Genomic DNA, 55,994 nt, shown 5'->3' with positions numbered 1-55,994 from the left:
GCTCTGGTTCGTCGGCAGCGCCGCCGCCGGCCTCGTCGCGCTGATGCGCCGCAGCCGCTCCAAGGTCCTCCCCGCCACGGGGCTTGGCACCATCGCCGCAATGCTTGGCGCCGGCATGTTCGAACATAACTTCGGCGCGTCGATCTTCCTGATGTTCTTTCTCGTACTGTTGACCCTGCCGTTCGCCGCCGAGCGGCCGCGATCGTCGGCATCCGCCGATTCGCCGGAACACTAGCCGGAGTGTGCTCATCGTGATGACGTCTGTCTTGTCCGCCGCCCGTGCCCGCGAATTGGTGGCTCGCTTCGGTAACGGTTCGGTGCTGATTGTCGGCGACGTGATGCTCGATCACTTCGTGATCGGCCGCGTCAGCCGCATCTCGCCGGAAGCGCCGGTCCCGGTCGTCGAGCACGATCACGACGAGTACCGGATCGGGGGCGCCGGCAACGTCGCGAACAACGTCGGCGCCCTGGGTGGCGCAGTCGAACTGGTCGGCCTGATCGGTGAGGATCGGGACGCCGAAATCCTGTGCGGCGAGCTTCGGGCCTGTCAGATCGGATGCAGCGGGCTTGTCAGCGAACCTTCGCGACGCACCACGACCAAGCAGCGCATCGTCACGACGCGAAACCAGCACGTGGCGCGCGTCGATTACGAAAATGACGCCGATGCGGGGCCTGCGGCCGAACAGGCGCTGATGGCGCGCGTCGAGCGGCACATCGCCCGCGCCAGCGTCGTCGTCGTGTCCGACTACCTCAAAGGCGTCGTCACGCGCGGACTGACGTCACGAATTGTCGAATTGGCGCGTACGCGGCAGGTGCCCGTACTGATCGACCCCAAGATCCCGCACATCGACTACTACGCGGGCGCCATCATGGTCACGCCCAATCACCACGAGGCTGAGGTGGCGACGCACATGCGCATCAGGTCCGACGAGGACGCCACGCGCGCCGGACGCGTGTTCATGGAACGCGCGCGCTGCCTGAGTGTGCTCATTACCCGAGGCGAGCAGGGAATGTCGCTGGTCGATCCAATCGGCGACATGCACTTCCCCGCCGTGGCGCGCGAGGTCGCCGATGTCACCGGCGCTGGAGACACCGTGATCGCGGCGCTCGCGCTCAGCCTGGCCGCCGGGGCCACCCGCGGCGAGGCGGCCCAACTGGCCAACCATGCGGCCGCGATTGTCGTCGGCCACTTCGGCGCCGCCACCGTGACGCCGGCGGAGTTGCTCGGATCGTTCTCGGGCTAGTGGCGGAAGTGCCGCCTCCGGGTAAACACCATCGCGATGCCGTGTTCGTCGGCCGCCGCGATCACCTCGGCGTCTTTGACCGACCCGCCGGGTTGAACGATGGCCGTCGCCCCTGCCGACACGACCGCGTCGAGTCCGTCCCGGAACGGGAAGAACGCGTCTGACGCAGCCACTGATCCCTGAAGCGAGACGCCGGCGGTGGCGGCCTTCAGCGTCGCCACTCTTACGGCGTCGACGCGGCTCGTCTGGCCCGCACCGATAGCCAGGGTCCGATCCTCGCTGGTAAAGACGACGGTGTTCGACTTGACGTGGGCGCAGACGCGCCACGCAAAGCGCAGGGCGCGGTATTCGGCTTCGGTTGGCGAGCGCTTCGTGACCACCTCGGGGACGCCCGCCGCGGGCCAGGGATCGCGCGCTTCGACAACCCGGTCCTGTTCCTGGGCCAACAGGCCTCCCAGCGCTGTTCGCAAATCCAGGTGTCCAATCCCGCGGCCGCTTGAGGCCACCGCCCCGAAGGCGACCGGCGCGATGACCACGCGGAGGTTCTTCTTGGCGGCGAGCGCGGCGAGGGCGGCCTCGGAAATGGCGGGCGCAATCACCGCCTCGATGAACGTCGAGGCAATCGCGCGCGCCGTCGCTTCGTCGATCTCGCGATTGCAGCCCACGATGCCTCCGAACGCGGAGAGCGCGTCGGCATCCCTCGCCCGGATGTACGCCTCGGCGAGCGTCGCTCCGGTTGCCGCCCCGCACGGGTTCGTGTGCTTGATGACGACGGCGGCCGGTTCGGCGAACTCGGTGACAATGCGGCAGGCCGCATCCGTATCGAGCAGATTCGTGAACGAGAGTTCCTTGCCCTGCAGTACCGCAGGGAGATCAGCGTCAGTCAGATCGCCAGGCACGTACCACGCTCCGGGCTGATGCGGATTCTCTCCGTAACGCAGCGTGCGCAGTTTGCGCATCGCCACGAGCAGGCGGGGCCCCAGGGAGTCGCCCCTCGGCGTGCGCGTGCAGCTGCCGTCGGCGACCGCCACGGCCTCGAGCTCGTTGGCGATCGCGGTGTCGTAATCGGCCGTGTGGGCAAACGCCTTCTGCGCCAGTTCCAGACGAAGCGCGAGGCCGGGACCGTCCGGCGCGTCGAGCGCTTCCAGCACCCGACCGTAGTCGGCCGGCGACACCGCCACCAGCACGTCCCGGAAGTTCTTGGCCGCCCCGCGTATCATCGATGGCCCGCCGATGTCGATGTTCTCAATCACGTGATCAAAGGTCGCCGACCGGTCGGCCGCCGTCTCGCGAAACGGGTAGAGATTGACGACCACAAGATCGATGGGCTCGATGCCGAACTTCGCCAGGGCTTCCCGATCTCCCCAATGATCGCGTCGCGCCAGAATGCCGCCATGGATGACCGGATGCAGCGTCTTGACGCGGCCGTCCATCATCTCCGGCGCCCCGGTCACGTCCGACACCTGGAGCACCGGCACCCCTGCAGCGGCAAGCGCTTTGGCGGTGCCACCCGTCGACACGATGGAGAACTTCCTGGCCGCCAGACCACGAGCAAATTCGACGATGCCTGACTTGTTCGACACACTGATCAACGCTCGCATGCTAAGACCTCACAGGGGGGAGCGGATGAGTCCGAGTCCAATCTCGTCAAGCTTATCTCATGGCCGATGCCGGCCGACGGGGCCGGTCGCTGAGTAGCCGGGTGAGGGTGAGGAGCCCGTGGCGACAGTGTGTCTGGCCGAGAGATGGCCTTCTGTGCGCCATGCGGCCTATACTACCGCCCACGCTCTGATGACCAGGATCCAGCCCAGCCCAACGACCGAGCTTGAAACCGGAAGTCCTCCGCTCAGTCCCGGCACTGCGCCGCCTGTCGCTTTGACTCGGCTCGACGGTGCGCTCGCGGCGCTGGCGGCGGCGATGGCGTTCGGAGTGTATCTCGCGACGATGTTTCCCGGGTTGTCCAGCAGCGGGGATGCGGCGAAGTTTGCCTTCGTCGGCAAGGTGCTCGGCATACCACACGAGCCTGGCTACCCGCTGTACGTCCTGGTCTCGCACCTGTTTTCCTACTTGCCTCTCGGATCGCTCGCGTACCGAGCCAACCTGTTCTCGGCCGTGCTGGCGGCGCTCAGCGTGGCGATCGGGTACTTCCTCGTGCGCAGCCTGGGTGGGGGCCGTGTGGCCGCGTTTTCGGCAACGCTCGGAATGGGCTTCGGCCGGGCGTTCTGGGGAAAGGCCCTGTATGCGAAGGCGTACCCGCTGAACGCCGTGCTGGTTGCCGCGGGGATGTTGATGCTGCTGCGGTGGGGCGTACACCGGCGTCGGAAGGATCTGTACTGGGCGGCCGGTATCTTCGCGTTGAGCGCGGCCAATCACCTCATCGTCATCGCGCTGCTTCCCGCGCTCTTGCTGTACGCGCTGCTGACCAATGCTCGCGAACTGCTGCGGCCACGCACGCTCGTCGTCATCGCCGCGCTCGTCATGTTCGCGCTCACGCTCTATGGCGTGATTCCCCTGCGCACGTGGCAGCAGGCGCCGTACCTCGAGGCCAGGGCGACAAGTCTGAGCGAGCTGGTCGACGTCATGATGGCGCGCCGGTACTGGAACGAAATCGGAGCCTTCTCGGTTCGCGCCCTCCTGTCCGTACGAATGCCCACAGTGACGGGGCTCGTGGGGCGCGAGTTCACATGGATCGGACTCCCGCTGTTGGCGGCGGGATTCCTGGTGCTCGCGCGACGCAAGCCCCGGGAAGCGCTCCTGTGCGGCCTGGGCGCGCTGGGAGTCATGACCCTCACGGCCAACATGAGTTCCAACGAGGACGAGGGGTTCCTGCTGCCGGTCTTCATCCTCTGGTGGCCAGTGGTTGGCGTAGGCCTGCAAGGCGTGTTCAATGCCGTCCGGCGCGCGCCGCCGACGGTGGCCGGCGTCCTCGCGATCGGGCTGACGGCCGTGATCCCCGCGCGCCAGGTCACGGCCAACTACGAACCGAACGATCACCACCGCCGAACGTTCGAGATTCGTTACTTCGACGCGCTGTTTGCCAGGCTTCCAGACCGGAGCGCGTTCGTGGGCGACACGTACGGCGTGAACATGATGGTGTTCTATAAGTTGTACGGGGAACAGGCCGCTGGCACACGCGATGTGCGTTGGATCCCCTCCAAGCATGAACAGGTCGCGCAGGCGTGGCGGGACGGGTACGACGTGTTGGCGTTCGGCCAGGGGCGCAGAGACCTGGTTGACTACGGCTTTCAGTTCGAGCCCGTCGCCCTGCTCGGGGAACCGGTCAGTGAGTACTTACCCGTGGTCCGCGACAGATGGATTGTGGCAATTGCGGCCGCGCCTGGGGCCGTGCCCGGATTGAAACTGACGGACGGACGGCCATGGAACATCGTCGGCGCGACTCGCGGCGCGCTCGCCGGGCGGCCGAGGGCCCCGTACGGCCTGGTGGGCGCGATGGGCGCGCACGGTCCGGGGCTGGAGGCCACATGGGCTGACGGCTTCGATCTATTCGTTGAGGCCGGTCATCAGATTGGTCGGACCGGAGTCGTCGCGCCGGTGTCGATTCGGGTAGCCGCCGGCGCTGCCAGCGCGGTCGTGACGGTCGATGGCGTGGAGCGTGCCCGCACCGAGAGAGGCGCCGTCATAGCCATCATCAACCCGCTGGGCGAGGTCGAGGCGCACGCTCTGGATCCGCAGTGGGACTTGCGGGTGCCGTTCGACATGCGCCTGCTTCCTTTGTACCGGCTGACGCGTGCCGGAACCTGCGCGGATCTCGGCAGCGACAAGAACTGGCGGGACGTATCGGCCATGGTCGCGGACGGACGCGCGGCCGTGCGGATCGACAATTTCCGTTCGTTCGAAGGTCGGATGATCCTTTACCTGAGCGCAGACGGCGTACTGGCGCCGACCGTCACGCGAACCCGGGGCCGTGGACGGCCGTTGTTGACGTTCTCCACCTTCGCGACCGGCAACCCGTCCGAGCGGGACGCGTTGCAGCGGGCGTTGCAGGCGGACGGACTGCTCGAACTGGGGCCGTTGGCCGCGGCGGCATCCATCTCACGCCTCGAGGTGCGAGTGAACGACGAAGGGGATTTCGCGGCGCTGACGATTGACTTCGGCGGCCGGCCGGCACGCGCGACTATGCGCGCCGAGGTTGACCAGAACACGCCGGAACGCGCGACGATCTGCGGGATGTCCGCGAGATAGACCTGAGTACGATGGTGCGCGCCCGGCGCGGTGCCGCTCCATCTTGACACTCCTTGAAACCGGCCGGTATCATTCGCAAACGGCGTTGTCGGGCCGACGTCGCAAGCCGCAAGAGCGGTACTTGTTCTACTCCACGTCGCTGACGTTGGAGGCCGGTAAGACACGCGGCGCGTCCAGCGCCGCCAAGAGGCAAGGCAGGGCACGAATGCGCATCACAGGCAAGGTGAAGTGGTTCAACAACGCAAAGGGGTATGGGTTCATCGAACGTGAAGGCGGCAGCGACGTCTTCGTCCACTACTCCGCCATCCAGGGCAACGGGTTCCGTGCACTCGAAGAGGGCCAGGCCGTCGAGTTCGAGATCGTCGACGGGCCCAAGGGGCCTCAGGCTGGTAACGTCACGAAGATTTAGTGCCGCTTCCGAGTGTCAGCCCGGGTCTGGCGTCGACGCCGTCCCGGGCTCTTTTTTTGTCAATCCCGCTTCTTCGCGCCCTTCAACCCGCGTGCGGTAAACGAGAGCTTCCCGCCCCGCACGGCCAGGCGGAACGCCACCTCCGGTGCGCCGCGCTGCTGGATGGAACTGACCTGATCGCGAATCAAGCCGGCGAATTTGTGAAAAGGGATCTGCGCTTCCCCGAGCTCGCGCCGGACCTCGGTCAGCCGATTATAGAGTTCGTGCAGTCTGTCCGCTTCCACGATCGGCTCGGCAAACAGCGTCACGTGCACGATGCGATCGTCGGCTGGCTGAGACGTCTCGGCCTCCCGTCGGCGAGGCGCGACGAACGGCCCGGGGCGGCCTTCTTCCCGAGCTCTCAGGCCCCGGTCCCAGAGATCGGTGAACGTGGCATAGCGGGCCTGGATCGTCTGGAAGCGAAAGCGCTCCGCATACGCGCCTTGGATGTGGAGGGCCCGTTCGAGGCGCTTGAGCACCGTCTGGACGGTGGCACGCGTCTCCCATGGGGGGCGCGGAAGCCGCCCGGCGAAAAACATGTTGTACTCGGACTCGAGCTTGCGCAGTTCGGCCTCGAGCAGTCCGAAGTCGGCGTCGTGCAGTGATGCAAACACTTAGCGTCCCGGCATCGATCGTCACATCAACAGGAGTCGCGGCGGCGGCTCACTCAATCGCAGCCGTGATGGTATCCTGAGTGCGCGAGTGGGGGCAACGGGCCTTGTTGCCGCTTGATTCTTGTGTCCAGATTCTTGCTCCGTGCTTCTGCTCCGGTGGCGGTCCTTTAACGGTGCGCACACCATGCCCGACTATCGAACGATTCCCTCCGTCGAGCAACTCCGACAGCGGCCGGGCGTGCAGGTGCTCGTCCAGCAGTTCGGCCACGGTGCGGTGGTGGAGGCCCTCAGGGCGGAAACCGACGCGCTCAGGCAGCGGATGGGTGCCACCGCTGTCACTGGCCGCGGCGCCGCGCCGATGGGGCGCGAAGCGGCCGCCGAGCTGATCGAAGCGGGGCTCGCCGCGCGTCTGCGCGAGATGGTCCGGTCGTCGCTAGGTGCGGTGATCAATGCGACGGGCGTGATCGTGCACACGAACCTCGGCCGCGCGCCGCTGTCGCCGGCCGCGCTGGCTGCCGTGACCCGCGCCGGCCAGCGGTACATCACATTGGAGTACGACCTGGAGCGGGGCGCGCGCGGGCACCGCGACGAGCACGCCGAGCCGCTGCTCTGCCGATTGACCGGCGCCGAATCGGCTGTCGTGGTCAATAACTGCGCTGCAGCAACGATGCTGATGATGGCCGCCCTGGCGTCGGGCCGCGAGGTCATCGTATCGCGGGGCGAACTGGTCGAAATCGGTGGCGGCTTCCGCGTGCCAGAAGTGATGGCGCAGTCCGGCGCCATCCTGCGGGAGGTCGGCACGACCAACCGCACCCGGGCGTCGGACTACGCGGCGGCCATCTCCGACCGCACGGCGCTCATCCTGCGCGTGCATCGATCGAACTTCACGATCGAGGGCTTTACCGAGCAGCCGTCACTCGAGGAGTTGGTGGCGCTCGGCCGCGAGCACGGCGTCACGGTCGTCGAGGACCTGGGCAGCGGCAACATCCTGGGCGGGCTCGCAGAAGCGACAGCTCTGGGCGGCTTTCGGCTCGACGAGGTGCCAGGGCTCGAGACGCTTCTTCGAAGAGAGCCAACCGTGCAGGCCAGCGTTGCGGCCGGCATCGACGTGGTCTGCTTCAGCGGAGACAAGTTCCTTGGCGGCCCTCAGGCCGGGATCATCGTCGGCCGCAGGGACAGGGTGCAGTTGATTCGGAGGCATCCGCTGATGCGGGCCCTGCGCGTCGACAAACTGACGTACGCCGCGCTGGTTGGCACGTTGACCGAGTATGCCGTCGGCAGAGCACGAGAGAGCGTTCCTGTGGTGATGATGCTGATGAGGACACCTGCCGGGATCGAGGGCCGCGCCAGGCGACTGGCCGACGCCATCGGGGCGTCAGGCGATTACGATACCGAGATTATCGACGGGCGATCGACAGTCGGGGGTGGAACGTCGCCCGGGTTGACGCTCCCGACGCGGCTCCTTGCCCTGACGCACCGCTCGCTCTCGCCAGACTCGCTCGAATCTGCCCTGCGCCGGCTCGAACCGGCCGTCATCGGGCGCATCGACCGCGACCGAGTGGTGCTTGATCTTCGCACGGTGTTTGAAGATGAGGACGATGTGCTCGCGGCTGGGCTGTTGGGGCTTCCAGGGTAACTAAGGGGTCGGCGCTTCTGGTCTCAGAAGATCGTCGAGATGGACGAAGCGGCGAGATTCAACAGACGGGTCGGCAGCACGCCCAGATAGAAGAGTACGGCGACCGAGACGACGAGCGCCGCCAGCGCGGTCCGCGGCAGGGGCGGCCCCGCCTCGTCCTCAACCGGTCCAGACATGTACATCATCACGACCACGCGCAGGTAGAAGAAGACTGACACGACGCTCGTCAGCAGCCCCACGATGGCCAGGGTGTACTCGCCGGCACTGACTGCGGCCGTAAACACGTACCATTTGGCGACGAATCCGGCCGTCGGCGGGAATCCTCCAAGCGACAGCAGAAACACCGTCAGGATGAACGACGCGATCGGGCGCGAATACCAGAGCCCCTTGTAGTCGTCGAGCTGTTCGACCGGTTTGTCGCGCGTGCCGAGCAGCGCGATAACGGCGAATGCCCCGAGGTTGGTGACGGCGTACACGGCCAAATAGAACAGGATCGAGGCCTTGCCCGCGCTGTTTCCCGCCACCAGCGCCACCAGCAGGTAGCCGCCATGGGCGATGCTCGAATACGCGAGCATCCGCTTGACGTTGGTCTGGGCCACTCCGACCACCGTTCCCAGAATCATCGTACAGATGGCGAGCACCCAGACCACCGGCACCCATTCGGCGCGCAGCGGCTCGAGCGCGGACAGGAACACGCGCGCGAACGCGGCAAACGCCGCCGCCTTGACCGCGGTGGACATGAAGCCGGTCACGATCGTCGGCGCGCCTTCGTAGGCGTCAGGCGTCCACATGTGGAACGGGACGGCCGAGGCCTTGAAGCCGAAGCCGACCAGAAGGAGGCCCATCGCGACCAGCACCAGCGGACTGACGGCGCCGCCGGACTGCGCGGCCATCGCGGCACCGATCCGGTCCAGCCGCGTGCTGTGCACGACGCCGTAGGTGAATGCGATGCCATAGAGAAAGAACGCGCTCGAGAACCCGCCGAGCAGGAAGTACTTGAACGCGGCTTCGGTCGAAGCAAACGCCTCTCTCCGAAGGCCGGTCAGCACGTAGATCGACAGCGAGAACACTTCGAGCGCCAGGAAGATGATGACCAGGTCGGTGGCCACGGCCATCAGCATCATCCCGGAAATGGCGAACAGCAGGAGCGCGTAGTACTCGCCCTGCGGCAGTTTGTCGCGTTCGATGAGACTGGACGAGAACGCGACGGTCAGGATCCCGATCAGAATCAGCACGAGGCCGACGAACAGGCCGAAATCATCCGCCACCACCACGCCGAAACTCTCGGCCCGGCGGCCCCACAGCAGGACCGACGAGATGGCCGCGCCGACCAGGCCGATCATCGCCAGGCCGCCAATCGGCAGGCGCTCCCCTCGTTCTCGAAACGCCTCGGCCAGCATGCAGGTCAGGCCGGCCAAGGCCACACAGATAATGGGAATGACGGCGTTCAGAGCCGGACTCATCATGGACACGCTCTTCACCTGACCGCGTTCGGGGTCGGACCTGTTTTCGCGACCGAGATTGGGATCTGGCCCCATTTTTCATTCTTCGTAAAATGGGGTCTGACCCCATTTTCTGCAGCGCCGTTCGGGTCCACCTGGACAGCCGGAACCAGCCGCACCGTTCTGGCCGGCTGTGCTTCGGCCATGCGCGCCACCACGCGCTCGATGGCCGGACGCATCGGGTTCAGGAACATGGAGGGCACGACGCCCATCACAATCGTCATGGCGACGATGGGCCAGATCACCCACCGCTCGCGCACGCTCAGATCCTTGAGGCCCTCGTTCTTCGGGTTGGTCACCGTCCCGTAGTTCACACGCTGGAACATCCAGAGCATGTAGACGGCGGAGAGAATCACGCCCGTCGCGGCCACCGCCGCGAATCGAGGATCCCATCGGAACGCGCCGATCAGGATCAGGAACTCCCCCACAAACCCATTGAGGCCTGGCAGACCGATCGACGAGAGCGTGATGACGAAGAAGGCCGCCACGAGTCTTGGCGTCACGTGCTTGAGGCCGCCGAACTCCGAGATCAATCGCGTATGGCGGCGATCCGACAGCATGCCGACGATCAGGAAGAGCCCGCCGGTTGACACACCGTGGTTCAACATCTGGTAGACCGCGCCCTGGACGCCCTGCACGTTCATCGCGCACAGGCCGAGCACGACAAAGCCCAGGTGGCTGACGCTCGAGTACGCCACCAGTTTCTTCATGTCGGGCTGGACCATCGACACCAGCGCTCCATACACGATACCGATGACGGCCAGCGCCGCCAGATACGGCGCGAAGTACACCGCGGCGTACGGGAACAGCGGGAACGCAAACCGCAGCAACCCGTAGGTGCCCATCTTCAGCATCACGCCGGCCAGAATGACCGACCCGGCGGTGGGTGCTTCGACGTGCGCGTCCGGCAGCCACGTGTGGAACGGGAACAGCGGCACCTTGATCGCGAAGGCGAGCGCGAAGGCCAGGAAGAACCAGAACTGCAGATGCTGCGGCACCGCGATCTGCAGGAGTGCTTCGTAGCTGAAGCTGTACGTCCCGCCGGTGGCGACCGCGTGTGTGTACGCCAGCCCCAGGATGGCGACCAGCATCAGCACGCTCCCCGCCATCGTGTAGAGGATGAACTTGACGGCGGCGTAGACGCGACGGTCGTAGCCCCACACCCCGATCAGGAAGTACATCGGGATGAGCATGGCGTCCCAGAACACGTAGAACAGGAACATGTCGAGCGACAGGAAGACGCCGATCATCGCGCTCTCGAGCACGAGCATGAAGAAGCAGAACTCCTTCACCTTCCTGCGCACCGACTCCCACGAGCAGAGCAACGCCAGCGGCGTCAGAAACCCGGTCAGGACGACGAGAAACAGGCTGATGCCGTCGACGCCGACGGCGTACTGGATGCCGAACGACGGGATCCAGTCGACGCGCTCGACGAACTGAAAGTCCGCACGGCTCGGATCGAATCCTGCCCACAGCCACAGCGTCCCGAGAAACTCGACCAGCGACATCCCCAGGGCGGCCCAGTAGACGAGCCGGTCGCGCCCGCCGTCAGGATTGCGGATGAGCAGCAGGAGCACCGCGCCGACCAGCGGCAGCGCGATGAGCAATGAGAGCATGGGCACTACCGCCATACGTAGTATCCGAGAATCACAACCACGCCCACGACAATCGAGAGCGCATACGCTCGAATCGAACCCGTTTGCAGCCGCCGCAGCACTTCGCTCCATCCGCTCACCGATGCGCCGGCCGTATTGACCGCGCCATCGATCAGGCCGGCATCCACGATCTTCCACAGGCCGCGTTCCGACACGCGGAAGATCGGCTGCACGATGACCGCGTCGTACGCCTCATCGACGTAGTACTTGTTGAGCAGCAGGCGGTGAATGCCGGCGAAGTTCGCCGCGATGCGATCGGTCACGTCACGCCGGCGCAGGAAGAAGAACCCGGCGAGACCGATTCCTGCAATCGCGATCCCGCTCGAAAACGCCATCAGGGAGAGTTCGGCGCGATGCTCCTCCGCTGTGGCGCCTGGACCATCCGCCTTTCCGCCTTCGCCCTGAGCTTGTCGCCCCTCGACGTTGCTCGGGACGACCCTGAGCCCGTCGAAGGGTCGAAGGGCTTCGGCGTGACCAGCGCCTCCCGCTGTCGGGGGGGCTTCGGCGTGGCCTTCGGCCGGTGGGATTGCGCTCGCTGTGCCCGTCGCTTCGGCGAGGCCGCCGCCGGCTTCGATGCCCGGCACGGCAAAGCTCGGCTCGAGGAATTGCTCGATGCGATTGCTGCCGCCGAGGACCTTGGGGAATCCGATGTAGCCGGCCACGACCGAGCCGACCGCGAGCAGGATGAGCGCAATGGCCATCGCCGGCGGGGCGTCGTGGAGATGCCGGCCGCCACCTTGGTTGTGGGAGTGGTTACCGGCGTCATGTGGTCCGCCTCCGCTGGCTCCATGACCGTGAGCGCCAGCTACGGCGGGATCATGGTTCGCCGAGCCGTGTCCGGAATCGGTCACGGCACGCGAACCATGAAATGTGAGGAACACCAGGCGGAACATGTACGTGGCCGTCAGCAGCGACGTCAAGACGGCCACGGTCCACACGGCGTAGTGGCCCCCCGAGAACGCCTTCCACAGAATCTCGTCCTTGCTGAAGAACCCGGAGAAAAACGGCACGCCGGCAATCGCCACGGATCCGATCAGGAACGTCCAGTACGTCACTGGCAGTTCCCGGCGCAGGCCGCCCATCTTCCGGATGTCCTGCTCGCCGGCAAGCGCATGAATCACGGCGCCAGATCCCAGAAACAACAGCGCCTTGAAGAACGCGTGCGTAAAGAGATGGAAGATACCGGCCGCAAACGCCCCGACGCCCATGGCAACGAACATGAACCCCAGTTGAGATACGGTCGAGTAGGCCAGCACCCGCTTGATGTCGTTCTGCACCAGCCCGATCGTGCCCGCCATCAGCGCCGTCGCGACGCCGATACCGGCGACCACCGCCATCGTGTCCGGCGCATGACTGAAGAGCACCGCATTGCGCCCGATCATGTACACGCCCGCGGTCACCATCGTCGCGGCGTGGATGAGCGCGGAGACCGGCGTTGGGCCTTCCATCGCGTCGGGCAGCCAGACGTAGAGGGGAATCTGGGCAGACTTGCCTGCGGCGCCGACAAACAGCAGCAACGTGGCGATCGACAGGGTGCCGAAGACCGTCTCGGGCGGCAGTTGTCCCGCCTGGTGGGCCACGGCCTGAAAGTCGAGCGTGCCGAACTGGACCCAGATCATGAACATGCCGAGCAGGAATCCGAAGTCACCGACGCGATTGACGATGAACGCCTTCTTGCCTGCGTCCGACGCGGATTTCTTCGAAAACCAGAAACCAATCAGCAGGTACGAACAGAGGCCCACGCCCTCCCAGCCCACGAACATCACCGGGAAGCTGGCGCCGAGCACGAGCACCAGCATGAATGCCGCGAACAGATTGAGGTACGAGAAGTAGCGCGCGTACTCGCTGGCGCGCTCCTCGTGCATGTAGGCGGTCGAATAGAGGTGAATCAGAAAACCGATGCCGGTCACGACCAGCACCATGACGGCGCCGAGCGGATCCAGGCGCAGCGTAAACGGAATCGACAGAGCTCCGGATTCGATCCACGGCGCCACGCGATCGACGATGCCACGCGAATCGGGGGCCATCTGAACGAGGGTCCAGACCGACCATGCCGATGCGAGGAACGCGCCGAACATCGCGAGGCACGCGACAGCGCCCGAGAGCCTCTTCGAGAGGCGGCGGCCCAGCGAGAGGTTGATCAGGAACCCGACAAACGGCAGCAGCGGAATCAGGCGCAGCACGAATCCCCTCACCACTTCAAGCTGGTGAACATGTCCGGATTGAGCGTCTCGCGATGCCGGAAGAGCGCAATGACCAGCGCGAGCCCGACAGCGGCCTCGGCGGCCGCGACGGTCACGACGAAGAACATGATGACCTGGCCGTCGGCCGATCCGATGGTGCGGCCAAACGCGATGAAGGCCAGATTGACGGCGTTCAGCATCACCTCGATCGACAGCAGCATCGTGATCACGTTTCGGCGCAGGAAGACGCCCACCGTGCCGGTGGCGAACAGGATGGCCGACAGGATCAGGTAGTGTTCGAGTGACACCATCGCCCTACAACTCCCGCTTGGCCAGCACCACGGCCCCTAGCATGGCCACGATGATCAGGATTGACGTCACTTCGAAGGCGAACCCGTAATCGGTGAACAGCAACTGCCCGAGCCCGCGAACCGATCCGATTGCCGCCGCGTCCGGCGCCGCGCCCCCGGTCAGCAGGTCATCCTGCGCCCCGCTCGTGCGCGCCAGGGCCCACACCAGTTCGGCCGCGAGCACCACCGCCAGCGCCGCGCCGAAGTAGAGCGGCTTCTTCATCTCAGGCGCGCCAATCGCCACCTGCTCGTCCTCTTTGTGCGCGTTGAGCAGCATCACCACGAAGAGGAACAGCACCATGATGGCGCCCGCGTAGATGATGATCTGGATCACCGCGGCAAACGGCGAGTCGAGCGTGATGTAGAGCGCGGCCAGGGCCCCGAACGACACGATCAGCAGCAGCACGCTGTGCATCGGGTTGCGCCCCAGCACCACGAGCAGCGACGCGGCCACCGCCACGCCAGCCAGCAGATAGAAGAGCAGCAGTTCAGTTCCCAAAGTAGATGACCCCCGCCGCCGTCACGATCAGGTTCAGGGCGGCCAATGGCAGCATCACCTTCCACCCGAAAATCATCAACTGGTCGTAGCGCAGGCGCGGCAGCGTCCAGCGCATCCAGATGTAGAAGAACAGAATCGCGCCCATCTTGACGACGAACCAGATCCAGCCGAGATATTCCGGCAGCCAGGGTCCGTGCCAGCCGCCCAGGAACAGGTCGGTCGCCACCGCGGCCGTCGTCACCATGTTGATGTACTCGGCGAGGAAGAACATCATGAACGGGGTGCTGCTGTATTCGGTGTGATATCCGGCGACCAGTTCCTGCTCGGCCTCCGGAAAGTCGAACGGCGCCCGGTTGGTCTCCGCGACGCCCGCGATCATGAAGATCACGAAGCCGACCGGCTGCAGGAAGACGAACCACCGCGGGATGAACCCGAGCCAGGCGCCGCTCTGTGCGTTGACCACTTCGGTGAGCGACAGCGAGTTGGCGACGACGAGCACTGAGGCCAGAGACAATCCGTACGACAGTTCGTAGCTGATCATCTGCGAGGCCGAACGCAGCGCGCCAAACAGCGAGTACTTGCTGTTGGAGCTCCAGCCGGCCAGCACGATGCCGTAGATGCTGACCGAGGTCACCGCGAACAGGACGAGCACGGCCACGTTGACGTCAGCCACCTGCAGGCTGATCTTGTGATCGATCAGGCCGAACAGATCCGTCTCGGCCCCGAACGGCACGACGGCGAACGCGGTGAATGCGGCCGTCGCCGAGATCAGGGGGGCGAGCATGAACAGGGCGCGATCGGCCCCTTTCGGGCGCAGCGTCTCCTTGAAGATCAGCTTGATGACATCGGCAATCGGCTGGAGCACGCCCTTGGGCCCGACCAGGTACGGGCCATACCGCTGCTGGATCAAGGCCGCTACCTTGCGCTCCGAGTACACCATGATGGCCGCCGCGACCAGCAGCAGGCCGAAGACGACGACGATGATGCCGAACTGGGCGATATACAGCGGGATCATCGCGCGTGTCCCCCTCCGCACCGCCACTCCGCCGGCAGCGGACACCGTCCCTCGCGGATGTGCGCCTCGTACTCGTGCCGGAAATGCCGAAGCGTGCTCAGCACCGGCGCCACTTCCGCATCGCCGAACGGGCACAAGGTCTTGCCGGCGATGTTGCCGGCCACGCTCTGAAGCAACTCGAGGTCGCGCATTTCGCCTTCACCCCGCTCGATCTTGAGCAGGATCTTCAGCATCCAGTCGGCGCCTTCACGGCACGGCGTGCACTTGCCGCACGACTCGTGGCGGTAGAAATGAATCAGATTGGCCGCCGCCCACACCATGCACGTGGTGTCGTCCATCACGATCATCGCGGCCGATCCGAGCATCGAGCCGGCTTTCGCGATGCCGTCGTAGCTGGCCTCGCAGTCAATCGCGTCGGGCAGCATCACCGGCGTGGACGACCCGCCCGGAATCACCGCCTTGAGCGTTCGGCCCTGCCGGACGCCCCCGGCGTAGTCGTTGATCAGCTGCCGGACCGTCGTTCTCATCGGTGCTTCGTACACGCCGGGACGAACCACGTGCCCGCTGATGCAGTACAGTTTCGGCCCGCCGTTCTTGTCGGGACCAAGCGCGGCGAACCACTCGGGCCCCTTCGTGATGATCGCCGGCACGTTGGCCAGCGTCTCGACGTTGTTGATGACGGTCGGACAGCCGTAGAGACCCACCACCGCGGGGAACGGCGGCCGCAGGCGCGGCTGAGCGCGCTTGCCCTCGAGCGACTCGAGCAGCGCCGACTCCTCGCCCGCCTCGTACGCACCGGCGCCACGGTGCACGAAGATGTCGCAGTCGAATCCGCTGCCGAAAATGTTCTGCCCGAGGTAGCCCCGGGCTCTGGCCTCGGCAATCGCCGACTCGAGCACGTCTGCCACGTGGTGGAACTCGCCGCGGATGTAGATGTAGGAGACCTTCGCGCCGATGGCGAAGCAACTGATGGCGCAGCCCTCGAGGACCAGATGCGGGTTGCGCTCCATCAGCACGTGGTCTTTGAACGTGCCGGGCTCACTCTCGTCCGCGTTGCAGCACACGTACTTGGGCTTCGGGGAATCCTTCGGCACGAAGCCCCACTTCATGCCGGCCGGAAAACCCGCTCCGCCGCGGCCGCGCAGCCCCGAGGCCTTCACGATCTCGATAACCTGGGCGGGCGCCATGGCGAGCGCCTCGCGCAGCCCCTCGTAGGCCCCGTGCCGGAGCGCCACGTCGAGCGTGAAGCTGTTCGGCTCGCGGACGAAACTGGTGAGGACTGGTTCAAACATACGCACGATGAACTGACGCTTTCGGACACGACATGTCGTGCCCCTACGCCTAATTTCCTGCTTCTTGCTTCTACGGTCTACTGACTACCGACTACTTCTTCTCCATACACAAATGGCATCCCGTCACCGCGTCCGGCCCTTTCGCGCGCAGATCGTCGACCAGTTTCGCGGCATCTCCGGGCTGGAGACACTCGTGCCAGTGGTCGTTCACCATGACGACCGGCGCCCGATCGCAGGCGCCCAGACACTCCACTTCCATCAGCGTGAATAGGCCCGTCGCATCGGTCTCGCCGGGTTTGATGCCAAGCTTGGCCGAGAGCGCCTCGGTCACCCGCTCCGCGCCATTGAGCGCGCACGAGAGCGTCCGGCATACCTGGAGTACGTACTTGCCGACCGGCTGCGAATAGAACATCGCGTAATACGACACGACGTCCTCGACCTCGGCCGGCGTGACGCCGATCGCCTCTGCCACGTGCGCCATCGCGTGCCCGGAAATGTACCCCTGCTGGCGCTGCACCAGGTACAGCGCCGGCAGCAAGGCCGATCGGCGTCGCTCGGGCGGATAGCGCCCGGCGATCTCCTCGAGGCGCGCCCGGTTCTCGGCCGTGAAGGCGAATGGCTCACCCTGTTCGGGCAGCCGGCGCTCCGACTTGTGAAGCCCGGTGTCGTACGGCATGCTCGGGTGAAAGGTCACCGGTCCACGTCTCCCATGATGACGTCGCTCGATCCAATCACGGCGACGAGATCCGAAATCAGGCCGCCTTTGGCCATCGCCTCGATGGCCTGACAGGCCATCAGCGACGGCGACCGCATCTTGACGCGCCACGGCCGGTTGCCGCCATCCGACACGACGTGGCAGCCGTGCTCGCCGCGCGGTCCCTCCACCGGCACGTACGCCTCGCCGGCCGGCACCGTGAATCCCTGCGAGTAGATCAGAAAGTGCTGGATGAGCGCTTCCATCTCGGCGTAGACCTTGTCCTTGGGCGGCGGCGTCACCCGCGGATCGCCGGCCGCGAAGATGCCGCGCGGGCTGATGCGGTCGATCGCTTGCCGGCAGATCCGCACACTCTGCCGCATCTCGTCGACGCGAATCAGGAAGCGGTCGAACACGTCGCCGCTGGCGCCAATCGGCACGTCGAACTCAAATGTGTCGTATCCGGAATACGGGAAGGCCTTCCGCACGTCGTAGGTGTCGCCGGATCCGCGGGCCATCGGCCCGACCAGCCCCCACGCCAGCGCGTCGGCCTTCGACAGCGTGCCGACGCCGCGCGTGCGATTGATGAAGATCTGGTTTTTGGTGAGCAGGTCCTCGTACTCGTCAATCTTGCCTGGCATCAGATCGAGGATGCTTCGTACCGCGGCGTGGAACCCGTCCGGCAGATCCTCCCGCAATCCGCCCACGCGGATGTAGCTCGGGAACATCCGGAATCCGGCAATCAATTCGTTGACGTTGAGGATCAGTTCGCGCTCGCGGAACGTGTAGAGCATCACGGTGATGGCGCCCAGGTCCATCACGTGCGTGCCAAGCCAGACCAGATGGCTGTTGATGCGCTGCAGTTCGACCAGCAGGACGCGAATCCACTGCACGCGCTCCGGCATCTCGAGGCCCAGCAGCTTCTCGACCGCCAGCACGTAGCTCAACGTATTCGAGTGGGAGCTGAGGTAGTCCATCCGCTCGACCAGCGGCACGACCTGCTGCCACTTCTTCTGCTCCATCGTCTTCTCGATGCCGGTGTGCAGGTAGCCGATTGTCGGCAGCACCGACAGCACCGTCTCGCCGTCGAGCTCCAGCACCAGCCGCAGCACGCCGTGCGTGCTGGGGTGCTGCGGCCCCATGTTGACGGTCAGGATCTCGGTGCGAAGATCAGGCATACAGCTCCCGTTCGACCAGTTCGCACATCGCGTGCAGCAGCGTCCGGTGCACTTCCTGCACGCGCGCGGTCGACGGCGACGGCACGTTGATGTGGATATCAGCCGCCGCGCCCACGACTCCGCCGTCGCGGCCGGTGAGGGCGACTGTGGTGAGGCCTCGCGATTTCGCCGCGCCGATTGCCTCGAGCACGTTCGGCGACCCGCCGCTGGTCGAGATACCGAGCAGGACGTCTCCAGCGCGGCCCACCGCCTCGACCTGTCTCGCAAACACCCGATCGAAACCGTAGTCGTTGCCGATCGCCGTCAGGATGCTCGTGTCCGTGGTCAGCGCGATCGCCGGCAGCGCGGGCCGCTCCCGCTCGAAGCGCCCCACCAGTTCGGCCGCGACATGCTGGGCGTCCGAGGCGCTGCCTCCGTTGCCGCACACGAGGATCTTCCCGCCGCTGCGAAGCGACGCCACGATCGCCACAGTGGCCGCCACGGTCGCGTCGACAGACGAGGTCCGGGCCTGCTCATGCAGCCGGACGGCCGCAGTGAGCGTCCGCGAGACGACCTCGGCGAACTCGCTGGCCGTCATGCCCCGCCCTTTCGAGTCTGCCGGTCGTTCCGGATGTTGGCGCGGAACTGCTCCTCGGTCATCTGCAGCGGCTCGTGCACCTTGACGGGAGCGTCGATCTGCACCGGATAGTCCTTGCGGAGCGGATGCCCTGTCCAGTCGTCCGGCGTCAGCAACCGCCGCAGGTCAGGGTGTCCGTCAAACGTCACGCCCAGCAGGTCCCAGACCTCGCGCTCCAGGAATCCAGCGGCTGGCCAGACGCCCACCACCGTTGGGAGCCTGGGGGTCTCGCCGTCCACTTGCACTTTGACGCGCAGTCTCGCGACCACGGTGGTGGCCACGAGGCTGTAGTTGACGTCGAATCTCGGCACTCTCGGCATCATGTCGACGCCGACGATGTCGACCAGGGCGGCGAAGCGGAATTCCGGCGCGTCGCGCAACGCTGTGCACACGGCGACCAGCGATTCGGCGCCCACCAGCACGGTCGGCTGATCGATGGCGGCGACGGCCTCGACGCGGGCGCCGGGCACAAGAGTCTCCAGGGCAGCGACAATGGCGCGTGAATCCATGGACCTGACGACTATCCGCGGGGGTACTCGAACGCCCGCTGTTGGTCAATCTTCCGTTGCAGCGAGATGATCCCGTACAGCAACGCTTCCGGCCGTGGGGGACAGCCGGGCACGAACACGTCGACCGGCACCACCTTGTCGACGCCCTGGACAATGGCGTAGTTGTCGAATACGCCACCGCAGGACGCGCAGGAGCCCATCGAAATTACCCATTTCGGCTCGGGCATCTGGTCGTAGATGCGCCGCAACGCCGGCGCCATCTTCCGCGACAGCCGGCCAGCCACAATCATCAGATCCGCCTGGCGCGGCGAAGCCCGGAACACTTCGGCCCCAAATCTGGCGATGTCGTACCGAGACGCGCTCATCGACATCATCTCGATCGCGCAGCACGCCAGGCCAAATGTCACCGGCCACACCGACGATCGGCGCGCCCACTGCGCCATCTTCTCGACGGTTGTCGTCAGAACCGGAATCTCGATCATCGGTGCCATCGGGGTCTCATCTCAGGGCCTGTCCCACTTCAGCGCGCCCTTTTTCCACACATAGGTGTAGCCGGCCACGAGAATCGCGAAAAACACCAGCACCTGGACAAACCCGGCCCATCGCAAATCGCGCAGCGCCATCGCCCAGGGATACAGGAACGCCACCTCGATGTCGAACAGCAGGAAGATCATCGCCACGAGGTAGAACTTCACCGAGTGGCGTTCCCGCGCGTCGCCAACCGGCGGCATCCCGCACTCGTACGGCGCCTCCTTCTCGGCGGTCGGATGGCGCGGCCCGAACAGCCTCGCCATGATGATCGACCCCAGGGCGAACGCCACGCCCAGGAGAGCCAGAAGGACAATCGACAGCCAGCCCTGCATAAGTCGCATTCATGCTAGCGGACGAAGGACCCTGGCGGCAATAGGTTTGGCATCTTGGGCGTCGAGGCGCCCGATCGGCAAGGCGCGAGGAGAGGGAGAAAGGGTCCTGAGGGAGCGTGGGCAAGATAAACTCGTGCTACGGTGATAGGGCCTATGCGCGTTGCGTGGTTCAGTCCTCTGCCGCCGGATCGGTCGGGAATTGCCGCCTACTGCGCGGAGCTTCTCCCGCAACTGGCATCCCGTCACCAGATCGAGGCGTTTGTCGACGACGGGGACCGCCGACGCGGCGCGGCGGGAACCGACCCCGTCGCGGGCGTACTGGTCCGCGGCGCCCACGACTTCCCCTGGCGCCACGCCACGGAGCCGTTTGCGGCGTGCGTCTACCAGTTGGGAAACGAGCGTTGCCACGACTACATCTGGCCGTACATGGTGCGATACCCAGGGCTGGCCGTGATCCATGACGGGCAGTTGCATCAGGCACGGGCCGGGAACCTCATTGACAGGGGTCGCCTCGACCAGTACCGCGCGGAGTTCTCGTACTGTCATCCGCAAGCCCCCCGCGCGCTGCACGAAGTGGTGATCTGCGGAATGGGAGAGGCGATCGGCTCGATGTACTACGATCATCCCATGGTCAGAATTCCGATCGAGGCGGCCCGCGTCGCGGCAGTCCACAATCAACTGCTGGCCGAAGAACTGTCAGAGAAGCATGCGGGGGCGACGATCGTCCCGATTCGGCAGGGCGTCCGGGATCTGACGGTGGGAGAGGCCGGCCGAATCGACGGCCTGCGGGCGACGCTGGGTATTCCGGAGCAGGCCGTGGTGTTTGTCGCATTCGGACGCGCAACGCCCGAGAAACGGCTTCCGGCGATCGTCAAGGCGCTCGGCCAGGTCGTCGCGTCGGGATGTGCTCAGGATCCCTGGCTCCTGTGCGTCGGCGCGACGGCCGACTACTACGATGTCCTCCGCGATGCGGCGGTGAACGGAGTGGCCGACCGCGTCGTTGTCACTGGCTACGTGCCGAACAGCGAGTTGGGACGGTATCTGGCGCTGGCTGACGCATGTCTATGCCTCCGCTGGCCGACGGGCCGGGAGACATCCGCGGCGTGGCTTCGCTGTCTGGCGGCGGGCAAGCCCACCGTGATCAGCGGCCTGGCGCATCTGACAGACGTGCCCGCCATCGACCCGCAGTCGATGGACACGCTGGCCGTGGGTGACCGGCCGCTCAAGGATCGCGAACCGATTGCGTTCGTCGTCGAGTTGACCGACGAAGTGCCCATGCTGAGGCTTGCGATCCGTCGGCTGGCCGAAAGCCGTCAGCTTCGCGAAAAACTCGGCAGCGCGGCGAGGCGGTACTGGAGCCGGCACCACACGATCGAGATCATGGCGCAGGACTATGAGGCGTTGCTCGAACGCACACGCCGATCCGAGCAGAATCCACACCCGCCGTGGCCGGGGGATCTGGTCGCCGATGGCACCGAGCAGGCCCGGGCAATTGCCAGCCACATCGGAGTCGCGCTGGACTGGTTGTAGAGAGGAGTGGATTGTGTCTGAGGAACAGCAACACCCGGACGAAGCCAGCCGACTGACCGCCGCCCGCGAGCAGGCTGACCGCGGGTATCGGGAGGCCCTTGCGGCCGTCGACCACGCGGTCCCGAAGCTCTTTCCGATTCCGTCAGCGCCGCTTCCCGAGGTCGATCAGCAATCGCCGGCGACGATCCTGCGCCTCCCGATCATCGGCTGGAGGATGCTCAGCAGGCTAGCCGCCAGGGTCCGGGGGCGTGTGCAGAGGGAGATCGGGCAGGTCACCTGGTCCTTCGCCGCAAAGAGTGAGGAGATGCATGCCCTCGCCCGGTTTCACTTCCACGTCATCCAGTACCTGCAGCAGGTGTATCCGCTCATCGAGACGAGGTACCGGCACCAGATGATGATTGACTCGGGGTTGGCCGCGTCGGTCGATGAGGTCAATGCCGTGTACGCGCTCCGCTGGGAAGCCACGCAGACAAGGGAGCGCCGGATGGTCGCGGCGCTCGACGAGATTCGCACCAGCATCGCCGTCGTCCAGCAGACCGGCGCGACGCTCAAGCGGGAACTCGAACGGCTGTTGCCGCTCGGGCAGGCGGCGGCGAACCCGGCGACTGGCACGCTCGGCTCTGGAGAGCGGATCGATCTGCCAACATCGGCCGCCCGCCCCGCGGCAAGTCCGGATGCGCTCAACGCGTACAAGTACGTCGGTTTCGAACAGAAGTTCAGGGGATCGGAAGACGACATCGCGGAGCGGCTCGCCGGGTACCTGCCGCTGTTCGAGGGCGCCTCAGACGTCCTGGATCTGGGCTGCGGCCGGGGAGAATTCCTGGCGACTCTTGGGGACCACGGAATCAGCGGACGGGGTATTGACCTCAATCACGAGATGGTCGAGTTGTGCCGCAGCCGGGGCCTCACCGTGGAGGAGGGCGACGCGCTGGCGTATCTCGAGGGCCTGCCCGACGGCTCACTTGGAGGACTGTTCGCCGCGCAGGTGGTCGAACACTTTCAACCTGGCTACCTGATGCGGCTGCTGGACGTGGCCTTCCACGCGCTGAGACCCGGATCCAGGCTCGTCCTCGAGACGATCAATCCCGCGTGCTGGTCGGCGTTCTTCGACAGCTATATCCGCGACGTGACACACGCCTGGCCACTCCACCCGGACACCCTCAGCTTCCTGGTCACCGCCGCGGGATTCCAGCGGACCGAGGTCAGGTACATGGCGCCGTATTCTCCGGATCACAAGCTCCAGCGTGTGTCGGCCCGCTCTGACGCCGCCATCACACCCGCCGTCATGTCGATGATTGAGACGTTCAACGCCAACGTTGATCGCCTGAACAGCCAGTTGTTCAGCAACCGCGACTACGCCGTGATCGCAGAACGGCTGTAGCTTTCTTCTCTATAGCCGGTGGATGTGCGCGCCGGGGTACTTCCGCAGGGCATTGCGGGTGTCCAGGATGAGCGACGCCTTGCCGACTAACGCGCCGTAGTCGAAGGCGTCGTGGTCGGTCGTCACGACGACACAATCAGGCGACGCCGCCAACGCCTCGGCCTCCGGAACCGCGCAGAGTTCGCCGTGGCCGTCGAGACGGAAACGTGCGACGTGCGGATCGCTGTACGTGACGGTCGCCCCGCGCCGCAGCAGGTGCTCGATCACGTCGAGCGCCGGCGATTCGCGCATGTCGCCGACGTTCTTCTTGTACGCCACCCCGTACAGGTGGATACTGGATCCGTTCACGGCCTTTCGGACAGTGTTGAGCGCGTCCGCCACCCGTGAGACGACCCACTCGGGCATCGACGAGTTGACCTGCCCGGCCAGCTCGATGAATCGCGCCTCGAAACCGCTCTGTTTGGCCTTCCACGACAAGTAGAACGGGTCGATCGGGATGCAATGCCCGCCCAGTCCCGGCCCTGGATAGAACGCCATGAAGCCGAACGGCTTGGTCTTGGCGGCGTCAATCACTTCCCAGACGTCGATCCCCATCCGGTGGCACATCAGCGCCAGTTCGTTCACCATTCCGATGTTGACCGAGCGGAACGTGTTCTCCAGCAACTTCGCCATCTCGGCCACGACGGTTGAACTGACCGCCACGGTTCGTGTGACCACCTGTCCGTACAGGGCGCACGCCAGATCGGTGCTCGTCTTGTCGATACCGCCAACGACTTTCGGAATATCCTTCGTGAGGTACACCGGGTTGGCCGGGTCCACGCGCTCGGGCGAAAACACCAGGTGGAAGTCGACGCCGGCACGAAGCCCGGTCTCCTCGAGCATGGGCTTGACCAGTTCGTCGGTCGTGCCGGGGTACGTGGTCGATTCAAGACAGATCAACTGTCCCTTGCGGAGGTGTTTTCTCACCGCCTCAACGGCATGGACGATATACGACATGTCGGGGTCTTTGGTCTTGCGGAGCGGCGTCGGCACGGCGATATCGATGGCGTCCATCTCCCCCAGCGCCGACATGTCGGTGGTCGCCTTGAATCGTCCGTTGAGGACGATCTTGGCCAGCTCGGCGGTCGGCACGTCCGGGATGTAGCTTCGGCCCGCGTTCAGTTCGCTGACCTTCCGTTCGTCGACGTCGAAACCCGTCACGGGAAAGCCGGCCTTGGCCAGTTCCGTCGCCAGCGGCAAGCCGACGTACCCAAGGCCGATGATGCCGACCTTGCACGTCTTGTTCTGGATGCGTTCAGACAGACTCATGGACATCCTCTCGCAGTATCTTGAGCATCTCTTGCAGGTTTCATCCTACCGAATTCAACACAACTGGATTCCGGCGCACGCCGGAATGACGGACTGGAAACACAGTATCCGCCATCAACGTCACGAGCCGGTCGCGGGCTTCCAGTTCGCCAGACGCTTCAGGTCCGCGTCCACCATCATGCCGATTAGGTCGTGGAAATCGACAGTTGGCTCCCACCCGAGCATCTTGCGGGCCTTGTCGGAGCTCCCGATCAGATGATCAACCTCCGCCGGTCGAAGCAGGTTCGGGTCGACTTCGACGTGCTTCTTCCACTCGAGCCCCGCATGCCCGAACGCCACCTGCACCAGGTCCTTGACCGAATGGCTGACACCAGTCGCCACGACGTAGTCGTCTGGAGTCGGCTGCTGCAGCATCAGCCACATGGCGCGGACGTAGTCGCCGGCGAATCCCCAGTCGCGGTGGGCTTCCAGATTACCGAGGCACAGCTTGTCGGCGAGTCCGAGCTTGATCCGCGCCACGCCGTCGGTCACCTTCCGCGACACGAACTCGAGCCCCCGGCGGGGCGACTCGTGGTTGAACAGGATCCCGGAGCACGCAAACAGGCCGTAGCTCTCGCGGTAGTTCACGGTGATGTAGTGTCCGAACACTTTCGACACGCCGTACGGGCTGCGCGGGTAGAACGGGGTCATCTCGGTCTGCGGCACCTCGCGGACTTTGCCGAACATCTCGCTCGACGACGCCTGGTACAGTTTGATCTTCGAGTTGACCATGCGGATGGCCTCGAGCACGCGCGTCACGCCCTGGGCATTGAATTCGCCGGTCAGGAATGGCTGGTCCCACGACGCGGGCACAAACGACATCGCCGCCAGGTTGTAGAACTCGTCGGGCTGCACGTCCTCAATCGCCCGTACCAGCGACAGCTGATCCAGCAGATCGGCAGGCCGCAGCTTGACGCGATCGAGCAGGTGCTCGATCCGGCCGAAGTTCTGGTAACTCAGCCTGCGGATGATGCCGGTGACCTCGTACCCTTGCTCGAGCAGCAGTTCAGCCAGGTACGAGCCGTCCTGCCCCGTGATGCCGGTGATGATTGCCCGCTTCGCCATTCTCGTCCCCCCGCCGCAGCTGCGGCACCTGATTTTATGGGCATCGCACCACGCGACGCAAGGAACTGTAAGATCAGTTCCATGGAATCGATCGACGTCGTCGTCGTTGGCGGAGGGGTCAGCGGCCTGGCCTCCGCCGCCGCGCTGGCGCGCGCGGGGCTGGGCGTATGTGTGCTCGAGCGGCATCCCAGGTGCGGCATGGACGCCAGCACGCACAACAGCGGAGTGATCCACGCCGGCATCTACCATCCCGCCGACTCGCTGAAAGCGAAGCTGTGTGTCGAGGGTGCGCGGCTGCTCTACGCCTTTTGTGCTGAGCATCGCGTGCCGCACGAACGGTGCGGCAAGCTGATCGTCGCGCTGGACGACGCGGAAGCGGAGGCGCTGCCGGCGCTCAAGCAGCGGGGCGACGCCAATCTGGTCGAGGGCCTCAGGCTGGTCGGCCAGGATTTCATCCGTCGCGTCGAACCGCATGCCGCCGGCGTGGCCGCGCTCTACTCGCCGACGACGGGGATTGTCGAGCCGGAGGTGCTTATTCAGGCGCTCGTCCGCGTCTGCGAGGGCCGCGGTGTCGTGCTGCTGCCCGGGACGCGGTCGGTTGGCGCCGATCCCGCACACGACGCCATCATCGTCCACACCGAGCGCGAGCAGATCCGGGCGCGCGTCGTCGTCAACGCCGCCGGGCTGTATGCCGATGACACGTCCATCCAGTTCGGCGGCGAGGCGTTCACCATTCACCCGTGCCGCGGAGAGTACGCCGAAATCGCGCCGTCCAGGTGCGGCCTCGTCAACGCGCTGGTGTATCCGCTGCCCGACGCCTCAGGTCATGGCCTCGGTGTGCACCTGACCAGAACGACCCGGGGCAGCGTGTTGATCGGACCGACGATCCAGCATCAGCAGAGCAAGGACGACTACGAAGGCGGCCGCCTCGATCTCGCGGCGTTTCTCGAGCCGACCCGCCGGTTGCTGCCAGACATTCGACTGGCCGATCTCCGGATCGGCGGGAGCGGCATCAGGCCGGACCTGAATGCGCCTGATGAGACATTTGCCGACTTCCTGATCCGGCGCGACCGCTGCAACCCGCGGTTGATTCACGCGGCGGGGATCAGTTCGCCCGGACTGACGGCATGTCTGGCGGTCGGGAATCTGGTAACCGAGCTGGTACGGGAGGCGCTGTAGAGGGCACGGCATGCCGTGCCCCTACAAGACCGTTGTCGTACCCTCACGAGGAGCATCCCGACGGCGTAGGGGCACGGCATGCCGTGCCCCTGCTCCGACGCCCCTACGAGCGACGGGCCTTGATGTGTCTGGCCAGGGCGTCCTGCCAGGTCGGCATTACGATGCCCAGGCCAACGAGCCGCGAGTTGTCGAGCGCGCAGAACTTCGGCCGCGGCGCAAGCAGCTTCACATCCTCGAGCGTGATCGGGCGCAGCCGCGGCGTGGTCGCCAGCAGCCGTCCCGCCTCGCGGGCCACGTCCATCCAGCTGCACGCCCCCGTGTTGACACAGTGGTAGACGCCAGCCGGGGCCTGCATCTTCAGGAGTGCGCGCGTCGCGGCGGCGACGTCCTGCACATAACTCGGCGACACCGTCCGGTCGGAGAACACCGGCACCTCGACGCCCGCCTCGATCCCGCTCACAATGCGCTCGAGGCTGCTGCGCGCAGGGCGGCCAGCTGGCGGCGGGCCGAACAGGCTTTCGACCCGCAGAACGAATCCGCGTGTGACCTCGAGGGCAAACCATTCGCCGAGCAGCTTTGACGCCGAATAGACGCTCTGGGGATTGGTCCGGTCGTCCTCGAGATAGGGCCTGGTCGTGGTTCCGTCGAACACGAAGTCCGTGCTGTAGTGCACGAGCGTCGCGGGGATCCGCTCGACCGCACGAGCCAGCGCCCGCACGCCAAACGCGTTGATCTCGAGCGCCCGCACGGGATGCGTCTGTGCCTCGTCCACATCGTTGTCGCTGGCGCAGTTGATCACGACAGCCGGCGCGTGCGCCGCGATCGCCGCCTCGACGGCGGACTGGTCGGTGATGTCCAGCTCGGCGCGCGTCAACGCCACCACGCGGTGATCGGGGCCGAACGTTTCGATGATCGCCTGGGCGAGTTGGCCCGCGGCGCCGGTCACGAGAACCATGGGCTGCATCACACTGACCGTTTCCCGGCGGCGAATTCCCGCATCTTCGCGTCATCGAAGACGCCTTCCCACCGGGCCACGACGGCGGTGGCGATGCAGTTGCCCATCACGTTGACGCCCGTGCGTCCCATGTCGAGAATCTGGTCGATCGCCAGCAGAATCGCGGCGCCCTCGAGCGGCAGCTTGAACTGCGCGAGCGTTGCGGTCAGCACGACGAGCGCCGCCCGTGGCACTCCCGCCACGCCCTTGCTCGTCAGCATCAGCGTCAGCATCATGATCAGCTGCTGGCCGATCGTCATGGGCACCCCGAACAACTGCGCGACGAACACGCTGGCGAGCGACAGGTAGAGCGTCGTGCCGTCCAGGTTGAAGCTGTACCCGGTCGGCAGCACCAGGCCGACGATGTTCTTCGGGCAGCCGAACCGCTCCATCACTTCGAGCGCCTTCGGCAGCGCGGCCTCGCTGCTGGCGGTCGTGAACGCGATGAGGAACGGTTCCCTGACGGCCCGCAGGAAGAGGAAGAACGGGACCCTGATCAGGAGGGACACGCCGCCGATCACAATGAGCGCGAAGACGATGAGGCCGCCGTACATCAGCAGCACGAGTTTGCCGAGCGTGAGCAGGATGCCGAGCCCCATCTTGCCGACCGTGGCCGCGATGGCCGCCATCACGCCGACCGGAGCGAACATCATGACGTAGCCGGTGAACTTGAACATCACCTGGGCGGTACTCTCGAGAAAGTCGACGACCGGCTTGCCCTTCTCTCCGATGGCCGCGACCCCGATGCCAAAGAAGATGGAGAACACCACCAGCTGGAGGATGTCTCCGCGCGACATGGCGTCGAAGACCGACGTCGGGAACAGCGTTACCAGCATGTCCCAGCCGCTGTGCGCCTTGGTTTCCTGCAGCGTGCGCAGCGTGTCCACGCTCATCGCCCCCACCTGCACGCCGGCGCCGGGCTGGAACAGGTTCACCAGCAGCAGGCCGAGGAAGAGCGCCACCGTGGTTGCCACCTCGAAGTAGATGATCGCCTTGAGGCCAATCCGTCCCATGGCCTTCAGGTCGCCGGTTCCGGCGATCCCGACCACCAGCGTCGAGAACAGCAGGGGCGCGATGATCATCTTGATCATCCGCAGGAACGTGTCGGCCAGCGGCTTGATCTGTTCGGCGTATCCGGCGACATGCACGCCGTTGACGTCCGACGAGGGCCAGAGATAGCCGATGCCGATGCCCAGCACCAGGCCGATGAAGATCTGAGTCGTGCCGCTCGGCATCCGGCTGCGCGTGGCCGGCGGAAGTGTCGAGTGGTGGGAGATGGCTACCTTCACGTGTTCGGCTCCTGTTTGGCGAGCGGCCCGTGGTGCAGATGCTGGCGGCGCGCGGGATTCTCAGCTGGTTCGATCAACGGCCTCGGCAACCACATCCACGACGTAGCGCTGCTGTGCCTCGGTCAACTCGCCGAAGACCGGCAGCGCCAGCGTCTCGCGCGCGGCCCTCTCGGCGTGAGGGAGTTGGCCGGCGCGGTAGCCAAGATGGGCAAAGCACTCCAACTGGTGGAACGGCACCGGGTAGTAGATGGCGCAGCCCACACCGCGGGATTCGAGGTGGGCTTTGACCGCGTCCCGATTCGGCAGGCGAATCACGTACTGGTTGAAGATGTGGTAGCGATCGGCACGCGTCACCGGCGTCGTCACCCGGTCGGTCAACCCGCGTTCGCGGAACCAGGCGTCGTAGCGCGCGGCGTTTCGGCGCCGGCCTTCGGTCCAGCCGGCCAGGTGCGGCAGCTTGACCCGCAGGACCGCCGCCTGGAGCGCGTCAATCCGGAAATTCCCGCCGATCACGCGATGGTAGTACTGCTGGTCCGCGCCATGCACGCGAAGCCGCCGGAGAACGGCCGCCAGATCGTCGCTGCCCGTGGTGACGAGCCCGCCGTCTCCGAACGCGCCCAGGTTCTTGCTTGGAAAGAACGAGAAACAGCCGATGAGACCGAACCCGCCGACCGGGCGCCCGTGGTAGCGGGCCCCGATGGCCTGGGCCGCATCTTCGACCACTGGCACGCCGGCGCGGGTCGCGATGGCGAGGATCGGATCCAGATCCGCGCTCTGGCCGTACAGGTGGACCGGGATGATGGCCTTCGTGCGCGGCGTGATGGCTGCCGCCAGGGCGGACGGATCAATATTGCAGGTGTCCGGATCGATATCGACGAACACGGGCGTGGCGCCGAGCCTCACGACGGATCCGCCCGTCGCGAAGAACGAATACGTGCTGGTGATGACCTCGTCGCCGTGGCCGATGCCGAGGGCCATCATCGCCAGCAGCAGCGCGTCCGTGCCCGACGAGACGCCGATCGCGTAAGGCACCTCGAGCATCGCCGCCAGTTCGCGCTCGAGCGCTTCGACCTCCGGCCCCATGATGAACCGCTGGCTGTCACACACCCGGGTGATCGCCGCCAGGATCTCCTCCCGGAGCGGCCGATACTGGGCCTGCAAATCCAGCATCGGCACCTGCATCTCGCCCGCGCTCATCATCGGTTGACTCCCCACATGCCGATCACCGGGTTCAGAACCCGTTCTTCCAGCCGTCCCCGGTCCGCCCCACGCAGGTTCTGAAGCCGTCGCCAGTCACCGTCCTTTGATCCTGGGATCGCCCCAGAGACAGAAGTCGTTCCGCGCGTCTGTCTTGTCCGGCGGCCCGGGATCGGTGCTCAGGATAATCTCGACCATCTGACCCTCGTAGGCCGACAGATCGATCGTGGCCGGTAGCCACTTGCGGTCGCGGTCGCGCGTCTTCGGGCTAATCGCTTCGCTCAGGTACTGTTCGTAAGTCGGGCCGTTCGACACGCCAATCCGGAACTGGGCGCCGTCGCCGTCCACGTTCCACGCGTCTTCGCGGAGCGCGTAGAAGACTTCCAGCACGCCCCGGCGCGGCACTTCGACCTTGAACTTGAGGCGCGAGGGGGGCGGCGCGAAGATCGCCCTGTGCGTCGTGCCGGCGATCGTGACGTCCTTGACGCCAAACAGCGTCTCCGTGGTCTGCGTCCACCGGCTGATCTTCTGTGCGTCACCCATCTGCGCGAGCAGATCGATCGTCACGCTTTGCCCGCCGCGCCGAGAGTTCCAGATCGCCACGATCACGACCAGAGCCGTCAGGGCAATCACTGCGGCGACGAGCTTGGTGTTCTTCAGCACGATGGATTCTCCTCGTTGGCCGAATCTCCGGACTCGAAGCCTCAGCATGCTAGCATCCGGCCAAAGGTCGCCGCAATTGCCGGAGCCGTCTACCGCCCGTGCGACTTGATGGCCGCCCGCGATTCGCGATCGATCTCCCGGCGCCGGATGGTCTCGCGCTTGTCGTGCGCCTGCTTGCCCTTCGCCAGGCTGATGGCCATCTTGACGCGGCCGTCCTTGAAGTACATCCGGACCGGCACCAGCGTCATGCCCCGTTCAGTGGTCTTGCCGATGAGCTTCCGGATCTCGTGGCGGTGCAGGAGCAGTTTGCGCGGCCGCAGCGCCTCGTGATCGGCATAGCCCCGGCTGCTGTAGGACCCGATGTGCACGTTGTGCACGAACACTTCGCCGCCGGTCACCCGCGCGTAGCTGTCGCGCAGGGTGACCCGCCCCTCGCGGATGGCCTTCACCTCGGTGCCGACCAGCGCCACGCCCGCTTCAAACGTCTCGATCAGGTGATAGTCGTGGTGCGCCTTGCGGTTGTCCGCAATGATGCGCTCGGCCTTCCGGCGCTCTTCCTTCTGATGGTCGTCCTTCACCGTCACGCGCCAACCTCCGTACCGTCAGCCGGCCGTACCGCGTGTCGGGCCAGCCGCGCGGCAAGCCGGACGGCGCAGACGAGGCTTCCGTGATCGGCCACCCCCCGTCCCGCGATATCGAAGGCGGTCCCGTGATCGACCGACGTCCGGATGATCGGCAGCCCCAGGGTCACGTTGACGGCGGTGCCGAAGGCCAGCAGCTTGATCGGAATCAGGCCCTGGTCGTGGTAGCTGGCGATGACGACATCGAACTCGCCACGGGCGGCACGCCCGAACAACGTGTCTGCTGGAAACGGCCCGGCCACGTCGATCCCGCCGCTTCGGCACGCGGCCAGCGCCGGCTCGAACACCTCGCGTTCTTCCGAACCCATCACGCCGTGTTCGCCGGCGTGGGGATTGAGTCCGGCGACCGCCAGTCGCGGCGACGGAAACCCGAACCGCGGCATCTCGCGCGCGGTCAGCCGAATCACCTGCTCCAGCGACGCCCGCGTCAGCAGCCGGGGCACATCGGCCAGGGGCACGTGGATCGTCGCCAGCACCACCCGAAGCGCTTCCGCGTAGAACATCATCGCCACCGACGCCGCGCCGGTCAGGTGCGCCAGCAGGTCGGTGTGGCCGCGCCAGGGCAGGCCAGCCAGCGCAAACGCCTCCTTGTTCACCGGGGCGGTGGCCATGGCCTCCACGCGCCCGGCTCGGACATCGTTCACTGCGGCCACAATCGCGTCGTACGCCGCGCGGCCCGCCTCGGCCGACAACTGGCCAGGACGAAACCGTGCCAGATCAGCCGGCCCGTACACAACGGGCTCGCACACGTCGGTCACGCGCGCGTCGGCGAGCGCGCTGGCGACGATCTCGGGACCGATGCCGGCCGGATCCCCCACGGTGATCGCCACGCGCGGCAGGCTCATCGGCGGCGACCGTGCCCGCACGCGCCGCCGCGATCCCGCGAGCCGGGTTCCTTGACGCTTTCGGCGAGACTCTCGTCGCCGCGGGCAACCGGCGGCAGCGCGCCGTCGATCAATTCGTAGCGCAGGCAGCACTTCAAGCGTCCGCACAGGCCAGACAGGCGCGAGGGGTTCAGGGCAAGATCCTGCAGTTTTGCCATCTTGATCGAGACGGGATCGAACGCGTGCAGCCAGGTGCTGCAGCACAGGGAACGGCCGCAGGTGCCGTAGCCGGCGAGCATCCGCGCTTCGTCCCGCACGCCGATCTGGCGCAGCTCGATCCGGGTTTTGAAGTCCGAGGCCAGCTCCCGCACGAGCTCGCGGAAATCGACGCGTTCCTCGGCCGTGAAAAAGAAGACGAGCTTCGATCCGTCGAACGCCTGCTCGACCCGCGCGAGCTTCATCGCCAGTCCCCGCTCGCGGATCTTCATCACGCCGAGACGGAAGGCGTCCCGTTCGCGCTGCTCGTGGCGCTGCCGCATGGTCAAGTCCTGCGCGGTGGCGCGCCGGACGACCTCTGGAAGACCGTCCGTCATCGGCTGTTTCGCCATCACGAGCAGGCATCTGGCCACAACGTGGCCAATGACCGGGCTGCCATCCAGATGGACAACGACCGCGTCGCCGTCCGCGAAAGGTGGGTTCGGATCAAACGGCACCGCCGCCCTGACCATCAGGCCGCCGATGGTCTTGAGCATGATGGCGGCGCCGGGAAGTCCAGCGCTCATACGCCCTTCTGCATCTATCGCCGCTCGAACGCCGCGACGCTACAACTGGACCGCCAGCCAGTCCACCACGATCTTCGGACTGGCGTTGTGCCGTTCCACCGCAGCAAGCGATCGTCCCACGGCCGAAAACGCGCGATCGAGCCTGGCCCGGTCGTAGTACCTCGTCAGGGATTCCAGTTCGGTCCTGATGTCGGGGTTGACCAGCGCCTCATCGGACGCGCGTGCCGATAACACGGTGACGTCCCGGATAATCGACGCCAGCGCACTCAGTCGAACCGCCAGCGCACCGCGGTCAGACGCGGCTTGCGACTTGTCCTTCCCCTTGCGAGTCCCCGCCGGCAACAGCGCGGCCCCAGCCGCCAGCCGGGTTCGCGGGTCAGCGTCGCGTGCCGCTTCGCGCAGCACCGCCACCGCGACAGCGCGGGCCTCGGTGGTTTCAGCGGTTCCCGCGTCGAGGGCCTTGCGAAAGCTTCCTCCAGAGAGTGCCGCCGCGGCATTCGCGTCCGGTTCGGAAAAGCGATGCCGCTCAACCAGATCCCGGGCAATCTCGTGCGGCGCGATCGCCGCAAACCGCACATGACAGCAGCGGGACCGAATCGTCGCGAGCAGCGTATCCGGCTGCGCGGTGACCAGCATTAGGACCGTCCGCTGCGGCGGCTCTTCGAGCGTCTTCAGCAGCGCGCTCTGGGCGACGTGATTCATCTGGTCGGCCCGGTCGATGACGACCACTCGATAACGGCCTTCGAAGGGCCGGAAGGTGACCTGCCCGATCACCTGTCGAATGGCCTCGACCTTGATCTCCTCGCCGTCTTCCGGCTCAATCACCAGGACATCCGGGTGAATGCGCCTGGTGATCTTGCTGCAGGCCAGACAGTTCCCGCACGCATCGCGCCTGCCGGGGCCCAGGTCAACGGCCGGGCTCAGGCAATTGAGCGCCTGCGCCACCGCCAGGGCGACCCGCCGCTTGCCGATCCCGTCCGGGCCTGAGAACACGAGACTCGGCGGCAGCGCGTCGGCCCCAAGAGCCCGCGCGAGCAGCCCAATCTGGCGACGGTGGCCGACTATGTCACGGAAAGGCATGGCAGACGGAGGTTAGAAGGATGCTACCACACGTGCCTGTCACGCCAGCCAGCCGGCTAGTTCAGCCACGCCGCCTTCGCCGCCAGCAGTGCGGCCGCGACGGCGAGGCCGGCGATCGCCCGCCATTCGCGGTTCCGCCAGGCGCGGGTCCAGCTGAACCTCCGATCGACGCTCGCGGCCAGGCCCTGGCAGTAGTTGTCGTACTCCTGGCCGAACTGGCGCCGCAGGTAGGCCTCTTCGGTGCGAACCGCCGCAGTCAGCGTGGCCGCTAGATACACGGCTGTCACAGCGGCGACCCACACGCTCGACGCCGCCAGCGTGACCCCACAGGCGATCACGGTCGAACCCACGTAGAGCGGATGCCTGGAGAACCGGTACGGACCGGAGCGGGTCACTTCGCGTCCCTTCTCGAGATGTCCGGCGGCCCACAGGCGAACGGCCTCACCCGCTGCGGCCACCAGCATCCCCCAGAGCAGGCTCGACGCGTTCGGACGCGCCAGCACATAGGCGGCCGCGGCCGCGCCGAAGCCGAGCGGCACTCGCAACCGCGCGAGGCGCAGCAGCACGCTATTCACCCGGGATCCCCTGGCGACATCGCCGGTCGACCGCGCCCATCACGTCTTCGACGCTGATGTCCTGGACGCACGGCTGGTTCCTTCGGCATCGCCGCTTATGATGACACTCGCACTGTTCGAATCGCGAGAGCGTCACATCCGCCGGCGACCAGGGCCCGTTGCGCGCGGGATCGGTGGGCCCGAAGAGACCGACCGTCGGCGTACCGAGAGCGGCCGCCAGTTGAAGCGGCCCGGTGTCGCCCGCGACAAACAACGCCGCGGCGCGAACAAGAGCCAGTGCATCACCCAATCCGGTCGGCGGCGCGATGTGCGCCGTGCCGTCGGACGCCGCCACGACCTCTTCGGCCAGACCACGTTCTCCCGGACCCCAGAGCACGACCGATGGCCATCCCTGCCGCGTCGAAAGATGCCGCGCCACCAGGCCGAACCGGCTCGGTGGCCACTGCTTGTTGGGCCAGCCGGCACCGGGATTGAGCACGGCAAACCGATTGTCCTGACCGATGCCAAGCGCCCCGCGCACGGCATTGACGACATCGGTGTCGGGGACGGTCAGCGGGAACGACCAGGACGTCGGCACAACGCCGAGGACGCGCAACAGTCCGACGTTCTTGGCGATGACATGCTCGCCTGCCTCAACAGCCCCCTGTCGCGTATAGAGCAGACTGGCCACAGGTTCGCGAAGAAGCGGCGTCGCAAAACCCAGGACCTCGCGCGCACCAGACAGCCGCGCCAGCACGGCCGACTTGATCAAGCCCTGCAGATCGATCGCAGTGTCGTACCGTTCGCGCCGAAGCGATCGCACCACGCCGACCAACGACGTGCCGGCACTCCCCATCTCGATCACGCGGTTCACGATGGGCACAAAGTCGAGCAGCCGGCGATACCGCGCGTCGACGGCCCAGTCGATCCGCGCCTCCGGCCACGCGTCCCGCAGCGCCGCCACGGCTGGCAGGGCGTGAACCAGGTCACCGAGAGCACCGAGCCGGACGATCAGGACTGAACGGGCCATCTAGGGTTGCGTCATGCGCGAGAGCAGATCGCGCGTCGAATGGTCTTTGGGATCACCGACGATCGCGGTGCGTCCTCCATACGATTGCACCACGGGCCGCTCGGGTACGGACTCGACGGTGTAGTCGGTGCCCTTGCAATGCACGTCTGGACGAAGGCGCAGCAGGACATCAGTGACGGTGCGGCCGGAGAAGAGCACGACATACGCGACACCCCGCAGCGCCGCAACCAGTTCGGCGCGATCGGCCTGGGGCATCACGGGCCTCCCCTCCCCCTTCAGCATCCGCACCGAGTCGTCGTCGTTGACCGCGACCACCAGGATGTCGGCCTCCGCCGCCGCGCCCTGCAGGTAGCGGATGTGCCCGACATGGAGCAGGTCGAAGACGCCGTTGGCGAGCGCGATGGTGCGGCCGGCCTTGCGGTCGGCGGCCACCAGCGTATCGAGTTCGTCAAGTGAGACTACGCGGGCCATACAAATTCACGGTAGCGAGCGGGCCTGCAGCCAGACCACCGCGTCGATCAGGTTTTCGCACACCGCGTCGGCCGCCATCCCCGGCGGCGGCATGGTGGCCTCGGTGGCGCCATACCCGGTCTTGACGAGGATGCCCCGGCCGCCAATTGCCTGCGCCACCGCGAGGTCGCGCCATCGATCGCCAATCACCACGGATCGGCGGAGATCGATGTTGAGCTCCTGCGCGGCGCGCACGGCCATCCCCGCCTTGGGCTTCCGGCACTCGCACTCAACCCGGTACCTGGCGACGACCGCGTCCGGTGAATGGGGACAGTAGTAGTGACCGTCGATGCGCGTGCCCCCCAACTGCGCCCGCTTCGCCAGATACTGCCACGTCCTGTCGACGAAGTCCTCGCTGTAGAACCCCTGCGCCACACCGGCCTGGTTGGTGATGACCACGACGAGGTATCCCATCTGCTGCAGCAGGCGGATGGCGTCGATGGCAAACGGAAACAGGATGAGCCGTTCGAGGCGATCGATATATCCCGCCTCTTCGTTCAACGTGCCGTCCCTGTCGAGAAACGCGGCTGGGCGTGGTGACGTCACATCAGTTCCTTCACAGCGCCAACGACCGCATCGACCGTGATGCCCATCAGGCATCGGTGGTCGATTGGACACTCGCGCAACATGCACGGCCGGCACCATGCCGGCGAGGTCAGCACGCGCGTGGCCCGGCGTCCGACCGGACAGGTCGCGCGTTGGTTGGTCGGGCCGAACAGCGCGACCACCGGGACTCCCAGCGCGGCGGCCACGTGCATCGCGCCAGAGTCGTTCGAGACAAACGCGGCGCCAAGCGCGACCACGCCGCACAACTGCGGCAGATCTGTACGACTCACCAGGTTGATCACCGCCCCAGTTGGCAGCCGTCTCGTGATCTTACCGAGTTCCGCCTCGATTGCCATTGCCGTCTTCGCATCGGCGTCGCCGCCGACGAGGACGCACGCGAGGCCGTGCTCTTCGGTGAGCGCGGCGATGACACGCGCGAACCGTTCCGGCGGCCATCGCTTCGCCCCGCCGTACGCTGCGCCTGGCGCGACACCGACCAGGCGGCGATCGCCGGTCCACCCGCGTTCGGCGAGCAGCCGCCGCGCCGATTCGATCGCCGCGGCTGGCGCCGTCAACACTGGCTCCCGCCGGCCATTCGCGAAACCGAGCGCCGTAACCAGATGCCGATAGTCGTCCACCTGGTGCAGTCTGGCTCTTGGTCTCGCGACCGCGCGCGTCAGGAGCACTCGGCGCAAGTTCCGGTCGTACCCCGACCTTTGGCCGATGCCGGCCCGGGCCGCGATGAGAGCGACCCGCATCGAGTTCGGCATCAGGATCGCGACGTCGGCGCCCTGCGCTCGAATGGCCTTTACGTCCTGCCCCAGTCGGCCAATCGGCGAGGATCCGTCCGTGCGGGCCAGAGTAATCACGCGGTCGATGCCCGCGACCAGGCCCATCAGGCCGGCAACGGCCGGCCGCGCGGCAACGAGCAGTTGGCCTCCATCGGTCTGCCGGCGAATGTCCGCGATGGCGGGCAGCGCCATCACCGCATCCCCCAGCCAGTTGGGCGAGAAGACGATCGTCGTCATGCCTAATCGGCTCCGGTGTCGGGCCGGTTGAGCGGAAAGCCGCCCGGCTCTCTGGCGTCGATCAGATCTTCGTCGCGCCAGCGGCGGTGCATCCAGAGCCAGAGTTCGGGATGGCGGCGCACGTACATCTCCAGGACATCGGTGCATCGCTGGGTGAAGTCGAGAATCGCCTCCGGGGAATCGTCCTGCGGCGGCTCTACCGGATGCTCGAACACCATGCGGTACCGGCCGGGCCCCGTGGACATCGCAAACACGGGGATGACGGCGGCGCCGGTGCGCCTCGCCAGCATCGCAAGCGCCAGCGTCGTTGACGCGGGCCGGTCGAAGAAATTGACCGTGACCGCGTCTGGGGCCTGGATGTGCTGGTCGATCAGGATGGCCACGCTCTGGTTCGCCTGCAGCGTCCGCAGAACGCGCCGGATCGCGCCGCGCCGGTAGATCGAGAAGTTGCCCGTGCAGCCTCGAATCTGCTCGAGCAACTCGTGGAGCGCCGGATTGTCGAGTGCGCGCGCGAGCACGCCGATGGATCGGTTGGAAGCCGCCGCATGCGCAATGGCCTGGATTTCCCAGTAGCCGAAATGCCCCGTAAAGAACAGCACGCCTCGTCCCGCGGCGTAGGCGGCGTCGGCCCATCGCGTGCCCTCCCACTCGACGCGCGACAGCATCTGCTCGCGAGTGAGGCCGCTGAACTTCATCAGCTCGAACAGCAGGCGCCCGAAGTGCATGAACACGCCCCGCACGATGGCGCGCTGGTCCGCCGGCGCGCGGTGCGGAAACGCGGCCGCGACGTTGGCAAGCGCAATCCGCCGATGGCGGCGATCGAACGTGTGAAAGAGGCGCCCGACGCCGGATCCCATCGCCTGTGTCATGCGCCATGGACACCGGCGCGCGAGCCCCATCGTGAGCCGCACCAGCCCGTACTCGACTCGGTACCTGAGACGCTTCATGTGTGCGTCTCCGCAGCAGAATCTGCAGAGCCGCGCCTGCCAGGCGCCCGGCGCACGGCGGCCAGTCTCGCCGCCAGCCAGGCGCCAAAGCCGTCCTCGGGTTCGATGCGAACCGTCAGCGGGACCCAGAGGACCGGGAGCGCGAGCGGCCGGAACGGCAGCAGCCGCATGAGATCCTTCTCCGTAGTGACCAATGCCGCGGCACCCGCAGACCTGGCTGCGGCGACGATCTGTCCGACGTCGCGCGTGTCGTACCGGTGATGATCGCCAAAGGCGAGCGTCCCCACGAGTGTCCATCCGTCGCCCGACAGATCCTGAAAGAACCGTTCCGGCCGGGCGATCCCTGCTACGGCGTAGACCGGAAGGTCGTTCGAGGCCAGGACGGAGGCTGACAACGCGTCGATGCTCCGCGGCTGCTCCGCCACGCGCGTGATCGCGAACGCCACCGGCACGCCAAGTCGTGCCCCGACTTGCCGTGCCAACTCGACTGACACACCCGGCACCAGCACGGCGTCGGCGGCTGCCGCGGCCGACAGCGGCTCGCGCAAGCGGCCGCCAGGCAGCGTTCGGGGATCGGCGAGATCCTCCTCGCTGACAATCAGCAGATCGACATCGCGAGCGAGCGGCAGATGTTGAAACCCGTCATCGAGCAGGTGCACCGTGGCGCCCAGATGCCGCTCGGCGAGGACACCGGCCAGATACCGATCCTCGGCGACCAGCACCGGGACGCCGTCGAGGGTACGCGCCAGCATCAGGGGCTCGTCGCCGCTCGAGTCCAGATCCGCGCGCATGCGAGATCCGTCCGACACGACGACCACGCCCGCCGGCGCACGGCGCCGCCCGTAACCGCGGCTCAGGATCGACGGCCGCTCGCCCTGGGCGGCCAGGATGCGCGCCAGACACGCCACCGCCGGCGTCTTTCCGCTGCCGCCGACGCGCAGGTTGCCCACGCTCACCACTGGACGGCGGAGGCGGCGTTGCCGATCCGCACGCCGGTAGGCGCCCCGTCTGGCTTGAGCGATCCGCGCATAGAGAGCGTTCAACACAGTTCGAGCTTTCAGCGCGCGGCTGGAAACGGCAGGACATTGTCCGACGCCGCCGACGGCACGGGCAGCAGCGTCGCGATGGCGTCGAGGCTCCGATCCTTCGCGCCCCTGTTGGCCTCGACCAACGCCCGGGCCGCTTCCCCCAGCCGTTCCCGGCGGTCGCGGTTCGAGATCAGATCGAGGAGCGTATCTTCCAGCTCACGCGCGGACCGGATCTGGATGGCTGCGCCGTGATCCAGAAACGATCGCGCAATCTCCGCGAAGTTCTGCATGTGGGGCCCGAACACGATGGCCTTGCCATGGACGGCCGGCTCGATGATGTTGTGCCCTCCGACATCGACCAGGCTGCCGCCGACGAAGACCGCCGTCGCCGCCAGATAGACGTGCGCCAGCTCGCCGATTGTATCGAGGATGACGACGTCGGCCTTCGGCTCCTCGTCGATCGTCAGCTCCGATCGCCGTACCGTCCGGAACCCGGCCTGCCGTGCCGCCCGCTCGACCGCGTCGAAGTGCTCGGGCTTACGGGGCGCCACGATGAGCAATGGGTGGTGGGCCATCGTGCGGATGCGTTCGAAGCACCCCAGCACGATCTCGCTCTCGCCCGGCATCGTGCTCCCCGCGACGATCACCGGCCGCCCGGCGGAAACGCGGAAGAAGCGAAGCACGCGTTCGGCTCCCCTGCCGTGCGCGGCCGCGCCGCCGGCCGTGCGCAGCGAATCGAACTTGAGGCTTCCCGTGATCGTGATGCGATCGGCCGGCGCTCCGAGATCGATCAATCGCGCAGCCGTCTCCCCGCCCTGGACGCAGAAGCGATCCACCAGCCCCAAGACTCGCCTGAACATCGGCCGCGCGATCCGGTACCGCGGGAACGACCGCGCCGAGATGCGGCCGTTGATCATGATGGTCTTGACGCCGCGTTCGCGGCAGACGCGGAGCAGGTTGGGCCAGATCTCGGTTTCCATCATCACGAACAGGCGCGGCCGAAGCACGGTGACCACCCGATTCACGATGAACGGCAGGTCGAACGGAAAATAGAAGATCCCGTCGGCCATCTGGAAACTCCGGCGCGCCACCTCCTGGCCGGTCATCGTCGTGGTGGACACGAAGAGCCGAAGACCGGGATACCGGTCCTTGAGGTCACCGGCGAGAGCGCGGGCCGTGAGCGCCTCGCCGACCGACACGGCATGAATCCAGATCGAGGGGTCCCGGTCGAGATTGAGCGACAGCGGCAGGAACCCGAGCCGCTCGGGGAGACTGCCGACGTACTTCCGGTAGCGGATGGCCTGGTAGACAAAATAGGGCATCGCCAGCACGAAGACGAGCACGGTCGCCAGGCTGTAAAACGCGTACATACGCCGAATCAAGATACCACGCGCGTTTGACCCTGCCGCAACGCGTTCAGTACAATCAAGTTCTGAACCCTTGGAGGAGCGCGATGGCAATCAACGTCGGAATCAACGGGTTTGGCCGGATTGGCCGCAATCTCGTTCGCGCGGCACTGGGAAATCGGAATATCAATATTGTGGCGGTCAACGACATCACCGACACGAAGACGCTCGCGCACCTGCTGAAGTACGACTCGATCCTGGGCAACCTGGAGGCGACCATCGCAGCCGGCGACGGCTCGATCAGTGTCGACGGCGACACCTTCCAGGTGCTGTCGCAGAAAGACCCCGGGCAGCTCCCATGGCGGGACCTCGGTGTCGACGTCGTCTTCGAGTCCACCGGATTGTTCACGAAGCGAGACGATGCCGCCAAGCACGTGGCGGGCGGGGCGAAACGCGTGATCATCACGGCGCCATCCACCGGCCCCGACGGCTCGTTCGTCATGGGAGTCAACCACGAGCAGTACGACCCGGCGAAGCACGTCATCGTCTCGAACGCCTCGTGCACGACCAATTGCCTGGCGCCGTTAGCGAAGGTGCTGCACGAGTCGTTCGGCATCAGGAAGGGCTGGATGACCACCATCCATTCCTACACGAACGACCAGAAACTGCTCGATTTGCCGCACAAGGACCTGCGGCGGGCTCGCGCGGCGGCGCTCTCGATGATCCCGACCAGCACCGGGGCAGCCAAAGCCGTCGGCGAAGTGCTGCCGGCGCTCAAGGGCAAGCTGGATGGATTCTCGATGCGCGTGCCGACGCCGAACGTGTCGGTGGTCGACCTCTCGGCGCTCCTCGAGAAGAAGACGACCGCCGACGAGGTGAATGCGGCGTTCCGCGCCGCGGCGGCCGGGCCGCTCAAGGGCATCCTCGCGGTGGAAGACGCACCGCTGGTGTCGATCGATTTCCGCGGCAACCCGAATTCGTCCATTATCGACTCGGCGTACACCAAGGTGATGGACGGCGACTTCGTGAAGGTCCTCTCGTGGTACGACAACGAGTGGGGCTACTCGAAGCGGTGCATCGACCTGCTGATGTTCATGGCCGGCAGAGGGATCTAGGGGTTGGGTCTCGTCATGCCGGCGGATGCCGGCATCCAGAGAGGCACACGGCTGGATTCCGGCGTTCGCCGGAATGACGGGCTGGAAGAGACGAATTCCAAACCCCGCCTATCGAGTCTCCCAGGGTATCTCACATGGCCAAGCTGTCCATCCGCGATCTCGATCTGCAGGGCAAGCGCGTCTTCATCCGCGTCGATTTTAACGTGCCCATCAAGAACGGGCGCATCAAGGACGACACGCGCATCCGTGCGTCGCTGCCGACCATCACCTACGCGCTCGAGCATGGCGCCATCGTCATCCTGGCGTCGCATCTGGGCCGACCCAAGGGAGGACCGAGCCCGGAGTTCAGCCTGAAGCCTGTCGGCGAGCACCTGGCCGAACTGATTGGCCGCGCCGTGACGTTTGCCGACGACTGTGTCGGCGAGCCGGCCCGCCGGGCGATCGCGCAGGCGCAGGCCGCGGGCAATCGTGTCGTGCTGCTGGAGAACGTCCGGTTCCACGCGGAGGAGGAGAAGAACGACCCTGGGTTTGCGAAACAGTTGGCGGAGCTGGCGGACCTGTACGTGGATGACGCCTTCGGGTCGAGCCACCGCGCGCACGCATCGACCGAAGGGATGGCCCGGCTGATGCCGCGGGCGGCTGCGGGCTTCCTGATGGAAGACGAACTCAAGTACCTTGGTCACGCCCTCGAGTCGCCGGAGCGTCCGTTTGTCGCGATCCTCGGTGGAGCCAAGGTCTCCGACAAGATCGAGGTGATCGAGAACTTCCTTGGTCGCGTGGACGCGCTGCTCGTGGGTGGCGCGATGGCGTACACGTTCTTCAAGGCCCAGGGGCTGCCGGTCGGCAGGTCGCTCGTCGAGGACGACAAACTGGACGCCGCTCGCGCGATTGTGAAACGCGCGGCCGAAAACAAGATCCGGCTGGAGCTGCCGGTGGATCACGTTGTCGCCGCGAAGATCGAAACAGGGGTGGCCACCGAGACGCTGGATGTGACCGACGCGGCCATCGGCGATCGCATGGGCCTCGATATCGGGCCGAAGACAGCCGCGCGGTACGCCAGCGTGATCGGGACCGCGAAGACCGTGGTGTGGAACGGCCCGATGGGGGTATTCGAGACGAGCCCGTTTGATGCCGGGACGAAGGCGGTGGCCAGGGCGGTTGCGGGCGTGAACGGCACGACCATCATCGGCGGCGGCGATACCGTCTCGGCGGTGGCGAAGGCGGGGGTCACCGGCCGCATCACGCACATTTCGACGGGCGGCAGCGCGTCGCTCGAATGCCTTGGCGGGCGTAAGCTTCCGGGCGTTGCGGCATTGAGCGAAAAGTAGGACTCAAATGCGCGTTCCCTTCATCGCGGCCAATTTCAAGATGTTCAAGACCGTCGGCGAGACCGTCGCCTACCTTCAGGAACTCTTGAGACTGACCAGTGACATCACCGGGGCCGAAATCGTGGTGGCCCCGCCGTTTCCCGCGATCCCGGCCGCCGCAGACGCCGTGCGCCACAGCGGGATCGGCATTGCCGCCCAGAACCTGCATTGGGAACGCGAAGGCGCGTTTACGGGCGAAGTGAGCGCCGGGATGATCAAGGACGCGGGCGCGGACTACGTCATCATCGGCCACTCCGAGCGCCGCCGGCTCTTTGGTGACACTGGCGAGAGCGTGCACAGGAAGCTGCTGGCAGCTCTGGCCGCCGACCTGACGGCCATCGTGTGCATTGGCGAGACACTCGAGGAGAGGGACGCCAATCGCACGACCGCAGTCCTCGACCGGCAGCTCGACGAATCGCTTGGCGGCCTCACACCCGCGCAGGTGGCGGCACTCGTCATCGCCTACGAGCCGGTGTGGGCGATCGGAACGGGCCGCAACGCGACGCCGCAACAGGCCGGCGACGCCCACGCTCACATTCGCGGGTGGCTCCGTGACCATTTCACGCCCGAGAGCGCGGACCAATGCCACATCCTGTATGGAGGTAGCGTCAAGCCCGACAACATCCGGGAGTTGATGGCGCTGCCCGATGTGGACGGTGCACTGGTCGGCGGAGCCAGCCTCAAGGCTCAGTCGTTCTTCGAGATCATCTCCGGCTGCCGACAGTAATTGGGATCTGACTCCATCTGCGCTTTCCCGGTGCCGTGGCATTGCGCTCCGCGCACTGCGGGCTGTCGTTCCTACTGTTGCCGTCATCGTCGTGCTGGCGACCTGTCCCGCCGTAGCCTTAGCGCGATGGTGGGGTCGAAGGCGGAAAGCGGAAATCCAGCCCAGCATTCCGTCATTCCGGCGAAAGCCGGAATCCAGCCAGGATCATTCTCCTGTTTCGCTTCCCTGCCATCCCTGGGTATAATTACCGGATGCTGTACTACTTGATCGTGACGCTGTACGTGCTGGTCTGCCTGCTCCTCCTAGTGGTCGTGCTGCTTCAGCAGGGCCGCGCGGGGGACATTGCCGCGGCGTTCGGGGGCAGCAGCAGTCAGACGGCGTTTGGCGCACGGTCCGGCGCGACCCTGCTCACGCGGGCGACGAGCGTGCTGGCGGTGTTGTTCGTCGCCGGCTCGCTCGCCTTGGCCATCTTCTGGGAGAAGGGCTCAGGCTCGGCGGGAAGCGGGATCAAGCTGCCGACCGGCCAGAGCGCGCCAGCAGTTCCTGCGCCGGCACCTCCTCCGGCACCGGCGAAGAAGTAGGATACGATAGCCCTCCTCGCGGAAGTGGCGGAACTGGCAGACGCACCAGCTTGAGGGGCTGGCACTCGCAAGAGTGTGGGGGTTCGAATCCCCCCTTCCGCACCAGCCTTCGCTCGACCTCAGCCTGCTCCACCTTCGGTCGAGCTTCGGCTAGGCAGGCCAGCCTCTTGCGAAGGCTGTCCCGCCGAAGCCGCGCAGCGGCGAAGGCGGACCTCCAAGCAAGCGACCTTCTGATAGACAAGCACTTATGGCTCGGTGAAAACCGAGCCATTTTCTGTGCCCAAAGTGTGTCTCAAGTCCGGTGCCAAGTCCCGGGTGGTTTCCCCTGTGTTTCTCGGGCGGAAACCGAGGGTTCCAGCCAGGTGCGCACCGGCGACACGGTAACCCTCCAATGTTCTCGGGGATGAATCCGATCCCCACAGTCCCCGCCAAACCGCTACGCTGGCATCGTTGGGAGCGCAGGTGTCTAACGCACTTAGGGGCATTTGATGACGACGAACTTCCAGATCGTTCTGTCAGTCGTGATGCTGGGCGGCTGTATCTGGGCTCTCTTGTTTCTGCTGCCGAAGGCGAGACGGGAACACGATAGATTTGGCATCATCTGTTCGCTGCTTTCTGCGCTCGCGGGATTGATCGGCTGGCTGTCTATTGGAATCGGGACGCGCTGACGCGCTGCTACTTCACAAACACTGCCTGCGGGGGAGGCGGGAGTGGCTCGACCCACTTTCCGTCAATCCGAACGACGACCCTACCGACAGGGGTCTCTCCCGAGTAACTTTCCACGCGAAAACCGACATCGCTCCCAGACAGGATGACTGGGGATCTCGAAGGAACAACCGTAATCTGTGGAGCAGTAAATGTCGGTGGCTTTTGCTTCTGTCCGATGGCGAATACCCCTGCGGCGAACAACAGAAGTATGAGAAGGAAGAGACCGAACGTCGGACGAATACGCACCAGACACCTCCAAGACTCTTTCCGACGAGTTAGACGGAACGGCGGGTGGCTTGGCTTGACCAATTGCCGCACTCGCGGATTCTATAGGAGTTCTCCCTCTTGGTCTTCGCTCTTAGCCGCCAGAAGGAACTGGCAACTTCTCGGTGACGGTGAAGGCATACATTGGCCCGTTGCGGACGAGGACTTGAGCGTCGCCGGGCTGCTCGCTGGTTCGCGGAGCGCCGGCACCCGCGTGGCCTGAGCCGATCGCGGGCTACTCGTCCAGCGCGCCGGTGCCGAGCAGTGGCGCCGCCGGCGAGACCGGCTTGGGGGTCGAGGTGGTGTCGGACATCAGACGGCGATCGGCATGATCTCGCGTGCGATCTTGCGAGCGTTGGCAATCTCCGCGAGACGCAGGTCATAGATGGCCTGCAGGTTCAGCCACGAGTGCGCATCGCCGCCGAAGTAACGCGCCAGGCGCATCGCCGTATCTGCGGAGACGCCGCGCCGTTCGCGCACGATGTCGTTGACCCGCGGCGCCGGCACGTGAAGCGCCTTGGCCAGCGCGTTGGCGGTCAAGCCCGCTGGCCGCAAGAAGTCCTCACGCAACACTTCGCCGGGGTGAACCGGCCGCATGCCGTTCTTGATCCTCATCGCCATGCTCCGTCAGTGATAGTCCGCAATCTCGACATCCTCAGGCCCGGCCGTCGTCCAGCGAAAACAGATGCGCCACTGGTCGTTGATCCGGAGACTGTGCCGGCCCTTCCGATCGCCCTTGAGCGCTTCCAGATGGTTGCCCGGGGGTGACTTCAGAAACTCCAGCGTGGCCGCCGCATCAAGCTGAGTAAGCTTGCGCGTGGCCACGGCGATGATCGCGCCGAAACGCTTCGACTTTCCTGTCTCGAACAACGCCCGCGTGTCGGCACAGCGGAAGCCCTTGATCACGCCGCGAGAATATAACGAATAACGTTAAACGTCAATACCCTGCCTGCGTGCCTCCCCAGGGAGGCGCACGCTGTCGTACGGGCCGGGCGGCACCGCCGGCGAGACCGGCTTGCGGGTCGAGGGGGTGTCAGCCATGGAAGTGGTGCCGTGAGACCATCACCGGCCGTGTGCGAATATGTGCGAAATAAGTCGTCACGGGCGCGCGCTTGCGATCACGTCTGATCAAGGTCCGTCAACACAGGCCACATCTGATCACGTCTGCCTACCTGTTTCCCCAGCTTGAGGGGCTGGCGAGCCAGCAAGTCGCGAAGGCGGACCTCCACTCCGTCCTCTCGTAACCCTCACAGTCACAGCGACCTGCAAGGCGCCCACAACCGGCGTCTTGTAGCCGTGTGTGCGAATCCAGTCAGCGCGCCCTCCGGTTCAAGGCATTGTCAGGCGACGTGATGCGCCTTGAACAGCTTCAACGGGGCGTGCTTTGCGATGCCTGTGAAGTCCTCGTCAACCGTGAAGAGTTCGTGGCCGCCAACGATGGCACACGCGGCGATGAGACAGTCGATCCCTGAGACGTTGAATTTCTTGCCAAGACACACGTTCTTGAGCCGCGCGGCCTCGAGGTGTTCGGGCACTCCCTCGGAGACCATCGTGAAGCCCGCGAGCAGCTTCGCCGAAAGGTCTGTGAACTGGCGCTGGGACCGCACACCGCTCAGCACTTCCTGCAGCACCATCCCGGGCAAGCCGAGGGGAACGTCGCTCGCCATCAGTTCGTCAAACACCGCCTGAAGCCGGCGCTCCTCCGCCCCGGGGCGCTTCCGCCGGAAGACACGCGAGAGGACTGACGTGTCGAAGAGGATCACCGCGCCCGCCGTTCCCGCTTGTAGTCGTACCTCGGGTCGTAGTCGACCTTGCCGGCGAGTTTGACCAGTTCGCGCCGCTGGCGCTGCTGGATGAACTCCCGCAGTGCCTCATTGACCGTTTCGCGTTTTGTCTGATACCCGCCAAGGCTGCGGGCCTGATTGAGGAGCCTGTCGTCAATGGCGAGATTCGTTGGCATACACACGAATACTACACATCTAGCCTGTGTAGGTCAAGCACTCCCTGCCATTCACTTCCCCGAGTGAATCTGTGGCCTGTCTCTCCCAGGCCGCTCCGGGACTTGACCCGCGCCGTTCGACGATGGCATCGTCGTCACCTGCTCACAAAAGGAGGTGTTGCATGACGCACCTGTAGGAGGACATGTCGATGCGCTTCAAGATTCAGGGCAGCACCGCCCGTCCGGGCGAGCCCGCTTTGTGCGTCAGTTGCCGGCACTCGATCGTCGCCAAGGGCGTGCGCCTTCGCGACGAAATCGTGGAGTGCACCATGCTCGGATCCGGCCACAACCGGATCACCTTCCCTGTCGCTGTCTGCACGGAATACGTCAGCCGGCAGCACCCGTCCATCCGCGAGATGGAAGACATCGCGTGGGTGCTGAGAACCGATCCAAGAAGGCGCCAGGTCGGATTCGTCCAGCCCAGGGATTTGATGCCCAAGGAGCGCTACGTTCTGCCGGACGACGACTGAACGTCCGCGCTGGTGCAGCACTGGTCCTTCTCGCGGTGGAACGGGGCGGTCACCGTGTGACCGCCGTGACGAGTCGCTGGGCGTGAACGGCAGGGGGCCTTGATGTCCTTCGGGGGCTCAGCCCCGGGCCGCCTTTGATGTGGTCGCCTTCTCGCCCTTCCGTTGACCACGGCTCGTGGGTGGCTGCGCCTTGTCGGGCCGCGTGGTCCGTTCCTGACGCCGGAACGCCTTTGCATCGGCCACCGCGACGAGCAACCGCAGTGCGTCGTTCACCGCGGTCGCGTTCGGAAACACGTCGGCCACGTCAGGATCGAGCAGCACCACGTTGGTACCTTGACGATACCGTTCGTAGTACTTGCCGCGAACGGCGTTGCTGAAGTCGTACTCCGGAAGCATGTCGTCAGCGTTTGCAGTTCGGAGTCTTTGACGCATATCGTTTTCTCTCGGACGGCGTGGCCGACCGCGCACTGATGATCCGCACTCGCTCGCCCCTCTCCGCGTGGACAACGACGAGAAGGGCGCCCGAGGCGGAGTGCCCAACCGTGATGAACCGAGCCTCCGCAACTGAATGAAGAGGATCCGAAATCGTACCGGCGAGCGGGTCGCCAAACACCGTCGAAGCATCCTCGAACGAGACGCCATGGCTGGCGAGATTCGCTGCCGCCTTCTTCGGATCCCACTCGAACTTCACCTGTCGATCATACGCTGAAGCGTGTGCGAATATGTGCGAAACAAGTCGTCACGGGCGCGCGCTTGTGATCACGCGTGATCAAGATCCGTCGATATGGGTGGAGGCGGACCTCCCAGCGAGTCATCGTCAGGCGAGGGCTGTCACGCCATGGCCGCGCACGGTCAGCGCTTGGCCTTCGCGTTGGGCTGCAGCCGGTCCCAGAACTGCCTTGGCGACAGAACAGGAACCGGGCCAGTGTCACCGAGGATCAGCAAGTCGCCGTCGCCGGACACGATGACATCGGCGCGGCCAGCCAGTGCCGACGCAACAATCCACTCGTCTGACGAATCGCGTAATCGGACCGGACCGGCGCTCTTCGGTCTGGGAATCACGTCGTATTCCCGCAGGAGCGCCTCGATTTCGGCCACCAGAGGCGGCGGGACCTTGAACTGCTTCTGCAGGACGCGCCGCAGCTCGTCGAGCACGACCTCGGGCACCACCAGTTCGTGGTCGGACAGTGCGACTCGAAGCACGTCGGCACACAGGCCCCGAGTGCCGAATGCGCTGGCAAGGACGTTTGTGTCGAGCACAATCCTCACGACACGTCCCGCACCACGTCGTCGTCCACCAGGTAGCCTCGAGCTTCCGCAAAAGGCATCACGCGCCGCCTCAGGTCTTCGTACCTCGACAGAGCCAGTTGTCGGCGCAACGCGTCACGAATGACCGCGCTGCGCGTGCGGCCAGACCGCCGGCAGACGCGGTCGAGGCTGCGTTCGAGGTCCTTGTCCAAACGAATTGTGAGTGTTCCGGGCATGTAAGACAGTGTAGCACGCCGAGCCGTGCTGCCGGATCGGCTCCGCGCCGTGAGGGCCAGGAATGTGTCCGATTTACCACGCTGACACGCTCAGACTGAGATGGACTCGCCCATCCGTCACAACGCTCAGTAAACCTCGGCGCACAGTTGGAGGCGAAGACTATGCAGACAAGAATCCGTCAGACGTGTCTTTTCGCGGTCCTCGCACTTGGGTTGGTGGTCGAGCTGGCTGGCACGACGCTCGCTCAGTCCAATGATCCACGTTTGGGCACCTGGAAGTTGAACCTCGCAAAATCGACGTACGCCGCTGGCACGGCACCCAAGAGCGTCACCTTTACAACGGTGGCGGCGGGCGCTGGCGTCAAGGTGACGGTTGATACGGTGGCAGCGGACGGCACAGTGGAGCACTGGGCATACACCGCGAACTACGACGGGAAGGACTTCCCCATTGTCGGCAACAACTCGCAAGCCGATACGGGTGCACGCACGCGTGTCGATGCCAATACGGTGAGGACCGTCTACAAGAAGGCTGGGAAAGTCGCCGTCACTCAGACCTCAGTCGTGTCCAGCGACGGGAAGACGATTTCCATCACCAGCACAGGAACGGATGCCAAGGGACAGACCGTCAAGTCTGTGGCGGTTTACGACAAGCAGTAGACAGCCTTCGCTCGACCTCAGCCTGCTCCACCTTCGGTTGAGCTTCGGCTAGGCAGGCCAGCCCGAGGGGCACGAACCGCCGCACGTGCACGTCCAGGACGGTGAGAAACTGGCCAAGTTCTGGATGGAACCGCTTCACCTGGCTGCGTCAACCGGGTTTGCGCCGCTCGAGCTCACTCGCGTCCAGACACTGGTGGCCGAGCACCGCGACATGCTGTTGGAGGCGTGGCATGAGTTCCCCAGGCCCTGAATTGCGCCCACTCGCTCGCCGGGTCGAACTCACCGATGAGGAGCTTCGCGTCGATCTGGCGGACGGCCGCCGGATCATCGTCCCGCTCGCGTGGTTTCCCCGGCTGATGGCCGCCGACGCGGCAGCCCGGAGCAACTGGCAATTGCTTGGCGACGGTGAAGGTATCCACTGGTCTGCCGCAGACGAGGATCTCAGTGTCGCGGGCTTGCTCGCTGGTTCGCGAGGCGCCGGCACGAAAGCTGCCTGAGAGAGTCTGCCGGAACAGCCTGGTACTCGGGCCTTCGCCCCCTACTGGCGCTTTGACGCCCGCCGGCGCTGCGTCAATGCAGAGCGTGTCTGATCACGTCTTCTCACTTCAAGAAGTTACGGCTCGGTGAAAACCGAGCCGTTGGTTTGTACGAAAACAGTGTGTCAAACGGTGTGTCAAGTCTGGTGTGTTCCCCTTGTGATTTCTGGGCGGCAGTTGGAGGCTCCAAGCAGGGGCGCACCTCGGATGCTGGATCCAGCCAACGCCCATCGGGCATAATGCGTTCTCAAGAGTCGCTGCGGAACCGCTCCGTTGGGGTCGCTCGGACCGCCGGTGTCTGATGCACTGGGGAGCATTGGATGACGACGAATTCCCAGATCGTTCTGTCAGTCGTGATGCTGGGCGGCTCTATCTCGGCTCTCTTGTTTTTGCTGCCGAAGGCAAGACGGCAACACGATAGCTTCGGCATCATCTGTTCGGTGCTCGCCGCTCTTACGGGACTGTTCGGCTGGTTGTTCCTTGGCATCGGGACGCGCTGACGCGGTCCGGTCTGTGCGGCTGAGGGAGGCTTACCGAGTGCGCGATGCGCTTGCCCAGAAGATGACTCCCGATCAATTCGCCGAAGCACAGAAGCGGGCGAGAGAGAGGAGTGGTTTGCGCCGGAGCGTTGCGACGGCGGACCTCCAAACCAACCATCAGACGAAGGCGCGAAGGCGGGCTGCAAGCCAGGCCGACAGGACCTACCGCAGGCCGCGCAGCCAGTCCGGGAAGATAGCGGCTTGCAGGGCCGTCGGCGCGGCCACCCGCCGGAGCGTGAACGCCTGCTTCCTGTTGCCGGCCAGCGTGACCTTCGACTCGAGTGAGGCATTGTCCCGTGAGACCTTCAACGTAAGCGTTTCGCCGGGCTTCCGGGCCGACAGCGCGTCGTTGAGCGCCTTTGGCGTCGCAAGCGTGCCATCTACTTCCAGTATCTGGTCCTGGGCCGCAAGGCCGGCGCGCTCCGCCGGCGACCCGGCGCTGGCGCCCACGATCATCAGCTTCCCTTCGCGTGTCTGCAGGTTGAGCCCGAGGTAGGAGCCCGGCGCGTCTTCGGAAACCGCCGTCACCTCGAGGCCGGCGTAGGCGAAGAACTTCGCGTAGTCCACGTCCCTGGTGGTGGACGCGTACTCGAGTACCTCCGTCAGACTGGCGCCCGCCGCCGATTCGCACTCCTGCCTGAACTCGTCGTCTGTGAAGCCGCGCCGTTTCTGCTGGTAGTACTTCCGGTAGAGCGCCCGCATCACATCGTCGAGCGACTTCCGGTTTCCGCTTTCATGCCGGATCGCCAGATCCAGCATGGCGCCAAGCATGGCGCCGTTGTCGTAGTACGAGATCGTGGTGTTGCGGTCGTTGCCGACGCCCGACGTCCCCCAGGTGGTCATGCTCGAGTCGGTGGCGGACTGATAGTGGTGCCCGGGGGCGTTCTCGAACGAATCGATAGCCCCGGCCAGCTTGTCGAGGTACTGGTCGGCGGTCTGGAGACCGGCGCGGACGAGCAGCAGATCCTGGTAGTAGACGCTGAGGCCCTCCGACACCCACAGCATGTCCGTGAGGTTCTCGGTGTCGTAGTCGAATGGCCCAAGGGCGATCGGCCTGATGCGCTTCACGTTGTAGTGATGGAAGTACTCGTGACAGATGAAGCTCAACCAGCGGCGATAGCCGCCTTCATCGGCAAGGCTGTCGCCGTTGAACGAGTTGGCCGACGAATTCGCATGCTCGATGCCGCCGCGACCGTTGCCCATCATGAGGAATGTGTAGCTGGTGTAAGGAAGATCGCCCATGAGCGTGGCCGCCGACTCGACCAATTTCTTCAGATCAGCGAGCATTCTCGGGCGATCCACGCTGGCCGGGATGTGCTCGATTGCGACGGTATGTCTCTTGCCCTGCACGTCGAATTCGAGCGTCTCCTGGTTGCCGATCAGCATCGGGCAGTCGTAGAGCGTGTCGAAGTCCGGCGCGGAGAACATGTTCGCTTTGCCCGGAACCGGGTTGAGCCCGGTGGCGATCCTGGTCCACCCCAACGGCAACTGGATGCTCACCGTGGCGGCGCTCTGCAGCCGTCCCGCAAGATGCAGGAACATCCCTGTCGGCGCGATGAAGGCCCGGCTCTCTCCCAGGTAGTTCTGCGCGGAGAAGGTCACCGTCCCGAGAATGTCGTAGCTCAGAATCAGGGTGGACGCCCCGCCCGTCGCGACGCGCCACGTGTTCTTTGTGATTTTCTCCCACGGCAGGGCCCGACCCGCTCCATCCTGCGCTCGGAAGCCCGACACGTTCTTGGCGTAGTCGATCATGCGGTAGTAGCCCGGATGCCAGGCCGGCATCTTGACGTCCTGGAGCTCGCCCGTCAGACCAGCTACGCGGAGCGTCACGTGAAACAGGTGGTTCGACGGCTGCGGCATGGAGATCGTGAACGCGATGACGCCGGGCGCCGGCTGGCCGAGCGCGCATGGCGCCGCTGCAATCAGCACCGCCACCAGAAGAGGTGCGATCCGACGGGTGATGGTCATCATCATGTCGCGGACAGTAAGCGATTGGCTGGTTGGCGTCAATGCGGCACGCGTCGTCAATGAACGCCGCAGACGTCGCCTGTTTGAGGGGTCGTCTCGTTTCGTCAACCGGAGGCGGGCTTCAAGCGGACTCGACCACGAAGGCGTGTGCGAATGTGTGCGAAAAGAGTCGTCACGGGCGCGCGCCTGCGGGCGAGTTACGCGGCGGCGACAACTCCGGAACCGGACGAACGCAATCGAATGCGACCTGCCGACACGGAGGTCGCGCGCCTCACGCCTGTGTGTCTGTAAATTATTGCAACAACAGTAATTACGTGAGGTGAGGTGTGGCAGCGCGGCCGGCCCGTTTGTTGCACGTACCTGGGCGCATGTCCAGATTGCGAGCCCTTCCGGCCGAGCAGTTTTGTCACTTCCGCGACCGCCTGGGTGAGCGATCGACCCGGACTGTCGCAGCCGGCGACACGGTCGAGGTGCTTTTGTTGTGCCGTGACCTCTCCACGATGCGGGCTGCGATCCGTGAGCGGGTCGCTCGCCTGGCGACACTGCGCCTCGCGCGCTTCGTGCCTGTGCGTAGCGCCGCCGAAGCTCCCGACGATCCCTTCGGTTTCGAGATCGTCTCGGACTACATCCCGGGCACCCGGCTGTCTGACATCCTCCAGGCCGCCGGTGACGGCCGCGCCGTCGTTCCCACAGACGCGGCTCTTCACGTTGTGCGTCAACTCCTCGGAGCGCTTGCGGCGCTCCACCAGACGCGAGCCGTGACGCATGGTTTGATTGCTCCCGAACGCCTCATCGTGACACCCAGAGGTCATCTAGTCGTTGCGGACTGTGCCCTGGGTCTCGCGCTCGAGCGTCTCAGCTACTCTCGAGCCAAGCTGTGGAACGAGTTCCGGATTCCTGTGGTTCCCGGCTCGGATGTTCCCCGTCTCGATCAGCAGGCTGACATCGCGCAGACCGGCCTTGTCGCGGTGGCGCTGCTCGCGGGCCGGCCACTCGAGGCCAATGAATACCCGGAACGACTCTTGAGCCTGATTGAGTCGTTGATGATGACCGACGGAGGCGATGCGCGCGTCCCGATTTCCAAGGCACTGAATGCATGGCTCAGGACCGCGCTCCAGGTCGAGACCCGGACCCGATTTTCGGCGGTGTGCGACGCGCAGATGGCGTTCGAGGAGGCGTTGTCGAAGCGGCGCCGGCCCGCGTCGGGCGAGAATCCGATCAAGTCGCTGGTTGATGCCTCCGATCGTGCTCGGATGGACGGACACGACGAGACCGGATCGACCACTGACTGTGTGGGACCGCGCAGCGACGCCGAAATCCCGCCGCGCGAGCTGCTGCCGCTTACAACCGGCGAGGGTTGTGAGACGAAGAACCCTGGAACGGTCGCGCCGGATCCCCTTCCCCGAATCACGCCGCCGCCCGAGTCGCTCTTGCCACAATGGGCCGCCGAGCCAGTGAGGGCAGACGAGCCAGTGAACCAGCCGTGGGTGACGCCGGTTCTACGCGAGCCGCAGCCCGAGGAGGTGAGCCGGCTCCGTGATGAGGAGATAGTGATCCAGCTCCGTGAGGCTGCGATAAGGTGGTCGGTTGTGACGGCGCAGCGGGCCGAGCGAACCTCGCTCGAACGGAGTCGCACGCCGGCGTGGGTGTTGCGCGCGATCGGGCGCACGGGCGGCACGGTCGGCCGGGCGACACTCGGCGGGCTGACGCGCGCGGCACGCGGGACGGTGCGCGCGGCGCAGGAGACGGTGCGCACGGCGCTCGTGATCGGTGCGGCGGCACTGCACGGGCCGGTGTGGGCGTTGCGCGCGATCGGGCGCACGGGAAGCACGGTCGGCCGGGCGACACTCGGCGGCCTGACGCGAGCGGCACGCGGGACGGTGCGCGCGGCGCAGGAGACGGTGCGCACGGCGCTCGTGATCGGTGCGGTGGCACTGCACGGGCCGGTGTGGGCGTTGCGCGCGATCGGGCGCACGGGACGCACGTTCGACGAGGCGACACTCGGCGGCCTGACGCGAGCGGCACGCGGGACGGTGCGCGCGGCGCAGGAGACGGTGCGCACGGCGCTCGTGATCGGTGCGGCGGCACTGCACGGGCCGGTGTGGGCGTTGCGCGCG

At 65.7% G+C, this 55,994-nt stretch carries 58 protein-coding genes, 1 tRNA gene and 3 pseudogenes (1 of these 62 running past the window's edge); 20 read left to right on the top strand and 42 right to left on the bottom strand.

All coding sequences use genetic code 11. From position 1 onward, the window contains the following. Both NTV05_00480 and rfaE1 read left to right on the top strand, forming a co-directional pair. A protein-coding gene (locus NTV05_00480; GenBank protein ID MCX6542874.1) for an O-antigen ligase family protein crosses the window boundary here: on the top strand, window positions 1-235 show its end. 932 nt of this gene lie to the left of the window's left edge; 235 of the gene's 1,167 nt are visible here — the last part of the coding sequence; the start codon falls outside the window, past its left edge; it ends in the stop codon at window positions 233-235. Window positions 236-254: 19 nt separating this feature from the next. Beyond that, window positions 255-1,244: a D-glycero-beta-D-manno-heptose-7-phosphate kinase gene (gene rfaE1, locus NTV05_00475; GenBank protein ID MCX6542873.1), complete on the top strand. Its 990-nt coding sequence runs from the start codon at window positions 255-257 to the stop codon at window positions 1,242-1,244. On the opposite strand, the gene purH is transcribed toward rfaE1, so the two are convergent. Beyond that, window positions 1,241-2,845 carry a bifunctional phosphoribosylaminoimidazolecarboxamide formyltransferase/IMP cyclohydrolase gene (gene purH / locus NTV05_00470; protein ID MCX6542872.1) on the bottom strand — a complete coding sequence of 535 codons (1,605 nt, stop codon included), beginning with the start codon at window positions 2,843-2,845 and terminating at the stop codon, window positions 1,241-1,243. The two genes, rfaE1 and purH, sit on opposite strands and share 4 nt — an antisense overlap. A 274-nt stretch (window positions 2,846-3,119) precedes the next feature. Here purH and NTV05_00465 point away from each other — a divergent pair, with 274 nt between their 5' ends. Together NTV05_00465 and NTV05_00460 are read left to right on the top strand one after the other, a co-directional pair. After that, window positions 3,120-5,447, top strand: coding sequence for a DUF2723 domain-containing protein (locus NTV05_00465; protein ID MCX6542871.1), 2,328 nt, complete (start codon window positions 3,120-3,122; stop codon window positions 5,445-5,447). Between the two features lie 205 nt (window positions 5,448-5,652). Then, on the top strand, window positions 5,653-5,856 hold the full coding sequence (locus NTV05_00460) for a cold shock domain-containing protein (protein ID MCX6542870.1): 204 nt from the start codon (window positions 5,653-5,655) through the stop codon (window positions 5,854-5,856). Between the two features lie 59 nt (window positions 5,857-5,915). On the opposite strand, the gene NTV05_00455 is transcribed toward NTV05_00460, so the two are convergent. Next, the gene (locus NTV05_00455) at window positions 5,916-6,509 is read right to left on the bottom strand and encodes a hypothetical protein (protein MCX6542869.1); all 594 of its coding nucleotides are present in this window, start codon (window positions 6,507-6,509) and stop codon (window positions 5,916-5,918) included. 184 nt (window positions 6,510-6,693) lie between these two features. Here NTV05_00455 and selA point away from each other — a divergent pair, with 184 nt between their 5' ends. Continuing rightward, entirely contained in the window at window positions 6,694-8,145 is a 1,452-nt protein-coding gene (selA, locus tag NTV05_00450; GenBank protein ID MCX6542868.1) for an L-seryl-tRNA(Sec) selenium transferase, read from the top strand. 23 nt (window positions 8,146-8,168) lie between these two features. Here selA and NTV05_00445 read toward each other — a convergent pair whose 3' ends face one another. From NTV05_00445 to NTV05_00385, 13 genes are all read right to left on the bottom strand, one after another. Continuing rightward, on the bottom strand, window positions 8,169-9,611 hold the full coding sequence (locus NTV05_00445; protein MCX6542867.1) for an NADH-quinone oxidoreductase subunit N: 1,443 nt from the start codon (window positions 9,609-9,611) through the stop codon (window positions 8,169-8,171). Between the two features lie 11 nt (window positions 9,612-9,622). Then, window positions 9,623-11,278: an NADH-quinone oxidoreductase subunit M gene (locus NTV05_00440; protein ID MCX6542866.1), complete on the bottom strand. Its 1,656-nt coding sequence runs from the start codon at window positions 11,276-11,278 to the stop codon at window positions 9,623-9,625. Beyond that, window positions 11,269-13,485: an NADH-quinone oxidoreductase subunit L gene (gene nuoL, locus NTV05_00435; protein ID MCX6542865.1), complete on the bottom strand. Its 2,217-nt coding sequence runs from the start codon at window positions 13,483-13,485 to the stop codon at window positions 11,269-11,271. Before nuoL ends, NTV05_00440 begins: the two co-directional genes overlap by 10 nt. Before the next feature lie 8 nt (window positions 13,486-13,493). Further along, the gene (gene nuoK / locus NTV05_00430; protein ID MCX6542864.1) at window positions 13,494-13,796 is read right to left on the bottom strand and encodes an NADH-quinone oxidoreductase subunit NuoK; all 303 of its coding nucleotides are present in this window, start codon (window positions 13,794-13,796) and stop codon (window positions 13,494-13,496) included. Between the two features lie 4 nt (window positions 13,797-13,800). Then, window positions 13,801-14,334: an NADH-quinone oxidoreductase subunit J gene (locus NTV05_00425; GenBank protein MCX6542863.1), complete on the bottom strand. Its 534-nt coding sequence runs from the start codon at window positions 14,332-14,334 to the stop codon at window positions 13,801-13,803. Next, window positions 14,324-15,349 (bottom strand): NADH-quinone oxidoreductase subunit NuoH, encoded by a 1,026-nt coding sequence (nuoH, locus tag NTV05_00420; protein ID MCX6542862.1) that lies wholly within the window; start codon window positions 15,347-15,349, stop codon window positions 14,324-14,326. Before nuoH ends, NTV05_00425 begins: the two co-directional genes overlap by 11 nt. Further along, on the bottom strand, window positions 15,346-16,641 hold the full coding sequence (nuoF, locus tag NTV05_00415) for an NADH-quinone oxidoreductase subunit NuoF (GenBank protein MCX6542861.1): 1,296 nt from the start codon (window positions 16,639-16,641) through the stop codon (window positions 15,346-15,348). Before nuoF ends, nuoH begins: the two co-directional genes overlap by 4 nt. 91 nt (window positions 16,642-16,732) lie before the next feature. Next, window positions 16,733-17,335, bottom strand: coding sequence for an NADH-quinone oxidoreductase subunit NuoE (gene nuoE / locus NTV05_00410; GenBank protein ID MCX6542860.1), 603 nt, complete (start codon window positions 17,333-17,335; stop codon window positions 16,733-16,735). After that, window positions 17,332-18,513: an NADH dehydrogenase (quinone) subunit D gene (gene nuoD, locus NTV05_00405; protein MCX6542859.1), complete on the bottom strand. Its 1,182-nt coding sequence runs from the start codon at window positions 18,511-18,513 to the stop codon at window positions 17,332-17,334. Before nuoD ends, nuoE begins: the two co-directional genes overlap by 4 nt. Continuing rightward, complete coding sequence (gene gmhA / locus NTV05_00400) at window positions 18,506-19,090, bottom strand: D-sedoheptulose 7-phosphate isomerase (protein MCX6542858.1); 585 nt, start codon at window positions 19,088-19,090, stop codon at window positions 18,506-18,508. The genes nuoD and gmhA overlap by 8 nt, the downstream gene beginning before the upstream one ends. After that, a complete protein-coding gene (locus NTV05_00395) occupies window positions 19,087-19,638 on the bottom strand; it encodes an NADH-quinone oxidoreductase subunit C (GenBank protein ID MCX6542857.1) in 552 nt (183 codons plus the stop codon). Before NTV05_00395 ends, gmhA begins: the two co-directional genes overlap by 4 nt. Window positions 19,639-19,649: 11 nt before the next feature. After that, window positions 19,650-20,129 carry an NADH-quinone oxidoreductase subunit B gene (locus tag NTV05_00390; protein MCX6542856.1) on the bottom strand — a complete coding sequence of 160 codons (480 nt, stop codon included), beginning with the start codon at window positions 20,127-20,129 and terminating at the stop codon, window positions 19,650-19,652. A gap of 12 nt (window positions 20,130-20,141) precedes the next feature. Beyond that, window positions 20,142-20,501, bottom strand: coding sequence for an NADH-quinone oxidoreductase subunit A (locus NTV05_00385; protein MCX6542855.1), 360 nt, complete (start codon window positions 20,499-20,501; stop codon window positions 20,142-20,144). Between the two features lie 153 nt (window positions 20,502-20,654). Between NTV05_00385 and NTV05_00380 the strand changes: the two genes are divergently transcribed. Both NTV05_00380 and NTV05_00375 read left to right on the top strand, forming a co-directional pair. Beyond that, window positions 20,655-22,031 carry a glycosyltransferase family 4 protein gene (locus tag NTV05_00380; GenBank protein ID MCX6542854.1) on the top strand — a complete coding sequence of 459 codons (1,377 nt, stop codon included), beginning with the start codon at window positions 20,655-20,657 and terminating at the stop codon, window positions 22,029-22,031. 13 nt (window positions 22,032-22,044) lie between these two features. Continuing rightward, window positions 22,045-23,412, top strand: coding sequence for a methyltransferase domain-containing protein (locus NTV05_00375; protein ID MCX6542853.1), 1,368 nt, complete (start codon window positions 22,045-22,047; stop codon window positions 23,410-23,412). Window positions 23,413-23,421: 9 nt separating this feature from the next. On the opposite strand, the gene NTV05_00370 is transcribed toward NTV05_00375, so the two are convergent. Continuing rightward, on the bottom strand, window positions 23,422-24,726 hold the full coding sequence (locus NTV05_00370) for a nucleotide sugar dehydrogenase (protein ID MCX6542852.1): 1,305 nt from the start codon (window positions 24,724-24,726) through the stop codon (window positions 23,422-23,424). Between the two features lie 114 nt (window positions 24,727-24,840). Next, window positions 24,841-25,824: a GDP-mannose 4,6-dehydratase gene (gene gmd, locus NTV05_00365; GenBank protein ID MCX6542851.1), complete on the bottom strand. Its 984-nt coding sequence runs from the start codon at window positions 25,822-25,824 to the stop codon at window positions 24,841-24,843. An 81-nt stretch (window positions 25,825-25,905) separates the two neighbouring features. Here gmd and NTV05_00360 point away from each other — a divergent pair, with 81 nt between their 5' ends. Beyond that, window positions 25,906-27,003, top strand: a complete 1,098-nt coding sequence (locus tag NTV05_00360) for an FAD-dependent oxidoreductase (protein ID MCX6542850.1) — start codon at window positions 25,906-25,908, stop codon at window positions 27,001-27,003. A 103-nt stretch (window positions 27,004-27,106) separates the two neighbouring features. On the opposite strand, the gene rfbD is transcribed toward NTV05_00360, so the two are convergent. The 16 genes from rfbD to NTV05_00280 form a co-directional block, all read right to left on the bottom strand. Further along, window positions 27,107-27,958 (bottom strand): dTDP-4-dehydrorhamnose reductase, encoded by an 852-nt coding sequence (gene rfbD, locus NTV05_00355; protein MCX6542849.1) that lies wholly within the window; start codon window positions 27,956-27,958, stop codon window positions 27,107-27,109. 8 nt (window positions 27,959-27,966) lie between these two features. After that, on the bottom strand, window positions 27,967-29,232 hold the full coding sequence (locus tag NTV05_00350; protein MCX6542848.1) for a cation:dicarboxylase symporter family transporter: 1,266 nt from the start codon (window positions 29,230-29,232) through the stop codon (window positions 27,967-27,969). Between the two features lie 114 nt (window positions 29,233-29,346). Next, window positions 29,347-30,468 carry a DegT/DnrJ/EryC1/StrS family aminotransferase gene (locus NTV05_00345; GenBank protein ID MCX6542847.1) on the bottom strand — a complete coding sequence of 374 codons (1,122 nt, stop codon included), beginning with the start codon at window positions 30,466-30,468 and terminating at the stop codon, window positions 29,347-29,349. A 111-nt stretch (window positions 30,469-30,579) separates the two neighbouring features. Next, window positions 30,580-31,146, bottom strand: coding sequence for a hypothetical protein (locus NTV05_00340; protein ID MCX6542846.1), 567 nt, complete (start codon window positions 31,144-31,146; stop codon window positions 30,580-30,582). A gap of 89 nt (window positions 31,147-31,235) precedes the next feature. Then, window positions 31,236-31,724, bottom strand: coding sequence for an SsrA-binding protein SmpB (smpB, locus tag NTV05_00335; protein ID MCX6542845.1), 489 nt, complete (start codon window positions 31,722-31,724; stop codon window positions 31,236-31,238). Window positions 31,725-31,726: 2 nt separating this feature from the next. Then, window positions 31,727-32,632: a 4-hydroxythreonine-4-phosphate dehydrogenase PdxA gene (pdxA, locus tag NTV05_00330; GenBank protein ID MCX6542844.1), complete on the bottom strand. Its 906-nt coding sequence runs from the start codon at window positions 32,630-32,632 to the stop codon at window positions 31,727-31,729. Then, complete coding sequence (ricT, locus tag NTV05_00325; protein MCX6542843.1) at window positions 32,629-33,393, bottom strand: regulatory iron-sulfur-containing complex subunit RicT; 765 nt, start codon at window positions 33,391-33,393, stop codon at window positions 32,629-32,631. Before ricT ends, pdxA begins: the two co-directional genes overlap by 4 nt. Window positions 33,394-33,432: 39 nt before the next feature. Then, the gene (holB, locus tag NTV05_00320) at window positions 33,433-34,473 is read right to left on the bottom strand and encodes a DNA polymerase III subunit delta' (GenBank protein MCX6542842.1); all 1,041 of its coding nucleotides are present in this window, start codon (window positions 34,471-34,473) and stop codon (window positions 33,433-33,435) included. A 56-nt stretch (window positions 34,474-34,529) separates the two neighbouring features. Then, window positions 34,530-35,048, bottom strand: coding sequence for an isoprenylcysteine carboxylmethyltransferase family protein (locus NTV05_00315; protein MCX6542841.1), 519 nt, complete (start codon window positions 35,046-35,048; stop codon window positions 34,530-34,532). After that, window positions 35,041-36,057, bottom strand: a complete 1,017-nt coding sequence (locus NTV05_00310) for a glycosyltransferase family 9 protein (GenBank protein MCX6542840.1) — start codon at window positions 36,055-36,057, stop codon at window positions 35,041-35,043. Before NTV05_00310 ends, NTV05_00315 begins: the two co-directional genes overlap by 8 nt. Next, window positions 36,058-36,528: an adenylyltransferase/cytidyltransferase family protein gene (locus NTV05_00305; protein MCX6542839.1), complete on the bottom strand. Its 471-nt coding sequence runs from the start codon at window positions 36,526-36,528 to the stop codon at window positions 36,058-36,060. A 6-nt stretch (window positions 36,529-36,534) separates the two neighbouring features. Continuing rightward, window positions 36,535-37,113, bottom strand: coding sequence for an HAD family hydrolase (locus tag NTV05_00300; GenBank protein MCX6542838.1), 579 nt, complete (start codon window positions 37,111-37,113; stop codon window positions 36,535-36,537). After that, on the bottom strand, window positions 37,110-38,141 hold the full coding sequence (gene waaF / locus NTV05_00295) for a lipopolysaccharide heptosyltransferase II (protein ID MCX6542837.1): 1,032 nt from the start codon (window positions 38,139-38,141) through the stop codon (window positions 37,110-37,112). The genes NTV05_00300 and waaF overlap by 4 nt, the downstream gene beginning before the upstream one ends. 2 nt (window positions 38,142-38,143) lie before the next feature. Further along, window positions 38,144-39,088 carry a lysophospholipid acyltransferase family protein gene (locus tag NTV05_00290; protein MCX6542836.1) on the bottom strand — a complete coding sequence of 315 codons (945 nt, stop codon included), beginning with the start codon at window positions 39,086-39,088 and terminating at the stop codon, window positions 38,144-38,146. Then, entirely contained in the window at window positions 39,085-40,134 is a 1,050-nt protein-coding gene (lpxK, locus tag NTV05_00285) for a tetraacyldisaccharide 4'-kinase (GenBank protein ID MCX6542835.1), read from the bottom strand. Before lpxK ends, NTV05_00290 begins: the two co-directional genes overlap by 4 nt. An 11-nt stretch (window positions 40,135-40,145) precedes the next feature. Next, a complete protein-coding gene (locus NTV05_00280; protein MCX6542834.1) occupies window positions 40,146-41,486 on the bottom strand; it encodes a 3-deoxy-D-manno-octulosonic acid transferase in 1,341 nt (446 codons plus the stop codon). An 83-nt stretch (window positions 41,487-41,569) separates the two neighbouring features. Between NTV05_00280 and gap the strand changes: the two genes are divergently transcribed. From gap to NTV05_00250, 6 genes and pseudogenes are all read left to right on the top strand, one after another. Next, complete coding sequence (gap, locus tag NTV05_00275; protein ID MCX6542833.1) at window positions 41,570-42,577, top strand: type I glyceraldehyde-3-phosphate dehydrogenase; 1,008 nt, start codon at window positions 41,570-41,572, stop codon at window positions 42,575-42,577. 134 nt (window positions 42,578-42,711) lie between these two features. After that, on the top strand, window positions 42,712-43,905 hold the full coding sequence (locus NTV05_00270) for a phosphoglycerate kinase (protein ID MCX6542832.1): 1,194 nt from the start codon (window positions 42,712-42,714) through the stop codon (window positions 43,903-43,905). A 7-nt stretch (window positions 43,906-43,912) separates the two neighbouring features. Continuing rightward, on the top strand, window positions 43,913-44,671 hold the full coding sequence (tpiA, locus tag NTV05_00265; protein ID MCX6542831.1) for a triose-phosphate isomerase: 759 nt from the start codon (window positions 43,913-43,915) through the stop codon (window positions 44,669-44,671). 251 nt (window positions 44,672-44,922) lie between these two features. Next, entirely contained in the window at window positions 44,923-45,252 is a 330-nt protein-coding gene (secG, locus tag NTV05_00260) for a preprotein translocase subunit SecG (GenBank protein ID MCX6542830.1), read from the top strand. Window positions 45,253-45,270: 18 nt separating this feature from the next. After that, window positions 45,271-45,357, top strand: a tRNA-Leu gene (locus tag NTV05_00255). Between the two features lie 970 nt (window positions 45,358-46,327). Next, window positions 46,328-46,447, top strand: a pseudogene (locus NTV05_00250) (DUF2442 domain-containing protein). An 89-nt stretch (window positions 46,448-46,536) separates the two neighbouring features. Here the strand turns inward: NTV05_00250 and NTV05_00245 are convergent. The 4 genes from NTV05_00245 to NTV05_00230 all read right to left on the bottom strand — a co-directional run bounded on the left by NTV05_00245 (window position 46,537) and on the right by NTV05_00230 (window position 48,184). Continuing rightward, window positions 46,537-46,839, bottom strand: a complete 303-nt coding sequence (locus NTV05_00245; protein MCX6542829.1) for a HigA family addiction module antitoxin — start codon at window positions 46,837-46,839, stop codon at window positions 46,537-46,539. A 12-nt stretch (window positions 46,840-46,851) separates the two neighbouring features. Then, window positions 46,852-47,130: a type II toxin-antitoxin system RelE/ParE family toxin gene (locus NTV05_00240; protein MCX6542828.1), complete on the bottom strand. Its 279-nt coding sequence runs from the start codon at window positions 47,128-47,130 to the stop codon at window positions 46,852-46,854. A gap of 434 nt (window positions 47,131-47,564) precedes the next feature. Beyond that, window positions 47,565-47,987: a PIN domain-containing protein gene (locus NTV05_00235; GenBank protein MCX6542827.1), complete on the bottom strand. Its 423-nt coding sequence runs from the start codon at window positions 47,985-47,987 to the stop codon at window positions 47,565-47,567. Next, window positions 47,984-48,184: a type II toxin-antitoxin system VapB family antitoxin gene (locus tag NTV05_00230; GenBank protein MCX6542826.1), complete on the bottom strand. Its 201-nt coding sequence runs from the start codon at window positions 48,182-48,184 to the stop codon at window positions 47,984-47,986. The genes NTV05_00235 and NTV05_00230 overlap by 4 nt, the downstream gene beginning before the upstream one ends. A 188-nt stretch (window positions 48,185-48,372) precedes the next feature. Here NTV05_00230 and NTV05_00225 point away from each other — a divergent pair, with 188 nt between their 5' ends. Then, a complete protein-coding gene (locus tag NTV05_00225) occupies window positions 48,373-48,693 on the top strand; it encodes a hypothetical protein (GenBank protein MCX6542825.1) in 321 nt (106 codons plus the stop codon). Window positions 48,694-48,930: 237 nt separating this feature from the next. Here the strand turns inward: NTV05_00225 and NTV05_00220 are convergent. The 4 genes and pseudogenes from NTV05_00220 to NTV05_00205 form a co-directional block, all read right to left on the bottom strand. Then, window positions 48,931-49,125: pseudogene (locus NTV05_00220) on the bottom strand (hypothetical protein). Beyond that, window positions 49,094-49,384 carry a BrnT family toxin gene (locus NTV05_00215; GenBank protein ID MCX6542824.1) on the bottom strand — a complete coding sequence of 97 codons (291 nt, stop codon included), beginning with the start codon at window positions 49,382-49,384 and terminating at the stop codon, window positions 49,094-49,096. Before NTV05_00215 ends, NTV05_00220 begins: the two are co-directional and overlap by 32 nt. Window positions 49,385-49,545: 161 nt before the next feature. Next, entirely contained in the window at window positions 49,546-49,962 is a 417-nt protein-coding gene (locus NTV05_00210) for a putative toxin-antitoxin system toxin component, PIN family (GenBank protein MCX6542823.1), read from the bottom strand. Beyond that, window positions 49,959-50,177: a ribbon-helix-helix protein, CopG family gene (locus NTV05_00205; protein MCX6542822.1), complete on the bottom strand. Its 219-nt coding sequence runs from the start codon at window positions 50,175-50,177 to the stop codon at window positions 49,959-49,961. The genes NTV05_00210 and NTV05_00205 overlap by 4 nt, the downstream gene beginning before the upstream one ends. A 162-nt stretch (window positions 50,178-50,339) precedes the next feature. Here NTV05_00205 and NTV05_00200 point away from each other — a divergent pair, with 162 nt between their 5' ends. The 4 genes and pseudogenes from NTV05_00200 to NTV05_00185 all read left to right on the top strand — a co-directional run bounded on the left by NTV05_00200 (window position 50,340) and on the right by NTV05_00185 (window position 51,870). Beyond that, the gene (locus NTV05_00200; protein MCX6542821.1) at window positions 50,340-50,834 is read left to right on the top strand and encodes a hypothetical protein; all 495 of its coding nucleotides are present in this window, start codon (window positions 50,340-50,342) and stop codon (window positions 50,832-50,834) included. A 64-nt stretch (window positions 50,835-50,898) separates the two neighbouring features. Beyond that, a pseudogene (locus NTV05_00195) lies at window positions 50,899-51,084 on the top strand (DUF4160 domain-containing protein). Continuing rightward, window positions 51,065-51,331, top strand: coding sequence for a DUF2442 domain-containing protein (locus NTV05_00190; protein MCX6542820.1), 267 nt, complete (start codon window positions 51,065-51,067; stop codon window positions 51,329-51,331). Before NTV05_00195 ends, NTV05_00190 begins: the two are co-directional and overlap by 20 nt. Before the next feature lie 359 nt (window positions 51,332-51,690). Next, window positions 51,691-51,870: a hypothetical protein gene (locus tag NTV05_00185; protein ID MCX6542819.1), complete on the top strand. Its 180-nt coding sequence runs from the start codon at window positions 51,691-51,693 to the stop codon at window positions 51,868-51,870. Window positions 51,871-52,071: 201 nt separating this feature from the next. Here NTV05_00185 and NTV05_00180 read toward each other — a convergent pair whose 3' ends face one another. Next, the gene (locus NTV05_00180) at window positions 52,072-53,877 is read right to left on the bottom strand and encodes a PDZ domain-containing protein (GenBank protein ID MCX6542818.1); all 1,806 of its coding nucleotides are present in this window, start codon (window positions 53,875-53,877) and stop codon (window positions 52,072-52,074) included. Between the two features lie 368 nt (window positions 53,878-54,245). Here NTV05_00180 and NTV05_00175 point away from each other — a divergent pair. Beyond that, on the top strand, window positions 54,246-55,994 hold a 1,749-nt coding region (locus NTV05_00175; GenBank protein ID MCX6542817.1), incomplete at its 3' end, for a hypothetical protein.

This window comes from Acidobacteriota bacterium (assembly GCA_026393755.1).
Classification (GTDB): Bacteria; Acidobacteriota; Vicinamibacteria; order Vicinamibacterales; family JAKQTR01; genus JBAXOX01.
Note: the sequence above shows the minus strand (reverse complement) of the source record. Positions and strands in the feature narration are given on the sequence as shown.

Excerpts from the sequence above, each read along its gene's own strand:
- rfaE1 (MCX6542873.1), top strand. The coding sequence starts at position 255 with ATGACGTCTGTCTTGTCCGCCGCCCGTGCCCGCGAATTGGTGGCTCGC.
- purH (MCX6542872.1), bottom strand. The coding sequence starts at position 2,845 with ATGCGAGCGTTGATCAGTGTGTCGAACAAGTCAGGCATCGTCGAATTT.
- NTV05_00460 (MCX6542870.1), top strand. The coding sequence starts at position 5,653 with ATGCGCATCACAGGCAAGGTGAAGTGGTTCAACAACGCAAAGGGGTAT.
- selA (MCX6542868.1), top strand. The coding sequence starts at position 6,694 with ATGCCCGACTATCGAACGATTCCCTCCGTCGAGCAACTCCGACAGCGG.
- NTV05_00445 (MCX6542867.1), bottom strand. The coding sequence starts at position 9,611 with ATGATGAGTCCGGCTCTGAACGCCGTCATTCCCATTATCTGTGTGGCC.
- NTV05_00440 (MCX6542866.1), bottom strand. The coding sequence starts at position 11,278 with ATGGCGGTAGTGCCCATGCTCTCATTGCTCATCGCGCTGCCGCTGGTC.
- nuoK (MCX6542864.1), bottom strand. The coding sequence starts at position 13,796 with ATGGTGTCACTCGAACACTACCTGATCCTGTCGGCCATCCTGTTCGCC.
- nuoH (MCX6542862.1), bottom strand. The coding sequence starts at position 15,349 with ATGATCCCGCTGTATATCGCCCAGTTCGGCATCATCGTCGTCGTCTTC.
- nuoF (MCX6542861.1), bottom strand. The coding sequence starts at position 16,641 with ATGTTTGAACCAGTCCTCACCAGTTTCGTCCGCGAGCCGAACAGCTTC.
- nuoD (MCX6542859.1), bottom strand. The coding sequence starts at position 18,513 with ATGCCTGATCTTCGCACCGAGATCCTGACCGTCAACATGGGGCCGCAG.
- gmhA (MCX6542858.1), bottom strand. The coding sequence starts at position 19,090 with ATGACGGCCAGCGAGTTCGCCGAGGTCGTCTCGCGGACGCTCACTGCG.
- NTV05_00395 (MCX6542857.1), bottom strand. The coding sequence starts at position 19,638 with ATGGATTCACGCGCCATTGTCGCTGCCCTGGAGACTCTTGTGCCCGGC.
- NTV05_00390 (MCX6542856.1), bottom strand. The coding sequence starts at position 20,129 with ATGGCACCGATGATCGAGATTCCGGTTCTGACGACAACCGTCGAGAAG.
- NTV05_00385 (MCX6542855.1), bottom strand. The coding sequence starts at position 20,501 with ATGCAGGGCTGGCTGTCGATTGTCCTTCTGGCTCTCCTGGGCGTGGCG.
- NTV05_00380 (MCX6542854.1), top strand. The coding sequence starts at position 20,655 with ATGCGCGTTGCGTGGTTCAGTCCTCTGCCGCCGGATCGGTCGGGAATT.
- NTV05_00370 (MCX6542852.1), bottom strand. The coding sequence starts at position 24,726 with ATGTCCATGAGTCTGTCTGAACGCATCCAGAACAAGACGTGCAAGGTC.
- gmd (MCX6542851.1), bottom strand. The coding sequence starts at position 25,824 with ATGGCGAAGCGGGCAATCATCACCGGCATCACGGGGCAGGACGGCTCG.
- NTV05_00360 (MCX6542850.1), top strand. The coding sequence starts at position 25,906 with ATGGAATCGATCGACGTCGTCGTCGTTGGCGGAGGGGTCAGCGGCCTG.
- rfbD (MCX6542849.1), bottom strand. The coding sequence starts at position 27,958 with ATGGTTCTCGTGACCGGCGCCGCGGGCCAACTCGCCCAGGCGATCATC.
- NTV05_00350 (MCX6542848.1), bottom strand. The coding sequence starts at position 29,232 with ATGCCGAGCGGCACGACTCAGATCTTCATCGGCCTGGTGCTGGGCATC.
- NTV05_00345 (MCX6542847.1), bottom strand. The coding sequence starts at position 30,468 with ATGCAGGTGCCGATGCTGGATTTGCAGGCCCAGTATCGGCCGCTCCGG.
- pdxA (MCX6542844.1), bottom strand. The coding sequence starts at position 32,632 with ATGAGCCTGCCGCGCGTGGCGATCACCGTGGGGGATCCGGCCGGCATC.
- ricT (MCX6542843.1), bottom strand. The coding sequence starts at position 33,393 with ATGAGCGCTGGACTTCCCGGCGCCGCCATCATGCTCAAGACCATCGGC.
- holB (MCX6542842.1), bottom strand. The coding sequence starts at position 34,473 with ATGCCTTTCCGTGACATAGTCGGCCACCGTCGCCAGATTGGGCTGCTC.
- NTV05_00310 (MCX6542840.1), bottom strand. The coding sequence starts at position 36,057 with ATGGCCCGTTCAGTCCTGATCGTCCGGCTCGGTGCTCTCGGTGACCTG.
- NTV05_00305 (MCX6542839.1), bottom strand. The coding sequence starts at position 36,528 with ATGGCCCGCGTAGTCTCACTTGACGAACTCGATACGCTGGTGGCCGCC.
- waaF (MCX6542837.1), bottom strand. The coding sequence starts at position 38,141 with ATGACGACGATCGTCTTCTCGCCCAACTGGCTGGGGGATGCGGTGATG.
- NTV05_00290 (MCX6542836.1), bottom strand. The coding sequence starts at position 39,088 with ATGAAGCGTCTCAGGTACCGAGTCGAGTACGGGCTGGTGCGGCTCACG.
- NTV05_00280 (MCX6542834.1), bottom strand. The coding sequence starts at position 41,486 with ATGTACGCGTTTTACAGCCTGGCGACCGTGCTCGTCTTCGTGCTGGCG.
- gap (MCX6542833.1), top strand. The coding sequence starts at position 41,570 with ATGGCAATCAACGTCGGAATCAACGGGTTTGGCCGGATTGGCCGCAAT.
- NTV05_00270 (MCX6542832.1), top strand. The coding sequence starts at position 42,712 with ATGGCCAAGCTGTCCATCCGCGATCTCGATCTGCAGGGCAAGCGCGTC.
- tpiA (MCX6542831.1), top strand. The coding sequence starts at position 43,913 with ATGCGCGTTCCCTTCATCGCGGCCAATTTCAAGATGTTCAAGACCGTC.
- secG (MCX6542830.1), top strand. The coding sequence starts at position 44,923 with ATGCTGTACTACTTGATCGTGACGCTGTACGTGCTGGTCTGCCTGCTC.
- NTV05_00245 (MCX6542829.1), bottom strand. The coding sequence starts at position 46,839 with ATGAGGATCAAGAACGGCATGCGGCCGGTTCACCCCGGCGAAGTGTTG.
- NTV05_00230 (MCX6542826.1), bottom strand. The coding sequence starts at position 48,184 with ATGCCAACGAATCTCGCCATTGACGACAGGCTCCTCAATCAGGCCCGC.
- NTV05_00225 (MCX6542825.1), top strand. The coding sequence starts at position 48,373 with ATGCGCTTCAAGATTCAGGGCAGCACCGCCCGTCCGGGCGAGCCCGCT.
- NTV05_00205 (MCX6542822.1), bottom strand. The coding sequence starts at position 50,177 with ATGCCCGGAACACTCACAATTCGTTTGGACAAGGACCTCGAACGCAGC.
- NTV05_00200 (MCX6542821.1), top strand. The coding sequence starts at position 50,340 with ATGCAGACAAGAATCCGTCAGACGTGTCTTTTCGCGGTCCTCGCACTT.
- NTV05_00190 (MCX6542820.1), top strand. The coding sequence starts at position 51,065 with ATGAGTTCCCCAGGCCCTGAATTGCGCCCACTCGCTCGCCGGGTCGAA.
- NTV05_00185 (MCX6542819.1), top strand. The coding sequence starts at position 51,691 with ATGACGACGAATTCCCAGATCGTTCTGTCAGTCGTGATGCTGGGCGGC.
- NTV05_00180 (MCX6542818.1), bottom strand. The coding sequence starts at position 53,877 with ATGACCATCACCCGTCGGATCGCACCTCTTCTGGTGGCGGTGCTGATT.